At 74.4% G+C, this 55,372-nt stretch carries 53 protein-coding genes and 1 pseudogene (2 of these 54 only partly in view); 21 read left to right on the top strand and 33 right to left on the bottom strand.

All coding sequences use genetic code 11. The features are described from left to right. Positions 1-468: the 5' portion of a spermidine synthase gene (locus tag HUT16_RS34375; RefSeq protein WP_176191913.1), read on the bottom strand. Its footprint begins 378 nt before the window's first position; the window shows 468 of its 846 coding nt (coding positions 1-468); it begins with the start codon at positions 466-468; the stop codon falls past the left edge of the window. Positions 469-655: 187 nt separating this feature from the next. Here HUT16_RS34375 and HUT16_RS34370 point away from each other — a divergent pair, with 187 nt between their 5' ends. Beyond that, on the top strand, positions 656-1,609 hold the full coding sequence (locus tag HUT16_RS34370; protein WP_254898130.1) for an alpha/beta hydrolase: 954 nt from the start codon (positions 656-658) through the stop codon (positions 1,607-1,609). A gap of 200 nt (positions 1,610-1,809) precedes the next feature. Here HUT16_RS34370 and HUT16_RS34365 read toward each other — a convergent pair whose 3' ends face one another. The 4 genes from HUT16_RS34365 to HUT16_RS34350 form a co-directional block, all read right to left on the bottom strand. Beyond that, positions 1,810-2,877 carry an AI-2E family transporter gene (locus HUT16_RS34365; protein ID WP_176191911.1) on the bottom strand — a complete coding sequence of 356 codons (1,068 nt, stop codon included), beginning with the start codon at positions 2,875-2,877 and terminating at the stop codon, positions 1,810-1,812. A 296-nt stretch (positions 2,878-3,173) separates the two neighbouring features. Beyond that, on the bottom strand, positions 3,174-3,875 hold the full coding sequence (locus HUT16_RS34360) for a glycerophosphodiester phosphodiesterase (RefSeq protein ID WP_176191910.1): 702 nt from the start codon (positions 3,873-3,875) through the stop codon (positions 3,174-3,176). Between the two features lie 134 nt (positions 3,876-4,009). After that, positions 4,010-4,423, bottom strand: coding sequence for a molybdopterin-binding protein (locus HUT16_RS34355; RefSeq protein WP_176191909.1), 414 nt, complete (start codon positions 4,421-4,423; stop codon positions 4,010-4,012). 246 nt (positions 4,424-4,669) lie between these two features. Then, on the bottom strand, positions 4,670-5,911 hold the full coding sequence (locus HUT16_RS34350; protein ID WP_176191908.1) for an ROK family transcriptional regulator: 1,242 nt from the start codon (positions 5,909-5,911) through the stop codon (positions 4,670-4,672). Between the two features lie 84 nt (positions 5,912-5,995). Between HUT16_RS34350 and HUT16_RS34345 the strand changes: the two genes are divergently transcribed. From HUT16_RS34345 to HUT16_RS39525, 3 genes are all read left to right on the top strand, one after another. Further along, positions 5,996-7,192 (top strand): MFS transporter, encoded by a 1,197-nt coding sequence (locus tag HUT16_RS34345; protein WP_176191907.1) that lies wholly within the window; start codon positions 5,996-5,998, stop codon positions 7,190-7,192. A gap of 377 nt (positions 7,193-7,569) precedes the next feature. Continuing rightward, positions 7,570-8,472, top strand: coding sequence for a deoxyribonuclease IV (locus tag HUT16_RS34340; protein ID WP_176191906.1), 903 nt, complete (start codon positions 7,570-7,572; stop codon positions 8,470-8,472). 55 nt (positions 8,473-8,527) lie between these two features. After that, positions 8,528-9,343, top strand: a complete 816-nt coding sequence (locus HUT16_RS39525) for a TVP38/TMEM64 family protein (protein ID WP_176191905.1) — start codon at positions 8,528-8,530, stop codon at positions 9,341-9,343. 73 nt (positions 9,344-9,416) lie between these two features. Here the strand turns inward: HUT16_RS39525 and HUT16_RS34330 are convergent, their stop codons facing one another. Continuing rightward, positions 9,417-9,902, bottom strand: a complete 486-nt coding sequence (locus HUT16_RS34330; protein ID WP_254898129.1) for an NUDIX hydrolase — start codon at positions 9,900-9,902, stop codon at positions 9,417-9,419. 57 nt (positions 9,903-9,959) lie between these two features. After that, a complete protein-coding gene (locus tag HUT16_RS34325; protein ID WP_176191903.1) occupies positions 9,960-10,316 on the bottom strand; it encodes a YrdB family protein in 357 nt (118 codons plus the stop codon). Positions 10,317-10,535: 219 nt separating this feature from the next. Between HUT16_RS34325 and HUT16_RS34320 the strand changes: the two genes are divergently transcribed. From HUT16_RS34320 to HUT16_RS34305, 4 genes are all read left to right on the top strand, one after another. Further along, on the top strand, positions 10,536-11,063 hold the full coding sequence (locus HUT16_RS34320; RefSeq protein ID WP_176191902.1) for a DinB family protein: 528 nt from the start codon (positions 10,536-10,538) through the stop codon (positions 11,061-11,063). 338 nt (positions 11,064-11,401) lie between these two features. Continuing rightward, positions 11,402-11,797, top strand: coding sequence for a cell division protein SepF (locus HUT16_RS34315; protein WP_176191901.1), 396 nt, complete (start codon positions 11,402-11,404; stop codon positions 11,795-11,797). Between the two features lie 186 nt (positions 11,798-11,983). Next, entirely contained in the window at positions 11,984-12,538 is a 555-nt protein-coding gene (locus HUT16_RS34310) for a TetR/AcrR family transcriptional regulator (RefSeq protein WP_254898128.1), read from the top strand. Beyond that, positions 12,535-14,106, top strand: a complete 1,572-nt coding sequence (locus tag HUT16_RS34305; protein ID WP_176191899.1) for an MFS transporter — start codon at positions 12,535-12,537, stop codon at positions 14,104-14,106. The genes HUT16_RS34310 and HUT16_RS34305 overlap by 4 nt, the downstream gene beginning before the upstream one ends. Before the next feature lie 89 nt (positions 14,107-14,195). Here HUT16_RS34305 and HUT16_RS34300 read toward each other — a convergent pair whose 3' ends face one another. After that, a complete protein-coding gene (locus HUT16_RS34300; RefSeq protein ID WP_217712134.1) occupies positions 14,196-15,875 on the bottom strand; it encodes an alpha/beta-hydrolase family protein in 1,680 nt (559 codons plus the stop codon). A 364-nt stretch (positions 15,876-16,239) separates the two neighbouring features. Here HUT16_RS34300 and HUT16_RS34295 point away from each other — a divergent pair, with 364 nt between their 5' ends. After that, entirely contained in the window at positions 16,240-16,941 is a 702-nt protein-coding gene (locus tag HUT16_RS34295; RefSeq protein ID WP_176191897.1) for a hypothetical protein, read from the top strand. A gap of 92 nt (positions 16,942-17,033) precedes the next feature. On the opposite strand, the gene HUT16_RS34290 is transcribed toward HUT16_RS34295, so the two are convergent. Continuing rightward, positions 17,034-17,327 (bottom strand): hypothetical protein, encoded by a 294-nt coding sequence (locus tag HUT16_RS34290; RefSeq protein WP_176191896.1) that lies wholly within the window; start codon positions 17,325-17,327, stop codon positions 17,034-17,036. A gap of 237 nt (positions 17,328-17,564) precedes the next feature. Between HUT16_RS34290 and HUT16_RS34285 the strand changes: the two genes are divergently transcribed. Beyond that, complete coding sequence (locus HUT16_RS34285; protein ID WP_176191895.1) at positions 17,565-18,677, top strand: nitrous oxide reductase family maturation protein NosD; 1,113 nt, start codon at positions 17,565-17,567, stop codon at positions 18,675-18,677. Positions 18,678-18,740: 63 nt separating this feature from the next. Then, entirely contained in the window at positions 18,741-19,856 is a 1,116-nt protein-coding gene (locus tag HUT16_RS34280; protein ID WP_176191894.1) for a methyltransferase, read from the top strand. A 94-nt stretch (positions 19,857-19,950) separates the two neighbouring features. Here HUT16_RS34280 and HUT16_RS34275 read toward each other — a convergent pair whose 3' ends face one another. The 7 genes from HUT16_RS34275 to HUT16_RS34245 are packed head-to-tail and all read right to left on the bottom strand — an operon-like array spanning position 19,951 to position 25,113. Then, a complete protein-coding gene (locus HUT16_RS34275; protein WP_176193016.1) occupies positions 19,951-20,271 on the bottom strand; it encodes a TcmI family type II polyketide cyclase in 321 nt (106 codons plus the stop codon). Positions 20,272-20,276: 5 nt separating this feature from the next. Next, on the bottom strand, positions 20,277-20,735 hold the full coding sequence (locus HUT16_RS34270) for an SRPBCC family protein (protein ID WP_176191893.1): 459 nt from the start codon (positions 20,733-20,735) through the stop codon (positions 20,277-20,279). A 1-nt stretch (position 20,736) separates the two neighbouring features. Further along, positions 20,737-20,991, bottom strand: a complete 255-nt coding sequence (locus HUT16_RS34265) for an acyl carrier protein (RefSeq protein ID WP_176191892.1) — start codon at positions 20,989-20,991, stop codon at positions 20,737-20,739. 25 nt (positions 20,992-21,016) lie between these two features. After that, positions 21,017-22,237, bottom strand: coding sequence for a beta-ketoacyl synthase N-terminal-like domain-containing protein (locus HUT16_RS34260; protein WP_176191891.1), 1,221 nt, complete (start codon positions 22,235-22,237; stop codon positions 21,017-21,019). Next, entirely contained in the window at positions 22,234-23,499 is a 1,266-nt protein-coding gene (locus HUT16_RS34255; RefSeq protein WP_176191890.1) for a beta-ketoacyl synthase, read from the bottom strand. The genes HUT16_RS34260 and HUT16_RS34255 overlap by 4 nt, the downstream gene beginning before the upstream one ends. Beyond that, on the bottom strand, positions 23,496-23,924 hold the full coding sequence (locus HUT16_RS34250; protein WP_176191889.1) for a cupin domain-containing protein: 429 nt from the start codon (positions 23,922-23,924) through the stop codon (positions 23,496-23,498). Before HUT16_RS34250 ends, HUT16_RS34255 begins: the two co-directional genes overlap by 4 nt. Before the next feature lie 52 nt (positions 23,925-23,976). After that, entirely contained in the window at positions 23,977-25,113 is a 1,137-nt protein-coding gene (locus tag HUT16_RS34245; RefSeq protein WP_176191888.1) for a SchA/CurD-like domain-containing protein, read from the bottom strand. 237 nt (positions 25,114-25,350) lie between these two features. Between HUT16_RS34245 and HUT16_RS34240 the strand changes: the two genes are divergently transcribed. Further along, positions 25,351-27,012, top strand: coding sequence for an FAD-dependent monooxygenase (locus HUT16_RS34240; protein ID WP_176191887.1), 1,662 nt, complete (start codon positions 25,351-25,353; stop codon positions 27,010-27,012). Between the two features lie 156 nt (positions 27,013-27,168). Here the strand turns inward: HUT16_RS34240 and HUT16_RS34235 are convergent, their stop codons facing one another. The 6 genes from HUT16_RS34235 to HUT16_RS34210 form a co-directional block, all read right to left on the bottom strand. Then, positions 27,169-28,572: an MFS transporter gene (locus HUT16_RS34235; RefSeq protein ID WP_176191886.1), complete on the bottom strand. Its 1,404-nt coding sequence runs from the start codon at positions 28,570-28,572 to the stop codon at positions 27,169-27,171. A gap of 94 nt (positions 28,573-28,666) precedes the next feature. After that, the gene (locus HUT16_RS34230) at positions 28,667-29,302 is read right to left on the bottom strand and encodes a hypothetical protein (protein WP_176191885.1); all 636 of its coding nucleotides are present in this window, start codon (positions 29,300-29,302) and stop codon (positions 28,667-28,669) included. 84 nt (positions 29,303-29,386) lie between these two features. Then, complete coding sequence (locus tag HUT16_RS34225; protein WP_176191884.1) at positions 29,387-31,912, bottom strand: SpoIIE family protein phosphatase; 2,526 nt, start codon at positions 31,910-31,912, stop codon at positions 29,387-29,389. 130 nt (positions 31,913-32,042) lie between these two features. Continuing rightward, positions 32,043-32,657, bottom strand: a complete 615-nt coding sequence (locus tag HUT16_RS34220; protein WP_176191883.1) for a TetR/AcrR family transcriptional regulator — start codon at positions 32,655-32,657, stop codon at positions 32,043-32,045. Between the two features lie 61 nt (positions 32,658-32,718). After that, positions 32,719-34,350, bottom strand: coding sequence for an AMP-binding protein (locus HUT16_RS34215; protein WP_176191882.1), 1,632 nt, complete (start codon positions 34,348-34,350; stop codon positions 32,719-32,721). A 98-nt stretch (positions 34,351-34,448) separates the two neighbouring features. After that, positions 34,449-35,327, bottom strand: a complete 879-nt coding sequence (locus HUT16_RS34210) for an inositol monophosphatase family protein (RefSeq protein WP_176191881.1) — start codon at positions 35,325-35,327, stop codon at positions 34,449-34,451. A gap of 204 nt (positions 35,328-35,531) precedes the next feature. Here HUT16_RS34210 and HUT16_RS34205 point away from each other — a divergent pair. Then, positions 35,532-35,801, top strand: a pseudogene (locus HUT16_RS34205) (transposase); the annotation flags it as partial. Positions 35,802-36,154: 353 nt separating this feature from the next. Beyond that, the gene (locus tag HUT16_RS34200; protein ID WP_176191879.1) at positions 36,155-36,598 is read left to right on the top strand and encodes a hypothetical protein; all 444 of its coding nucleotides are present in this window, start codon (positions 36,155-36,157) and stop codon (positions 36,596-36,598) included. Between the two features lie 14 nt (positions 36,599-36,612). On the opposite strand, the gene HUT16_RS34195 is transcribed toward HUT16_RS34200, so the two are convergent. Both HUT16_RS34195 and HUT16_RS34190 read right to left on the bottom strand, forming a co-directional pair. Next, positions 36,613-36,807: a hypothetical protein gene (locus HUT16_RS34195; protein ID WP_176191878.1), complete on the bottom strand. Its 195-nt coding sequence runs from the start codon at positions 36,805-36,807 to the stop codon at positions 36,613-36,615. Between the two features lie 520 nt (positions 36,808-37,327). Next, complete coding sequence (locus HUT16_RS34190) at positions 37,328-38,326, bottom strand: phosphatase PAP2 family protein (protein ID WP_176191877.1); 999 nt, start codon at positions 38,324-38,326, stop codon at positions 37,328-37,330. Between the two features lie 151 nt (positions 38,327-38,477). Here HUT16_RS34190 and HUT16_RS34185 point away from each other — a divergent pair, with 151 nt between their 5' ends. Both HUT16_RS34185 and HUT16_RS34180 read left to right on the top strand, forming a co-directional pair. After that, complete coding sequence (locus HUT16_RS34185; RefSeq protein ID WP_176191876.1) at positions 38,478-39,152, top strand: TetR/AcrR family transcriptional regulator; 675 nt, start codon at positions 38,478-38,480, stop codon at positions 39,150-39,152. A 189-nt stretch (positions 39,153-39,341) separates the two neighbouring features. After that, positions 39,342-40,106 (top strand): glucose 1-dehydrogenase, encoded by a 765-nt coding sequence (locus HUT16_RS34180; RefSeq protein WP_176191875.1) that lies wholly within the window; start codon positions 39,342-39,344, stop codon positions 40,104-40,106. 59 nt (positions 40,107-40,165) lie between these two features. On the opposite strand, the gene HUT16_RS34175 is transcribed toward HUT16_RS34180, so the two are convergent. The 3 genes from HUT16_RS34175 to HUT16_RS39520 form a co-directional block, all read right to left on the bottom strand. Continuing rightward, complete coding sequence (locus tag HUT16_RS34175; protein WP_303392151.1) at positions 40,166-41,065, bottom strand: Gfo/Idh/MocA family protein; 900 nt, start codon at positions 41,063-41,065, stop codon at positions 40,166-40,168. Between the two features lie 548 nt (positions 41,066-41,613). Then, positions 41,614-42,033: a type II toxin-antitoxin system death-on-curing family toxin gene (locus tag HUT16_RS34170; protein ID WP_254898127.1), complete on the bottom strand. Its 420-nt coding sequence runs from the start codon at positions 42,031-42,033 to the stop codon at positions 41,614-41,616. Next, on the bottom strand, positions 42,030-42,161 hold the full coding sequence (locus tag HUT16_RS39520; protein ID WP_303392120.1) for a hypothetical protein: 132 nt from the start codon (positions 42,159-42,161) through the stop codon (positions 42,030-42,032). Before HUT16_RS39520 ends, HUT16_RS34170 begins: the two co-directional genes overlap by 4 nt. A 165-nt stretch (positions 42,162-42,326) precedes the next feature. On the opposite strand from HUT16_RS39520, the gene HUT16_RS34165 reads away from it, so the two are divergent. Continuing rightward, positions 42,327-42,674 (top strand): S26 family signal peptidase, encoded by a 348-nt coding sequence (locus HUT16_RS34165; protein WP_176191873.1) that lies wholly within the window; start codon positions 42,327-42,329, stop codon positions 42,672-42,674. Between the two features lie 230 nt (positions 42,675-42,904). On the opposite strand, the gene HUT16_RS34160 is transcribed toward HUT16_RS34165, so the two are convergent. The 3 genes from HUT16_RS34160 to tdh form a co-directional block, all read right to left on the bottom strand. After that, a complete protein-coding gene (locus HUT16_RS34160) occupies positions 42,905-43,825 on the bottom strand; it encodes a LysR family transcriptional regulator (RefSeq protein WP_176191872.1) in 921 nt (306 codons plus the stop codon). A 254-nt stretch (positions 43,826-44,079) separates the two neighbouring features. Continuing rightward, positions 44,080-45,270, bottom strand: coding sequence for a glycine C-acetyltransferase (locus HUT16_RS34155; RefSeq protein ID WP_176191871.1), 1,191 nt, complete (start codon positions 45,268-45,270; stop codon positions 44,080-44,082). A gap of 107 nt (positions 45,271-45,377) precedes the next feature. Beyond that, complete coding sequence (gene tdh / locus HUT16_RS34150) at positions 45,378-46,409, bottom strand: L-threonine 3-dehydrogenase (protein WP_176191870.1); 1,032 nt, start codon at positions 46,407-46,409, stop codon at positions 45,378-45,380. A 442-nt stretch (positions 46,410-46,851) separates the two neighbouring features. Between tdh and HUT16_RS34145 the strand changes: the two genes are divergently transcribed. Beyond that, positions 46,852-48,804 carry a fibronectin type III domain-containing protein gene (locus HUT16_RS34145; protein WP_176191869.1) on the top strand — a complete coding sequence of 651 codons (1,953 nt, stop codon included), beginning with the start codon at positions 46,852-46,854 and terminating at the stop codon, positions 48,802-48,804. A 148-nt stretch (positions 48,805-48,952) separates the two neighbouring features. Here HUT16_RS34145 and HUT16_RS34140 read toward each other — a convergent pair whose 3' ends face one another. Continuing rightward, the gene (locus HUT16_RS34140; RefSeq protein ID WP_176191868.1) at positions 48,953-50,170 is read right to left on the bottom strand and encodes an FAD-dependent monooxygenase; all 1,218 of its coding nucleotides are present in this window, start codon (positions 50,168-50,170) and stop codon (positions 48,953-48,955) included. 169 nt (positions 50,171-50,339) lie between these two features. Here HUT16_RS34140 and HUT16_RS34135 point away from each other — a divergent pair, with 169 nt between their 5' ends. Continuing rightward, the gene (locus HUT16_RS34135) at positions 50,340-51,383 is read left to right on the top strand and encodes a TetR/AcrR family transcriptional regulator (RefSeq protein ID WP_176191867.1); all 1,044 of its coding nucleotides are present in this window, start codon (positions 50,340-50,342) and stop codon (positions 51,381-51,383) included. On the opposite strand, the gene HUT16_RS34130 is transcribed toward HUT16_RS34135, so the two are convergent. Beyond that, positions 51,356-52,420, bottom strand: coding sequence for an ATP-dependent DNA ligase (locus HUT16_RS34130; protein WP_176191866.1), 1,065 nt, complete (start codon positions 52,418-52,420; stop codon positions 51,356-51,358). The genes HUT16_RS34135 and HUT16_RS34130 overlap by 28 nt on opposite strands. 172 nt (positions 52,421-52,592) lie before the next feature. On the opposite strand from HUT16_RS34130, the gene ligD reads away from it, so the two are divergent. Further along, on the top strand, positions 52,593-53,594 hold the full coding sequence (gene ligD / locus HUT16_RS34125) for a non-homologous end-joining DNA ligase (RefSeq protein WP_176191865.1): 1,002 nt from the start codon (positions 52,593-52,595) through the stop codon (positions 53,592-53,594). A 142-nt stretch (positions 53,595-53,736) separates the two neighbouring features. Continuing rightward, on the top strand, positions 53,737-55,164 hold the full coding sequence (locus tag HUT16_RS34120; RefSeq protein WP_176191864.1) for a serine hydrolase: 1,428 nt from the start codon (positions 53,737-53,739) through the stop codon (positions 55,162-55,164). An 84-nt stretch (positions 55,165-55,248) separates the two neighbouring features. Here the strand turns inward: HUT16_RS34120 and HUT16_RS34115 are convergent, their stop codons facing one another. Then, positions 55,249-55,372, bottom strand: the 3' portion of a protein-coding gene (locus tag HUT16_RS34115) for an NAD(P)H-binding protein (protein WP_176191863.1). Its footprint extends 698 nt past the window's final position; the window shows 124 of its 822 coding nt (coding positions 699-822); its start codon lies off the right edge, out of view — the gene reads right to left on this strand; its stop codon occupies positions 55,249-55,251.

Here is a 55,372-nt window from a genome sequence, read left to right as displayed (position 1 = left end):
CCGCGAGCCCCGGAACACGTCGGCGACCACCACGTCGACAGCGGCCGGCGCCACGGAGGCGAGCGCGGCTCTGGCGTCACCGACCGTCACGTCGATGCCGAACGGCCAGGGCAAGTGCTCGGCGATGAACTCGGTCAGCGGGCCGTCCAGTTCGACCACCTGCTGTCGCGAACCGGGGCGGGTCGCCGCCAGGTAGCGGGGCAGCGTGAGCGCGCCACCGCCCAGGTGCAGCACGTCCAACGGCTCCCCGGGAGCCGCGGCCACGTCCAGCAGGTGCGCGATCCGCTGCACGTACTCGAACTCGAGGTGCGTCGGGTCCTGGAGGTCGACGTAGGACTGCGGTGTCCCGTCGAGGGTGAGCAACCAACCGCCGTCGAGGTCGATGTCGGGCATCAACTTGGCGGTCCCCAACGCGACCTCGCGCTCCACCGGTCGCGGATCGGCCCCGTCGGCAGCGATGCCGCTCATCGGGCCGGCCTCCGAGAGGTGGCGAAGCGGAGATCGGTGAACGGAGGAACAGCCATGCGGGCAGCTTAGGCCCCATCAGGGAGGTCTTCCCAAACGACAGCGGCTACCGACCGGTATGGTCGCTGGGGTGGTACCGCCCGGGGTGGTCCCGGGCGGCGCGGTGGAGCGGGAAACGGATGTGGCTGGCGTGGAGTTCCGTGAAGACATCCTGGGGGCCCCGTACGAGGCGGCGGAGCTCCCGCTGCTCCCGGACGAGGAGGGCGAGGTCAGCGCCACCCTGGTCCGGCGGCGGGTCGAGGGGTCCCGGCAGGCGGTGCTGTACCTGCACGGCTACAACGACTACTTCTTCCAGACCCATCTGGCGGACCACTTCGCGGAGGCCGGTTTCTCCTTCTACGCATTGGACCTCCGCAAGTACGGCAGGTCGCTCCGCCCACACCACTCCCCCAACTTCGTCCAGGACCTCCTCGCCTACGACGAGGAGGTGGACGAAGCGGTCCGAATCATCCGGGAGCTGGACGGCCACACCCGGCTCCTGGTGAACGGGCACTCGACGGGTGGGCTGGTGGCGGCCCTGTGGGCGGCCCGCCGGACCGGCCACGGGTTGGTCGACGGCCTGTTCCTCAACAGCCCGTTCCTCTCGATGCCCGCCGCTCCGGCGGTACGGGCCCTCGGTGCCCCCGCGCTCGACGCCCTCGGACGGGCCGCTCCCACCCGGAAGCTGCCGGCACCGCTCAATCCGCACTACGTCCACAGCCTCCACCGGAGCCACCGCGGCAGCTGGGACTTCGACCTCGCACTGAAGCCGGCCGAGGGCTTCCCGCTGTTCGCCGGGTGGTTGGCGGCGATCCAGCGCGGCCACCGCCAGGTCCGCCGAGGGCTCACGATCGACTGCCCGGTCCTGCTGATGGCTTCGACCGCCTCCACCGTCACCAACCGGTGGGATCCGGCCCTGATGCATACCGACGCGGTGCTGCGCGCCGACGACATCGCCGCACTCGCACCGCGCCTCGGTCGGCACGTCACCACCGTCCGCATCCAGGGCGGGGTGCACGACCTGGTGCTGTCCGCCGACCCGGTCCGCGCCGAAGTGTTCGCCGAACTGGACCGCTGGATGGCCGCGTACTTCCCAGCCCCCTGACCACACCGACACCTGCCACCTCCACCATCTGAACGCCCCACCACCTGACCACCCCACCACCCGAACGCCCCGGCTACCGAGCACCCCACGAACATCCCAAGCGCCCTCTCCCCTGATCGCCCGGCCCGCAGTGGAAGGAGGGACGGAGGACACCGAGCGGTCCCGGACAGGCGGGCCCGACGGTCCGGGCCCGCAGGTGCTCACGACTCGATCCGCTGCCGCTTCCGGCGGCTGCCCGACAGGCCCGGGCCCTCCACGTCGCCCCGGAGGACGGAGACCACACCGAGTCCGGCTGCACTGACCGGCACAGCCAGCAGGGCGCCGATGATCCCGGCGATGCCGGACCCTGCCACCACTGCGATCATGATGGTGGCGGGGTGGAGTTCCACGGTCCGGCTCTGGATGAGCGGCTGCAGGATGTTCCCCTCGATCGCCTGCACCGCCAGCACCACTCCGAGGGCCCACAGCGCGGTGCCGAGCCCACCGTTCGCGAGGGCCACCAGGACGGCCACCGTTCCCGAGAGAAAGGCGCCGACGAAAGGGATGTAGGCGCCCATGAAGACCAACGCACCGAGCCCGGCCGCGCCCGGGACGCCCAGGACCAGCAGACCGATGGAGATGAACGTGGCGTCGATCAGCGCGATCAGCGTGGTGCCCCGCATGAAGCCGGCCATCGCGGTGAACGCCTGCTGACCGCACGCGATGACCGTCTCGGAGTGCCGACCCGGGACGAGTTCGCGCATCGCGTCGCCGAAGCGGTGCCCGTCCCGCAGGAAGAAGAAGACCAACGCGAGGGCGAGCACTCCGCCGGTCAGCAGTTGGGTGACCAGTCCGAGTCCGGACAGCACTCCGTTGGCGAGCGAGTCCACCAGGGTGCTCCCGGAGCCCGAGCTCTCCTTCAGCGCGTACTGGATCTTGTCGCCGAGCGGCCCCAGCCAGGAAGCGATCCGGTCACCCGCCTGCTGGAGCCCGGAGGCGATCTGGGGCGCGCTGTCCACCAGGGAGTTGACCAGCAGTGCGATCCCGCCGGTGACCGCGAGCACCAGGATCGCGCAGGTCAGCCCGGCCGCCACGCCCCGTTTGACGCCCCGGCGCACCAGCCAGGGCATCACCGGGTAGAGCAGGGCCGTGGCCAGCAGGGCAATCACCATCGGAATCGTCGCGGCCCGCAGCTCCACCACCACGAAGACGGCGAACGCGGCCACGGTGATGAAGAGGATCACCGCCGCGGACCAGGCGGCAGCCGACCGGATCGTCGCGGGAAGCATCTGGGACGGCCTCCGGTCGTCCGGGTCCGCCCGGCCCGCCGCGATCACGGGCACCGCTCCTGACGCCCCACCACTTCCCGAGGAGGAATTGCCACTTGATGATGTCGACGGGGCCGGTCGGCCGTCCGGGTCCTGCGGGTCCGGGGAGCCCTCTGCCGTCACCGCCACCTCCGCAGCCAACGCGCCGTCATGATCGTCTTATTTCAACAGACAACGGTCATGTCGGCGGGCAGGAGTCGACGGCGTGGCGCGCCGCCCTTGCCGTGCCGCCCGCAGTCGGCACCGCTCACGGCGGGTCAGACCTGGTGCTGGTCGATCGTCCGGCGCAGCAGTGCGATCCGGTTGGAGGTCAGCGAGTCGACCCCCAGGGCGAGCATCCGCCGCATGGTGCGGCGCAGATCCACGGTCCAGGTCGCCAGGCCCATTCCGGCGTCGTGTGCGGAGGCCACCAGTTGTTCGTCGACCAGCCCGAAGGGCGGGTTGAGGTAGCTGGGGCGCAGTTCGTCGAGCAGCCGCTGCTTGGGCAGTTGGAGGCGCTTCCAGGTCAGGGAGATCTCGGCTTCGGGCGCCAGTTCACGCACCGCGAGCATGGCCGCGACCGGTCCGCAGAAGGAGACCCGGTCCGCCATCCCGAGTTCGCTGACGGCCCGCCAGGTGGCGGCGGCCGGCCCGTCCTCGTCCAGGTCGATCATCAGTCGCGCGCCGTCCGTGGCGGCGACGGCCTGCAGGGCTTCGGCAAGGGTGGGGATCCGGATACCGGAGGCGGCGACTTCCTCCAACTGTTCGAGCGTCACCCGGTTGATCCGGCGCTGGTCGTTCCACAGCCGTTCGAGGGTGTGGTCGTGCAGCAACACGGGCACCCCGTCCCGGGTGAGCTGGACGTCGACCTCGACGGCGTCGGCTCCGGCGGCGAGCGCGGCATTGACCGCCGGCAGGGTGTTCTCGCGGTGCAGGTACGGGTCACCACGGTGGGCAACGGCACGCACACGGCTCTTCAACGGGGTCTCCCTCTCGCACGGTCGGACTACTCACAGCACTGGCCGCCTCGCCACCGGTCGGCCGCAGACCTCCGCATCCTAGGCGGCGTCAGTTCACGCCCGGTGCCCGGCTGCCGGTGCCGACCGGTCGGCGCTCAGCGCCGCTCGACCACGACGTTGGTCGACTTGATCACCGCGGTGGCGGGTGCTCCGGGGACGAGGCCGAGTTCCTCGGCGGAGTCGCGGCTGATCAGGGACACCACCCGGAACGGACCGGCCTGGATCTCCACCTGCGCGGCGACGTCCCCCAGGACGACGGCGGTGACGATCCCGGGGAACCGGTTCCGGGCCGAGGAGCGCCCTTCCACCTCACTGTTCTCCGGCCGGGCCAACTCCCGCGCGAACGAAGCGAGTTCCGCCCCGGCGATGATCCGGTGGCCGTGCTCGTCACGCATCGCCGGCAGCCGGCCCGCGTCCACCCATCGCCGCATGGTGTCGGCGCTCACCCCGAGCATCGAGGCGGCCTCGCCGATGCGGTACGGGTGGACGGGCCGGTCGGACATGGCCATCGATGCGGCTCCCGGGCGATTCAAGAACGGATTGGCAGACCCTGCCATCCTGCCGTACCGGCACCCGTCCCCACGCACGCCCCACCCCCTCCGGCCCGGCGATCCGACAGTCGCCCACCCACCCGGAGAGCACACGCCTGCCGCGTACCCGTCCCCGGCCGAACCGGCCCGATGCGCCGATGTGCCGATGTGCCGATGTGCCGATGGCCAGGGCGCCGTGGGCCGGGGCGCCGTGGGGCAGGTGCGTCACTCCCCCCCGAACAGCTCCCGGCGCGCCGAGTCCCCGGCGGTCAGCACCGCTCCGGCCAGGACGGCGCCGCCGCCCGCGGTACCGGCCCGGACCTCGGTGGCGAGCGGGGAGAGCCGGGCGAGGTGGCGCTCCACCCGGCCGGCCAGCTCGGGGCCACCGGCCTGTCCGATCTCACCGCCCAGCACCAGGCAGCCCGGGTCGAGCACGACACAGATGGCGGAGGCTCCGACGGCGATGCGCAGCGCCAGTTCGTCCAGGAAACCGTCGGCTCCGGTCTCGACGGCCTGTCGCACCACGTCCTCGGCGGCCTCCGCGGCCTCGTTCCCGTCCCCGGCGTCGCGGCCGGGCCCGGCCTTGAGACCGTGGCGGGCGGCGAGTTCGCAGACCGCGGCGCTCGACACCGTGGAGTGGAAGCCGCCGTCGCACTTCGTGGAATGCGGCAGTCCCGTCGTTCCGGGGACGGGCAGGAAGCCGATCTCGCCGGTGCCGCCGGAGGCCCCCCGGCGCAGGCGGCCGTCCAGCACCACGGAGGCGCCGACGCCGTGCCCCAGCCAGATCAGGGCGAAGTCCCGCCTGCCCCGGGCCGCGCCGATGCGGTGCTCGGCGATCCCGGCCAGGTTCACCTCGTTCTCCAGGATCACCTCCGTCCCGGGGCGGGAGCGCAGGGCGGCGAGCAGCTTGGTGTGCCATTCGGGCAGCTTGCCGGAGTTGTTGAGCGAGCCCGTCGCGGGGTCGACCAGGCCCGGCGCGCCGACGGCCACGGTGTGCAGTTCCCGCGCCCCGGCCTCGGCCGCGGTGGCCAGCAGCGTCTCGACGGTCCGCTCCACCAGCAGGTCCCCGTCGGCCGCTCCGGATTCGGTCCCGCCGTCCGGGGCGCCGGTTCCGGGGGCGGAGGCGGCGATGGTGGCCGTGCCGAGGGTCCGGCCGGTCAGGTCGGCGACCACCATGCTGACGCCGGTGGAGCGGATGTCGATCCCGGCGAGGTGGGCGCGGTCGGCGACCAGCCCGTACAGGCGGGCGTTGGGGCCCCGGCGCAGCGCGGCGCTCTCGCCGGCGTGGGCGACCAGGCCGCTGCGCTGGAGCCGGTCGAGGAGGTCGGCGACGGTGGGCCGGGAGAGCCCGGTCAGCGTGCGCAGATCGGATGCGGTGAGCGGGCCCCGTTCGAGCAGCAGGTCGAGGGCAAGCCGGTCGTTGATGGCCCGGGCGGTGCTCGGCGTGGCAGTGCGAGCGGTCGTCATGAGCCTGCATCCTTCCAGAGGTTTCTATCAGGCAGGGTCCCTGATAGTTTATGGCCATCCGACCGACCCAAGGGGGAGCCCGGCATGGGCGAGACTCTCAAGGACGTCCAGCGCGCACGAGTGAGCGTGGCGCTGGTCTTCGCCGTTCACGGTGCCGTCACCGGCACCTTCGTCACCCGCATTCCGTGGATCAAGGACCACCTCGACCTGAGCCCCGGCCAGCTCGGCCTGGCCCTGGTGTTCCCCGCGATCGGGGCGTCGGTGGCGATGCCGCTGGCCGGCCGGATCGTGCACCGCCTGGGTGCCCGGACGGCGCTGCAGGGTCTGCTGACGCTGTGGTGCCTGTCGCTGGCGCTGCCCGCGCTCTCCCCGCACCTGGTGGTGTTCTGCCTGTCGCTGTTCCTCTACGGCGCGACGGCCGGCATGTCCGACGTGGCGATGAACGCGCAGGGCGTCGAGGTCGAGGAGCGGCTCGGCCGGTCGATCATGTCCGGTCTGCACGGCATGTGGAGCGTCGGCGGCCTGGTCGCCTCCACCTTCGGCGTCCTGGCCGCCCATCAGCACATCGACGCCCGAATCCAGTACGCGGTGACCGCCGCGATCCTGGCGGTGCTCGCCCAGGTGGTCTCCCGCGGGGTGCTGGACGTCCGGCCGACCACGGGGGAGGAAGCGCCGCCGCGTTTCGCCCTCCCGCCGAAGGAAGCCCTGGTCATCGGCCTGGTCGGGTTCTGCGCGGTGTTCGCCGAAGGCGCCTCGATGGACTGGAGCGGTGTCTACCTCCGTGACATCACCGGCGCCTCCTCCTCCATCGCCGCCGCCTGCTTCACCGCCTTCGCCGCCACCATGGCCGCGGCCCGCCTGGCCGGTGACGCGGTCGTGCGCCGACTCGGCCCGGTGCGCGCCGTCCGGCTGAGCGGCGTGGTCGCCACCGCCGGCGGTCTGCTGGTGGTGTTCGCGAGCAGCCCGTACGTGGCCATCCCGGGCTTCGCCCTGATCGGCATCGGCATCGCCGTGGTCGTCCCGCTCGCGTTCGCCGCCGCGGGCCGGGCCGGCAGCAACCCGAGCCAGTCCATCGCCGGTGTCGCCACCGTCACCTACACCTCCGGCCTGGTCGCCCCGGCCGTGGTCGGCGGTATCGCACAGGCCAGTTCGTTGACCGTCTCCTTCATCGCGGTCACGCTGCTGGCGGCCGCACTGATCCCCTTCGCGACGGCGATGCGGCACCGCAAGTCGGCCGACTCCCCGATCGCGGCCTCCGGCTCCCTGGAGCCGATCCACTGACGGACGGCCGGGCTATGGGCGGCCGGCCATCCGCGGAGGGGCGCGGGAGATCCACTCCCGCGCCCCTCCGCGTCTCCTCCCCCACCGCACGCCGAGCTGCCACCGAGCCGCCGGCGAGCCCCCCGCGCCGGCCCGGCAGGTCGCCCTCCTCGAAGGACTCGGTCCGCGGCGGTGCCCACCCGGCCACGGGCCGATCGGCCAGTTGGCACGCGAGTCCGAGAGTGCGCGAGTCCGAGAAGAAGTGCACCGCGATGGACCGGCCTCGGCACCCGCCGGTCCAGGCCCGCACCAACCCGCACCAACCCACGCCGGTCCGCGCCAGCCCACGGCGACCCCGGCGATCTGCGCTTCCGTCCTGCCGTGCGATGCTCCTGGTCATGGATTCCGCCCCGCGCAACCCGATCGGCGCCCACGTCCCCGTCGCCGGGAAGGGGCTGGCCGGGACAGGGCTGGCCTACGCCGAGAAGGTCGGGGCGGAGGCGGTGCAGGTGTTCGTCGCCAACCCGCGCGGGTGGGCCACCCCGGCCGGGAACCCGGCGCACGACCTGGCGTTCCGGACGGCCTGCGCCGAACGGGGCATCCCGGCGTACGTGCACGCGCCCTACCTGATCAACTTCGGCTCCGACTCGGCCGCCACCCGGGAGCGCTCCGCCGAGTCGCTGGCCCACTCGCTGCACCGCTCGGCCGCGATCGGCGCCCTCGGCGCGGTCGTGCACACCGGCTCCGCGCTCTGCGGCACCCGGGCGGAGGCGCTCGCCCAGGTCCGCGCCCAGGTGCTGCCGATCCTGGACGGCCTCGACCGGTACGGCGCCGACGCCCCGTGGCTGCTGCTGGAGCCGACGGCGGGCCAGGGCAGTTCGCTCTGCTCCCGGATGGACGACCTGGCCGCCTACCTGGACGCCCTGGACCACCACCCGCTGGTCGGCGTCTGCCTGGACACCTGCCACGCCTTCGCGGCCGGCCACGACCTGGCCGCACCGGGCGGGGTCGACGAGCTCTTCGACGCCCTGCACCGGGCGGTCGGCCCCGACCGGCTGCGGCTGATCCACGCCAACGACTCGCAGGACGTCGCGGGCGCCCGCAAGGACCGCCACGAGAACATCGGCGCCGGGCACATCGGAGCGGCCGCGTTCGAGGCGCTGCTCGCGCATCCCGCCACCGCCGGCGTCCCCCTGGTCATCGAGACCCCGGACGGCCGCCACGACCCCGCCCGGGTCGAGGGCGCCCGCCACACCGCCGACATCGACCTGCTCAAACGTCTGCGCCGCCCCGCCCCCTGAGCCACCGCCCGCGCACCCACCCCCGCATCCGCCCGGCGCCGGTTAAGCTCCCCGGGTGCCCGCCCCGCAGCCGATAGCCACGCCCACCTCCTCCGCCACCACCACCGACCTCCCCGCGCCCACCGAAGCCACCGCGCCCGCGCCCGTGTCCGTCGCCGAGCCCGTGTCCGTCACCGAGCCCGAGCCCGGCAACCCCACCCGGGCCGCCGAGGCGCAGTCGCTCCCTCCCGTGCGCCGCCCGCCCCGCGGGGCGCTGCTGCGCCTCGGTGCGCTGCTCGCGGTGCTCGCCGCAGCCGCGGCCTCGCTGCTGCTGTGGGACCCGTCCGCCGTCATGTCCGCCGCCGGCGGCCCGTGGCGGATGCCGATCGCGCTCTCGGTGTACGCCTTCGGCACGGTGGCCTTCCTGCCGCGCCCGGCGCTGAACGCCGCGATGGGAGCGTTGTTCGGTTCGCTGTGGGGCGTGCCGCTGGCGGTCGCGGGGTCGGCGGTCGGCGCGGCGGTGGCGTTCGTCCTCGGGCGCCGGCTGGGGCGCGAGGCGCTGCGGCCGCTGGTGCGCGGCAAGGTGCTGACGGAGATCGACCGGCGCCTGTCCGAGCAGGGCTTCCGCAGCGTGCTGCTGGTCCGGCTGTTCCCGGGCGCGCCGTTCCAGGCGGGCAACCTGGCCTGCGCGTTCTCCGGCGTGCGGTTCTGGCCGTACCTCGCGGGCACCGCCCTCGGCGTGGTGCCGACCACCGCCGCGTACGTGGTCGCGGGGGCGAGCGCGGGTACGCCCACCTCGCCGGCCTTCCTGGTCTCCGCCGCGGTGATCGCCGCGATGTGTGTGTTCAGCGCCGTCTCGCTGTGGCGGGCCCGCCCGCGCCGCTCCGGCTGACGCCCGCCACCGGAGCGGCCGGGACGGCGATCACCGAACCGGCGGCCGACGAAACGCCCGTCGCCCGGGCGTCTCACCAGCCCAGCAGCACCGGCCGGGCCGGAACCCCCTCGGCGATCAGCCCCGCGAGCGGAGTCGCGAGGTCGCGGGGCGAGAACAGCCCGGGCCCGTGGTGGGCGGCGATGTCCTCCAGTCGCCACCAGCGGGAACCGTCGATGTGCTCGGCGGCGAGTTCCTCCGCGGACAGCGTGCCGTGCGGGCGGAACGAGGCGGTGCGGACCAGGAAGTAGTCGTTCGCCACGCCGTCGTAGCCGGGCGCGAGCCCGGGCTCGGCCGCTTCCTGGTGCCACACGTGCGGCGGGTCGGCGTCGATCACCAGCCCCACCTCCTCGCGCAGTTCCCGGCGCAGCGCGGCGCCCGGGGTCTCGCCCGGCTGGACGCCCCCACCGGGCGCCGCCCACACCACCGTGCCGGACGGCCCGGGAAGGACGTGGCGACACAGCAGGACGCGGTCCGCCTCGTCGAGGACGATCGCGCGGACGGAGTGGCGCAGGCGCACGGAAGGCTCCGAGCCGACGGGACAGACAGCGCCGACGGGCCCGACGGGGTCGGCCATCTAACGCTCCACCGCGGGCGACCATTCGCCGAGCGCCCGCAGCACCACCGTGTTGGCGACCATCACGACCCCGAGCCCGAGCGCCCACCAGGGGTGTCCGCCGATCGCCAGCAGCACGACCGAGCCGCCCCAGACCAGCAGTTGCACCCCGTACCAGAGCGCCACCGGCTCCCGGACCTTCCGCCGGGGCGCCGCGTAGCGGGCCCAGAGCACGATCGCGAGGGCCGGCAGCACGAGGGCGAGCAATACCCGGAGGGCGACCGGTCCGTCCGACCACGCGCCGTACCCGCCGACCGCCAGGGCCACCAGCGAGGCCAGCTCCAGCAGGAAGCGCAGCGCCAGCTGAGCCCCCGTCATCCCCTTGCGCACGTCCGTACCCGCCCGTTCCCCCGCCGCACCGCCCGATGATCGGTTCTTCCTACCACGCTGCCCGCCGAAACCGAACCACTGCGCCGACCTCAGCACCGCCCCCACTCGCCACCATCCGGAGCGGAAAGCCGGAACGGAAAGCCGAAGCGGAAAGCCGGTGCGGAAAACGGTTCGCCCGCCCGGACCGGCTCGCCCCACCATGTCCACATGACGAACACCGGTCCCGCCACCATCCGCACCAGCCCGCCCTTCGCCGCCGACGAGGCGGTGATGCTCGGCGCCTGGCTGGACTTCCACCGCGCCACGCTGGCCCTCAAGTGCGAGGGCCTGGCGCCGGAGCAACTGCGCGAACGCGCCTGTCCACCGTCCTCGATGTCGCTACTCGGACTGGTGCGGCACCTGACGGAGGTGGAGCGGCACTGGTTTCGCCAGGTGCTGGACGGGCAGGAGTTGGACGCCTCCGGCCGCTACTGGTCGGAGGAGTTCCCGGACGGCGACTTCGACCTGGTGGACGGGGCCGACCCGGTCGTCGACACCGTCGCCTGGCAGGAGGAGGTGGCGTTCGCCAGGTCCGCCGCCGAGGGCGTGTCGCTGGACGCGGTCGGCAAGGGGCGGTGGCGCGGCAACGAGGTGACGCTGCGTTGGATCCTGGTGCACATGATCGAGGAGTACGCCCGCCACAACGGTCACGCCGACCTGCTCCGGGAGCGGATCGACGGCTCCACCGGCGAGTAGCCACGCCCCGCGCCACCCCTGGGGCGTGCGCCCCCCGACGGCGACCCGCCACTCCGGAGTGAAGCCGTTACATGATTGTTGACAGTGAGTCAACTAGCGTCGGGATACCCCCGATAGGGTCATCGCGCGCAACCGTTCGCCTGTCGGTGGCGTCCTGTGGAATATCCGGACAACCACGGATTTTCCCCCGCGCCACAACCCGTCCGGCGGGCACAAGCGGGCACATCTGCGGTGATCAGTGCGATACTCGGACAGTTCCAACAAGTGGATGACGTGTCAAAACGACCCGTCGTCCCCCCGGGGGACGAGTTACGGAACGAGAGAGGGAGGCGCGGCTAATGGGAGCACTTCGCGACGAGCACCACAACGGGTGGCTGATGCCTTCCGGCAGCTACCCGGCCGCGATGTACGAGGAACCCTGGGAGGGCGAGGAGACGCTGCCGAGCGTCCAGGCCGGCCCCTCCAAGATCGTCTCGCTCCGCCCGACGGGCTTCGAAGCCGCCCGCACCGTCGGCGAGCACATCCGCGCCGCCACCCCGGTGGTCATGGACCTCACGGAGATGGACGACGCCGAGGCCAAGCGGATGGTCGACTTCGCCTCCGGTCTGATCTTCGGCACCCGCGGCGGCATCGAGCGGATCGCCCGCCGGGTGTTCCTGCTCACCCCGGCCGACGTCGAGGTGATGGTCATCGACCGCCCGCTCGACGACTCGGGCTTCTACAACCAGAGCTGACGGCCCGGCCCCCGGGCCCGCCGCACCCCACCCGAAGACCCCGCGCCCCGCGCGGGGTCTTTTGCCGTACCCGGGAACCCCGCCCGCGCCCATACCCCCCCGCACCCACCCCCGCCCCACACCCACCCATGAGACGCGCGTCGAAATTATGAGACACCGATGTCTCAGTTGCGCTATCCTCATCTCATGGCAACCGACCGCGACTCCGTCCTGGAGGCAGCCGTGGGCATCCTGTCCCGGCGCCCGACGGCCCATCTCGACGAGATCGCCCGCGCCGCCGGCATCAGCCGTGCCACGCTGCACCGGATCTTCCCGGGCCGGGAGGCGCTGATCCTGGAGGTGGGCGCCCTCGGCCTACGCCGCTTCTCCACCGCGCTCGACACCGCGCGGGTCGAGGAGGGCAACGCCGAGGCCGCCCTGCGCCGCCTGGTGGACGCGGTGGTGCCGGATGCCGCGCTGTGCGCCTTCCTCGCCGGGGAGAACCAGCTGTACGACCACGAGGAGATCAACGACCTCTGGGAGCTCCAGGACGCCCGGGTCCGCGCGCTGTTCCTGCGCGGGCAGCAGGAGGGGGTGTTCCGCGTCGAGCTCTCGGCCGCCTGGCTGAGCGAGGCCTTCTTCGACCTGGTGGCCGGCATCGGCTGGGCCGTGCAGGAAGGCCGGCTCGCCCCCCGCGAAAGCGCGTTCTCGCTCGCCGAGCTGTTCCTCGGCGGTGCTCTACGGAGATCTGATACCCCATGAGTTCCACCCCCGTCGTCCGGTCCGGCCACCGCTGGGCCGGTCTCGGCGTCCTCGTGCTCGCCGTCACCCTGGTGGCGGTGGACGCGACGGTGCTCTCCCTCGCCATCCCCTCGATCACCGAGACGCTCCGCCCGTCCGGCACCCAGTTGCTGTGGATCGGCGACGTCTACTCCTTCGTGCTGGCCGGCCTGCTGGTCTCGATGGGCGCGCTCAGCGACCGGCTGGGCCGCAAGCGGGTGCTGCTGGCAGGTTCGGCCGCGTTCGGCGCGGCCTCGCTGCTGGCGGCGTACGCGCCGGGGTCCGGGTGGCTGATCGTGGCCCGGGCGCTGCTGGGCGTGGCGGGTGCGACGATCATGCCGTCCACGCTGTCGCTGATCCGCACGCTGTTCCCCGACCCGCGGGAGCGGGCCACCGCGATCGGCGTCTGGGGCGCGGGCGCGGCGGCCGGTGCGGCGCTGGGCCCGCTGGTGGGCGGTGTGCTGCTGGAGCACTTCTGGTGGGGTTCGGTGTTCCTGCTGAACCTGCCGGTGATGGTGCTGCTGCTGGGGTTCGGCGCCTGGCTGCTGCCGGAGTCCCGCGATCCGCGCCCGGGCCGGTGGGACGTGCTGAGCGTGCTGCTGTCGATGGCCGGTGTGATCGGCGTGGTGTACGGCGTCAAGGAGTTCGCCGTGCACGGCCCGGAGCGGTGGACGACGCCGCTGGTGTTCGCGCTGGGCGCGGCCGCGCTGGCGGTGTTCGTGCGGCGCCAGCTCCGGTTGGAGACGCCGCTGCTCGACGTCCGGCTGTTCCGGAACCCGCGGTTCACGGCCGCGGTGCTCTCCTCGCTGATCTGCCTGATCGGCCTGTCCGGTGTGATCTTCTTCATGTCGCAGTACCTCCAGCTGGTCCGCGGCTACTCCCCGCTGCACGCGGGCTTCGCCGAGATGCCGGCCTTCGTCGGCTCGGTGGCGGGCGGTCTGCTGACGGCCCGTCTGGTGCGGCGCGCGGGTGCCCGCCGGGTGCTGACGGTGAGCCTGTTCGTGATGGGCCTGGGCATCGGCGTGCTGGGCTTCGTCCGGGTGGACAGCGCCTACCTGCTGCTCGGCTCGTCCTTCCTGGCGCTGGGCACCGCCGAGGGCGTGGTGTACACCCTCTCCTCGGACCTGGTGCTGGGCGCCGCCCCGGCGGACAAGGCCGGTGCCGCCTCGGCCGTGTCGGAGACGGCGTACGAGCTGGGCGCGGCGCTGGGCATCGCCCTGGTCGGTTCGATCGTGACGGCCCTGTACGCGGGGTCGCTGTCCGTCCCGGCCGGTGTCGGTCCGGCGCTCGCGGAGCAGGCCGGGCAGTCGCTGGGCGGCGCCCAGGAGGTCGCGGCCGGGCTCCCGGCGGGGCCGGCCGGGCAGCTGCTGGCCAGTGCGAACAGCGCGTTCGTGCACGGCGTGACGGTCGCGGCCTGGGTCTCGGCGGTCCTGCTGCTGGGCGCGGCCGCGCTGGCCCACCGCCTGCTGCGCCCCCGGCCGGGCGCCGCCGCGCACCCGGTCGCGGACCATCCGGTGGCCGAGCCCGACAAGGCGCCCGCGCACCACTGACGCCCGCCACTGACGCCCGACGCGAAAGCCCGCCACTGACGCCCGACGCGGAAGCCCGACGCGGAAGCCCCCGCATCGCCGAGGCCCGGTCAGGGGTGGTCCGCCAGGTACGCCACCAGCCGGTCGGTGTCCTGCCGGGTCCACCCCTCGGGCGGGACGATCCGCGCCCAGGCCTCGGCGGGCATCAGCCCGTAGCGGTGCCCGTGCCCCTCGGGCACCGCCTCGGAGGCGGCCAGGTCGCAGGTGACCTGCCAGAACGTCACCAGCGGGTACCACCGCATGGTCGGGGAGACGTCGTGGGCGCGCTGCCCGTCCAGCCACTCGGGCCTGGTCCAGATCAGCGAGGGCTCCCACCACACCACCGGGTCGCTGCCGTTCTGCAGGTAGACCACCCGCGGCTGGTCCCAGGCGGCGCCCTCGGGCACCGCGAAGTCGGACGGCCGCTGGGCGAACCGGACGTTCCGCCCGTCCCGGTGGACCGGCCGCCAGACGGGGCTGCCGGGCTGCCGCTGCTCGGTGACCGCCTCCCGCAGCGAGTTGTCGGGGGTGGGTCCGACCAGCAGCGCTCCCCCGGTCTGCCCGAGCAACTGCTCGACGCCGCCGGGGAAGGCCCGTTCGGTGGCGTACGAGCCGAGGCTCTCACCGGCCACCATCAGCCGGGGCCGGGAGTCGGCGGGCAGCTGCGACCAGCGCGCGTGCACCGCGTCGTACAGGGCCTTGCCGGCCTCGGTGGCCTCGCCCTCGGTGAGGAAGGAGATCCAGCTCGGCAGGTACGAGTACTGGAAGGCGACCTCGGCGCTGTCCCCGTCGTACAGGTACTCCACCGGTGCGGCGATCCGCTCGTTGACCCAGCCGCTGCCGGTGGTGCCCAGGACCACCAGCGCCTTCCGCTGGAAGCCGCCGGCGCGTTCGAGTTCGGCGACCGCGCGCCGGGCGCGTTCGCGCAGGCCGGCGGGTGTCCGGGCGCCCTCGGCGAAGCCCGTCCCGTCGACCGACCGGAGCCCGACGTAGGCCCGGACCGGGTCCTTGGCGGGGCGGCCGGTGAAGTCGGAGATCCGGGCGGCGGTGGGGGCGCCGCCGACGAAGTCGCGGCCCTTGACGCCCAGGCTGTCCCAGCTCTCGTAGGAGGCGGGGCTGCCGGAGAGGGTCGGCGAGGTCGGCCGGACGACGCCGGGGGTGGTGGAGCGGTCGGCCAGCGCGGCGCCGCGTTCGGCGAGGTCGAACAGGCCGCGCAGCAGGAAGCCCTCGACGAAGCCGGTCACCACGACGGCGGCGAGCGCGGCGGCCCCGAGGGCGGCCGCCCACGGCGGGACGGCCCGGCCGAGGATGCCCCGCAGCCAGCGGGTGCCGAGCCGGACCGCCCGGGCGCACAGCACCAGCAGCCCGCCGAGCAGCAGCGCGACCGGCAGCACCAGGGCCCACTGCCACCAGGAGATCCCCGGGGCCATGCCGACGGCCCGCCGCAGGTCGCCCTGCCAGCGCACGCTCCGCGCGGTGACCGCCACGACCGCCCCGCCGCCGATCGCGGCCAGCACCCACCACCCGGCCCGCCGCACCCGCGCTCCGGGGGCCGGGCCGCACACCCCGGCGAGGTAGCCGAAGAAGGCACCGAGGCCGTAGCCGAACGCGGCGGTGATCGCCCCGGCGGCGGCCTGCAGGTACCAGGGCCGGGGCAGCAGCGAGGGGGTGAACGAGAGGCAGTAGAACAGCACCGCCCCGGTCGACGCGCCCCAGCCCGGCCACCGCCGTACGATCCGCCGCTCCCCCACCGCCACCGTCCTCCCGTTCCCGCACTCGTTCCCGCCCTCGTGGCCGCGCACGTGACCCGGGCCGCCGCAGCTGCCCGGGCCCAGCACCGGAACCACCACCGGAACCGGCACCGAAACCGGGCCGGGGCGGCGGCCGCGCATCCGCCATACGTATCTCGGCTTCCGCACCGTCGATCTGACGTGCCGTCGGTCTCCCCCCAATGGCGCAGCGCCGCTGGCCCCGGGTGGCGCCGGGCTCCGACGATGGGTGCGTAGGGCGGAGGCGGACGTCAGGTTCCGCCGTGTCCGGACGCGGGCCGTGGGCCTGCCGGAACGACCGCGGCGTGCACGGGCCCGGCGCGGTATCTGAGCGAAAGGGTGCGCGATGCGAGACGCGGAGCGGGGCGGTTCGGGCCGGGGTCTGGTCCGGCAGGGCCCGGTGGGGCCGCCGCGGCGCCCGGAGCGGCGCCCGGTGCGGCGCGGCCTGCGGGTGTCGCTGGCGGTGGCCGGGGCGGTCGCCGGGATCACGGTGGTCGCGGCGTGCGGCGGCACGTCGGGTGAGAACCCGGTGCAGGCCGCGATGTCGACGTTCACGGTCGGGGCGCCGGAGACGGCGAGCTTCTCGGGCGAGCCGCCGTCGGCCTTCGCCTCGGCGCACGAGTCGGCGCTGGCCTCGGTCTCGGCGGCGGAGGCGTCCGCCTCCGAGCGCGCTGCCTCGTTCGAGGCTTCGGTGAACGCCCAGCTCCAGGCCACCCGGACGAAGGCGGAGGAGGTACTGGCGAACGTCCCGGAGACGGGCGAGGCCGCGGGGTCGGGCGACGGGACGTCGGACGTGACGCTGACGGGTGTGCCGGCCTCGGTCTCCGGCGACCTGAACGCGGCGACGGTCACGGTCACCAACAGCACCCTGGACACCCGCTCCTACGCGATCCGGGTCGACTTCACCGACACCAGTGGGAAGACCGTGGACAGTCAGGCGGTCGGCGTGGAGAACCTGGCGGCGGGCGCGACCGCGAACCCGACGGTGTTCAGCAAGGTGCGGGGCGAGCGCCTGCTCCCGGTGGTGGTGCAGGCCTACCGCTACTGACCGCCCCCGCACGTGGAGGCGCCCGTGCGCTCAGCAGGTACCGAGCGCGCGGGCGCCGTCGTGCCGCGGGCCTTCCGCCGCGGTGCGGGCGTTCAGTTGACGGACCGGAGGATGACGTCCTCGTAGTCCCAGCCGGGGTCGTCCGCGCCGTCCGGCGCGGTGCCGGGGCCGGGGCCGGGGCCGGAGCCGGGGGCGGGGGCGGACGGTTCGGCCAGGGCGTCGGCGAGGGCCTCCGCGAAGGCGTCGGCGAAGGGATCGGCGGCCTCGTCGGGGAGGAGGTCCTCGGTGGGGAGGCCGTCGGCGAGCAGCTCGGTGTCGCCGGCGGAGTGCGGTTCGGCGGTCCGGAGTTCGGTCCGCCCGGCGGTTCGTCCAGTGTGCGTGTCCATGGGTCCATAGTGGTTCGGGCCGCCGGTGCGGGCCCGGTGCCCGGCCGCAGAGCCCCCCGATCGGGTGTACGGGTGGTACCCACCCCGGTCAGCGGCGTCCGCCACCCGGTCGGCGGGTGCGGGCAACCCGTGCGAGCCAACCCGGCTGGCCGGGGCCGGAGCGCGACCTTAGCTTCGAGGCGGTGGGCGCGCCCATGCCGTCCGCGACCGCGACTTCCGGAAGCCGGCTCCTCTTCGATGACTCCTCTCCTCGCCCCGACGCGCCCGCTGGTGCGGGTCGCCGCCGTCCTGTTCTGCTGCGCCGCCTCGGTGCCCGCCGCCCTGGCCGCCGCCCCGGCGGCGGCCGCCCCGACCGGTCCGACCGTGTACCGGGTCGCCCCCGGCTCCTCCGTGCAGGCCGCGCTGGACGCGGCCGCCCCGGGTGACGTGGTGGAGCTCGCCGCGGGCCGCTACCCGGGCAGCGTGACGCTCTCCACCGACGGCGTGACCCTGCGCGGGCAGGGCGCGGGCACCGTCCTGGTGCCCGATCCGGCCGACCGCGGCAGCTGCGCGCAGGCCGGTGACGGCATCTGCGTGACGGGCAGCGCGGACGACCGGGGCGTGCCGGTGCGGACGCTGTCGGGGGCGGTGGTGGAGTCGCTGACGGTGGCGGGCTTCCCCCGCAACGGCATCGGCGCCGCCGTCACCGACCGCCTGACGGTGCGCCGGGTGGCCGTGCACGACAACGGACGGCAGGGCATCAGTGTCGAGATGTCGACCCGTACCGCGCTGACCGACAACGAGGCCAGGGACAACGGCCAGGCCGGGATCTTCGTCGCCAACTGGTACGACCGCAAGGGCGGCGCGCTGGAGACCCGGGGCACCGTGGTGTCCGAGAACCGGCTGACCGGCAACCGGATCGGGCTCCAGCTGCGCCGGGTCCGCGACCTGACGGTGGAGGCCAACCTGGCGTACGGGAACTGCGGCGGCGTGTTCGTGGTCGGCGACGACGGGGTGCCGCGGGCCGGGGCGCTGACCGTCCGGGACAACGTGGTGCGGGCCAACAACCGGTACTGCCCGCCCATCCCCCGGCTCGACTCCGTCCAGGGCACCGGCATCCTGCTGACCGGCACCGAGGATGTCGCCGTCACCGGCAACCAAGTCTCCGACCACAGCGGGACGTCGCCGATGTCCGGCGGCATCGTGCTGTACCCGAGCGCGGTCGGCGCGCCCAACGCCCGGGCCGCCGTCACCGGCAACGCGCTGAGCGGGAACCTGCCCGCCGACCTGGCCGACCGGGACCCGCGCGGCACCGGCAACGCGTTCGCCGACAACGCCTGCGGCAGCTCCGAGCCCGCGGGCCGCTGCTGACGCCCCGCAACCTCCGGTCCCCCTCCCAGCCCCATCCACCACATCCGACGAAAGGCCACGCCCATGACCACCGCCCCGACCAGCACGACCGCCCCGACCAGCACGACCGCCCCGCCCAGCACCGCGAACACCGCGAGCACCGTCAACACCGCAGGTCAGGCGCCCTCCGCGGCCGTCCCGCCCGCGATGCTGCTGCGCGAGCTGGTGTTCGGCGCCGCCTGCGCGGGCGCGGTCCGCGCCGCCGCCAGCCTGCGGCTGCCCGACGCGCTGGACGAGGAGCCCGCCGGCGCCGAGCAGCTGGCCGAGCGGCTGGGCGTCGAGCCCGGCCCGCTGCGCCGCCTGCTGCGCGCGCTGGCCTGCTACGAGGTGTTCGCCGAGGACGCCGACGGCCGCTACCGGCACACCCCGCTGTCGCGCCTGCTGCGCTCCGACGAGCAGGGCAGCCTGCGCGACATCGCGCTGTGGTGCACCGAGCCGTGGACGTGGCAGTCCTGGTCCCGGCTGGACGACGCGGTGCGCACCGGGCGCAGCGTGTTCGGCGACGCGTTCGGCAAGGAGTTCTTCCAGTACCTGCACGACGACGCGCCGGAGTCCGCGGCGCTGTTCAACCGGGCGATGACCCAGTCCAGCCGCCAGTCCGCGCAGGACCTGGCCGGTTTCCTGGACCTGTCGGGCGTCTCCTCGGTGGCCGACGTCGGCGGCGGGCAGGGCCAGGTGCTGGCCGAGCTGATGGAGCGCCACCCCGGCCTGCACGGCACCCTGCTGGACCTGCCGAAGGTGGTGGAGCACGCGGACCCGCGGCTGCTGCCCGGCGGTGCGCTGGCCGGGCGGGCCCGGCTGGTGCCGGGTGACTGCCGCACCGCCGTGCCGGTGCAGGCGGACCTGTACCTGGTGAAGAACATCCTGGAGTGGGACGACGACTCGACCCGCCGGACGCTGCGCAACCTGCGCGAGGTGGCCCGGCCGGGGGCCCGGGTGGTGATCGTGGAGAACCTGGTGGACGACTCCCCCTCGATGCGGTTCACCACCGCGATGGACCTGCTGCTGCTGCTGAACGTCGGCGGCGCCAAGCACACCCTGGGCAGCCTGACCGCCCTGATCGCCGAGTCGGGCCTGGTCCTGGACGCGGTCGCCCCGGTCAACCCGTACCTGCACGCCTTCTCCTGCACGGTGCCGTAACGGGACGCGCGGAAGGGGCCGCCCGGAGGTCTCCGGGCGGCCCCTTCCGCGCGGGGTTCAGCTCACGACGCCGTCCCTGCCGTCCGGCGCGGGTTCAGCGGTTCCAGCGGTAGAACTCGTGCGCCATGGCGTCCTCGGGGCTGCGCCAGGTCGCCGGGTCGTAGGCGTCGACGTAGACCGCGAGGCGTTCGCTGACGTCGCGGAAGTCGGGGTGCCGGGCGTACTTGGCGACCTCCGGTCCGGCGGGGCGCTCGGACTCGATGAGGTGCAGGTAGACGTCGCCGAACTGGAACAGGCTGCGGCTGGTGACGCCGATCAGGCCGGGCAGCTCGCCGCGGTCGGAGTCGGCGAAGACGCCGGCGATGTGGTCGGCGGTGCCGGGCTTCATCCGGGCGACGATCAGGGAGCGGTGCACGTCGTTCATCCGACCGCTCCGGCGCGGTGCTCGACCTTGGCGCGGATCAGCTCCATCTGGACCTTGGAGTTCTGGTTGATCCGGTCGGTCATGCCGAGGTCGTCGACGGGGGCGGTGGGCTTCATCGCGAAGTCCTGGATCCAGCGCATGCTGGTGCCCTGCGGGTGCTCCTCGTACTCCCAGCGGATCTCCATGAACTCGAACGGGCCGGGTTCGACCCGGCGGGCCCGGACGGTGAGCTTGTCGCGGTCGGCCTCGCGCTCGGAGACCCAGCTCCAGACCTGGCCGTTCTCGTCGGGGTGCATGGTGAGCCGGAAGCGGACCAGCTGGTCCTGCCGGTCGAGGACCTCGACCGAGGCGTACTCGCTGAACAGCTGCGGCCAGTTCTCCAGGTCGTTGGTGACGTCCCAGACCAGGTCGACGGGGGCGTTGATGACGATCGTGTTGTCGGTGTGTCCGGGCATCTCAGGCACCAGCCTTCACGGAGGAGTTGACGGTCTGCAGGAACTCGGCGACGGGGCGGCCGAGCAGGTCGGCGGAGTCGATGGAGACGCCGTAGCGGTTCTCCACGTCGGAGAGGACGCCGAGCACGCCGAGCGAGTCGACGCCCAGGTCGAGGAACATCCGGCCGGGGTCGGCGAGTTCGTCGACGGTGACGGCGACGCCGGCCCGGGTCTTGATCAGGGTGGCGAGTTCCTCGTAGGTGATCTCGGAGGCCATGTCGTGCTCCTTGGGGTCGGGCGGGTCAGGGGTGGCGCAGCACCAGGGCGGAGTTGGAGCCCATCAGGCCGCGGCTGAGCACCAGGGCGGTGCGCAGGCCGGCGGCGCGCGGGCGGCCGGTGACCAGGTCGAGGCCGTGCGGGCTGTCCGCGGTGTGCGGGGTAGGCGGGACCAGGCCGTGTTCGAGGGCGAGCACGGCGGCGGCGACGTCCAGCGCGGGGGCGCCGCAGTGGGCGCGGCCGAGGCCGGCCTTGGGGGCGGTGACCGGGACGCGTTCGGCGTGCTCGCCGAGCACGTCGGCGAGGGCGAGCGCCTCGGCCCGGTCGGCCTCCGGGACGCCGAGGGCGTCGGCGAAGACCACGTCGACCTCGTCGGGGGCGCAGCGCGCCTCGGCGAGGGCGCCGCGGACCGCGTGGGCGAGCCCCTCGCGGCTCTCGGCCCAGCGGGCCGCGCCGGTGAAGGTCGCGGTGTGGCCGGCGATCCGGGCGCGCGGGCGGGCGCCGCGCAGCCGGGCGCTGTGCTCGTCCTCGACGACGAACATCGCGCCGCCCTCGGCGGGGACGAACCCGGCCGCGTCGCTGCCCAGCGGGCGGTAGGCGCGTTCGGGGTCCTCGCTGGTGGAGAGCCCGGGGTAGCCGAGCTGGCAGACCATCGAGTAGGGGGCGATGGGTGCCTCGGCGGCGCCGGCCAGCACGGCGTCGGTGCCGCGGGCGACGGCCCGGGCGGCGTGGGCGAGCGCGTCGAGGCCGCCGGCCTCGTCGGAGGCGACCACGCCGCAGGGGCCCTTGAAGCCGCCGCGGATGGAGATCTGGCCGGTGGAGGCGGCGTAGAACCAGGCGATCGACTGGTAGGGGCCGACGTGGTGCGGCCCCTCGGCCCACAGGTGCTGGAGTTCGCGCTGGCCGAACTCGCCGCCGCCGGAGCCGGCCGCGGTGACCACGGCGACGCCGAACGGGTCGTCGGGGTGGTCGGCCAGGTCGGCGTCGGCCATGGCGAGTTCGGCGGCGGCCATCGCGAAGTGCGTGAACCGGTCGGTCTGGACCAGGTAGCGCGCCTCGACGTACTCCTCGGCGTCGAAGCCGCGCACCAGGCCGGCGATCCGGAGCGGGAGGTGCTCGCAGCCCTCCCGGTCGATCGGGCCGAGCGCCGAGCGGCCCTCGCACAGGGCCTTCCAGTAGTCGTCGGCGCCGATGCCGTTGGGGGCGACCACCCCGATGCCGGTGATCACCGCGCAGCGTTCGGTCATGCGGCCGCCTCCACCTTGCTCAGCACCACCGCGGACTGGAAGCCGCCGAAGCCGCTGCCGACCGACAGCACGTGGCGCAGCGGCAGTTCGCGGGCGGTGCGGGGGACGTAGTCCAGGTCGCACTCGGGGTCGCGCTCGGTGTAGTTGGCGGTGGGCGGGACGACGCCGTGGTGCAGGGCCAGGGTGCAGGCGACGAGTTCGATGGCGCCGATCGCGCCGAGCGAGTGCCCGACCATCGACTTGATGGAGCTCATCGGGGTGCGCCTGGCGTGCTCGCCGAGGGAGCGCTTGACGGCGGCGGTCTCGTGCCGGTCGTTCTGCTTGGTGCCGGAGCCGTGCGCGTTGACGTAGTCGACGGCCTCGCCGTGGAGTCCGGCGTGGGCCAGCGCCCGGTCGATGGCCCGGGACATCTCCAGGCCGTCCTGGGTGAGGCCGGTCATGTGGTACGCGTTGCCGAAGGTGGCGAAGCCGCCGAGTTCGGCGTAGATCCGGGCGCCGCGCCGCTTGGCGTGCTCCCACTCCTCCAGCACCAGGACGGCGCCGCCCTCGCCGAGGACGAAGCCGTCCCGTCCGGCGTCGAAGGGGCGGGAGGCGTGCTCGGCGTCCTCGTTGCGGGCCGAGGTGGCCTTGATGGCGTCGAAGCAGGCGACCGTGATCGGGGAGATCGGCGAGTCGCAGGCCCCGGCGAGGACCACGTCGGCGCGGCCCTCCTCGATGGCGAGCGCGGCGTAGCCGACGGCGTCCAGGCCGGAGGTGCAGCCGGTGGAGACGGTCTGCACCGGGCCGTGGGCGCCGATCTGTTCGGCGACGGCGGAGGCCAGGGTGGAGGGGGAGAACGCCCGTTCCAGGTGCGGGGCGGCGGGGGCGTGGTCGACGTCCCAGTGCTCGCCGCGGCCGCTGACCAGGACGTAGTCGCGCTCCAGCCGGGTGGTGCCGCCGACGGCGGTGCCGAGCGAGACGCCGATCCGCCAGGGGTCCTCGCGTTCGGGGTCGAGTCCGGCGTCGGCGACCGCCTCGGCGGCGGCGACCAGGGCGAACTGCACGTACCTGTCGTTGCGGGCGGTCTGTTCGGGGGTGAGGCCGTGCGCGGCGGGGTCGAAGTCGCACTCGGCCGCGATCCGGGAGCGGAAGCCCTCCGGGTCGAACAAGGTGATGCCGCGGGTGGCCGTGCGGCCCTCGGTGAGCAGTGACCAGAACCGGGTGACGCCGATGCCGCCGGGGGCGACGACCCCGATCCCGGTCACCGCGACCCGGCGCGTCACGAGGCCGCCCCGGCCGGTTCCGGCGGTCCCGCCTCGGTGACGGTCTCCTCGGTGTCGACGTGCCCGAGCTCGGGGCGCGGGGCGAGCGGTCCGAGGTGGAAGACCATCCGGGCCTCGGTGCTGCCGACGTTGCGGAAGCGGTGCCGCATCCCGATCGGGATCATCATCCCCTGGTCGGGCCGCAGCCGCTGCGGCACGCCGTCCAGGTCGACCTCCAGCTCGCCGGAGATCACGAACACGAACTCCTCGGAGTACGGGTGGTAGTGCTCGCCGATCCGCTCCCCCGGTTCGACGATGGCCACTCCCATGAATCCGCTGGTCGCGCCGCAGGCCGGCGGGGTCAGCATGGCCCGCAGGTCCCCGCCGCGCTTGCGGTTGGGGGGCGCGTCGTCGACGTGGATGACACGTGGCATCTCGGTGGTCACGGTGGACTTCCTCTCGTGGCGGGGGTGGGTGGTCATGCGGGGGGGGGGGGGGTCAGTCCTCGGCCGAGCTGCGGTCGGTGACGAGGGTCATCGCGCACTCGGCGAGCAGGCGGCGCAGGCCGTCGGGGGTGCGCTCGGCGGGTCCGGCGAGCTTGCCGAGGACGGCGGCCGAGCGCGGGCCGGCCAGGCCGAGGGCGGCGGCCGGGTCGGCCGCGGGGTCGCCGAGCAGGTCGACCAGCCGGACCACCAGGTCCTCGTACCGGTAGAGGGTGGCGCGCACCAGCGGGCTGCCGGGGTCGGCGACCGCGTGCTCGTCCTCCTCGGAGAGCAGTTCGGCGAGGACCGCGCCGGTGCCGGGGCGGACGGGGTACAGGTAGGCGTGCCGCTGCACCGGGCCGGTCTTCAGGGCGGCGTGGTGGTGGACGGCGGGCAGGGCGGCGCGCTGGAAGAAGTCGCGGGCGGACATCGGGTCGTCCAGGTCGCGGTCCTCCTCCAGGTACGGGTTGATCGCCTCCTCGACGGCCCGCACCCCGGGCTGCCGGGCGACGTGCCGCAGTGCGGTGGGCAGGTCGCCGGCCACCTCGACGCAGCGCACGACCCGGTTGCCGTGCATGAACAGCGAGGTGCGCAGCAGGCGGGTGGTGTCGTCGACCCGGGCCTGCGGGGAGCGGTAGCCGGAGAGCAGTTCGGCGGCCTTGGCCTCGGCGCCGGGCTTGACGGTGAAGCTGAGCGCGTGCCGGACCACGCCGTCCGGGCCGGGCCGGGGGGTGCCGGGCACGGCGGGGTGGTGCTCGCCGGGGCGCAGCGGGGTGGCGGTGGTGTCGGTGGCGGTGGCGCCGCGGGTCTCGCGCAGCACGCTGTAGCGCAGCGAGCGGGTGTCGCTGACGCAGCCGTGCATCGGCTTGACCATCTCGCGGTGGGCCGGGCTGTCCACCCAGGCCAGGAACGGCTCGGCGCTCTCCCACTCGCTGGTGATCAGCCAGCGGGACGGGTCGTCGATCGACTGGCAGAGCTGGTCGCTGACGTGGCCGGGGACGGCCGAGACCTGGTAGCGCAGCAGTTCGTACGCCTCCAGGAAGCGGTCCTGGGCGCCGTCGTGGACGTCCAGCATCAGGACCACCCGGAGCCGGCCCGTGGTGGGGCGGTCGACGGTGGTCGCGGTCTCCTCGGCGGTGGAGAGCAGGGTCATGGCGGGGGTTCCTGTCGTCGGTTCGCGGTTCGTTCCCGAAGGGCCCCTGTCCGGCTCCGGACGCGGGTCGCGGACGGCCGGGCGGGGCGACGGTTCGCCCTCGATCGTCAGGGTGCGGACGGGGCCCGCGCGAGACTTCGGGGCCATCCGGGCGAAGCACCCTGCGTGCCCGTCGGCGACGGGGAACGGATGGCGGGCCGGGCGCGTCCGGCGCCCCGCACGGATGGAGCAGAGCTGATGAACACACAGATGGCGGACCGGGTCCCGGTCCTGATCACGGGCGGTTCGCTGGTCGGACTGTCCGCCTCGCTTTTCCTCGGCCGGCTGGGCGTCCCCCACCTGCTGGTGGAGCGCCACGCCGAGACCTCCCGGCACCCCCGCGGCCGCGGGAACAACCTCCGCACCATGGAGCTGTTCCGGGTCGCCGGGGTGGAGGACGACATCCGGGCCGCCGCGTCGGTGCTGGCCGACAACCACGGCATCCTGCAGGCCGAGACCCTCTCCGGGGGCGAGCAGGAGTGGCTGTTCCGGGAGATCGACCCGGGCGGCGGCCTGGCCAGGTTCAGCCCGTCCGGGTGGTGCCTGTGCAGCCAGAACGACCTCGAACCGGTGCTGGCGCGGCACGCCGCCCGGCGCGGCGACATCCGCTTCAACACCGAGCTGGTCTCCTTCGAGCAGGACGCCGACGGGGTGACGGCGCTGCTGCGCGACCGGGCCACCGGCGAGGAGCGCGAGGTGCGGGCCGACTACCTGGTCGCCGCGGACGGGCCCCGCAGCCCCGTCCGGGAGCGCCTGGGCATCGGGCAGTCCGGGCGCGGCGACCTGTTCCACAACGTCTCGGTCACCTTCCGGGCCAAGCGGCTCGCCGAGGTGGTCGGCGACCGGCTGTTCATCGCCTGCTACCTGACCGACCCGGCCGGCGCGGGCGCGCTGCTGCCCGTCGACAACCGCGAGCAGTGGGTCTTCCACCTGCCCTGGCACCCCGAGCGCGGCGAGCGGGTCGAGGACTTCACCGACGCCCGGTGCACGGCCCACATCCGGGCCGCGGCCGGCGTCCCCGACCTGGACGTGGAGATCACCGGCCGGGCGCCCTGGCACGCCGCCGAGCGCGTCGCCGACCGGTACGCGGCCGGGCGGGTCCTGCTGTGCGGCGACTCCGCCCACGAGATGCCGCCCACCGGGGCGTTCGGCTCCAACACCGGCATCCAGGACGCGCACAACCTGGCCTGGAAGCTGGCCGCGGTGCTGGACGGCTGGGGCGGGCCGCGCCTGCTGGAGTCGTACGGGACGGAGCGGCGGCCGGTCGCCGTGCAGACCGCGGCCCGGGCCGCGGCGCGCTCGGTGGAGCACCAGCACCCCGGCTTCGACGCGGCGCCGGTCGGGGGTCCGCGCACCAACGTCCTGGCGGTGGCGCTCGGCTACCGCTACACCGAGGGCGCGCTGGTCGGCGCGGACGCCACCGCGGGGGTCGTCCCGGAGCGCTTCGCCGCGACCGGCGAGGTCGGCACCCGGGCCCCGCACCTGTGGGTGCGCGACCGCGACGGGCGGCGGCTGTCGACCCTGGACCTGTTCGAACGCGAGCCGGTGCTGCTGGCGCCCGCGGCGGGCGGCGCCGAGTGGCCGGAGGCGGCCCGGGCGGTCTCCGAGCAGACGGGGGTGCCGATCCGGTGCCTGCTGGTCGGCGAGGGCGGGGACCTCGTCCCCGAGCCCGTCCCCGCCGCCCCCGTGGCCGGCCCCCGCCCGGCCGGGCCGAGCGGCTGGCCCGCGGTCTACGGGCTGCGCGAGGGCGGCGCGGTGCTGGTGCGCCCCGACGGCTTCGTCGGCTGGCGGGCGAGCAGCCCGGTCGGCGACCCGGCGGCGGCGCTGCGGGTCGCGGTGCGGGGCGTCGCGGGGCTGTAGGGCCCGGGAAGGACGCGCGTTCAGGGGCTCGGGGAACGGCGGGGCGGTGGCTGCCGACGGTGCACCGCCGGTGCGTGCCGCCGCTTCCCGGGGCCCTGGTGTCGCGCTCCGCCGTTCTCGGCCGAGCCGCTGGTCCGTCCCCTCCCCGGGGCCGTTTCAGTGGCGGGTGGCGGCCAGCAGGGCGAGCAGGACGAAGGCGAGGACGACCGCGAGGCTGAGCTGGAAGGCCGCGGGGTAGTCCGCGGGGGTGTGCAGGTGGGAGAAGAAGGTGGACCCGACGGTGGCGATGCCCGCGGCGGAGCCGATCCGCTGGGCGGTCTGCAGGACCCCTCCGGCGGAGCCGGCCCGGGCGACGGGGACTTCGTCGAGGGTGAGCGCCTGGTTCGGGGAGACGACCAGGCCGCTGCCCAGGCCGGCCAGCAGCAGCGGGAGGGCGGTGGCCCAGCCGACCTCGGGGCCGTCGAAGAGGTGGACGGCGAGGGCCGCCAGGGCGAGGCCGACGGCGACGGTGGTGAGGCCGAGGGCGATCAGCCGGCGGCCGTGGCGGGTGACCAGGCGTCCGCCGACGGTGGAGGCGACCGCGGAGGCCAGGGCGAAGGGGGTGATGGCCAGGCCGGCCTGGAGGGCCGTGTAGTGGCGGCCGGACTGCAGGTAGAGGGTGAAGACGAAGAAGACCGCGGTGAACCCGGCGAAGTAGAGCAGGGAGACCAGCGCGCCGCCGGTGAAGGAGCGGGTGCGGAACAGCTCCGGGTGGACCAGCGGTTCGCGCCGCCGGGCGTAGTGGTGCTCCCACCGGGCGAAGGCGGCCAGGACGAGCGCGGAGCCCGCCAGCAGCAGCCACTTGCGGGCGTCGTGCCACTGGGCCTGGACCAGCGGGAGCAGCAGCAGGACGGTGCCGATGCCGAGCAGCAGCACGCCGACCGGGTCGAAGTCGCGGCGGGCGCAGGTGTCGGGGGTGGGCGCGGGCAGCAGCCGGTGGGCGAAGGGCAGGACGGCGATGCCGATCGGGAGGTTGACGTAGAACACCCAGCGCCAGCCCTCGGCGGTGCCGAACGCGGCGATCAGCAGGCCGCCGAGCAGCGGGCCGACCGCGGTGGAGAAGCCGATGGTGGTGCCGAGCAGGCCGAAGGCGCGAGCCCGCTCGTCGCCGCGGAACAGCTGCTGGATGAAGCCGGAGACCTGCGGGACGAGCAGCCCGCCGGACATGCCCTGCAACAGCCGGGCGACGACCAGCCAGGCCTCGCCCTGGGCGGCGCCGGCCAGCGCGCTGGTGGCGGTGAACAGGGCGAGGCCGGTCAGGAAGACCGGGCGGCGGCCGACCGCGTCGCCGAGCCGTCCGGCCGGGACCAGGACGAGCCCGAAGGCCAGCGAGTAGCCGGAGAGCACCCACTGGAGTCCGGCCTCGGACATGTGCAGTCCGCTGCGCACGGACGGCAGGGCGACGTTGACGATCGACACGTCGAGCAGGGTCATGAACCCGGCGACCAGGCACACCGCGAGGGCCCGCCAGCGGCGCACCTCGGGAGCCTGGGCACCGACTGTCGTGGGCTGGGTGGTCATGCGGGGTCCCTTCGTCCGGCGTCCAGTCTCGGAGGCGCCGGCGGCGGCGGGCGGGCGGCGCGCCGGGGACGGGGGCCGGTCGGCTGACTCCGTGTCAGGGGGCGGGCGGCAGGTCGAGCGGGATCCGGCGGGCGTCGGCGGCGGCGGGCGGGGCGGCGCCGAGGTCGGTGAGCGTGGTGATCACCACCGAGTCGGGGCCGGCGAGCCAGTTGCTGGTCTTGGACTGGACGGTGACGCTCTGGGTCTGCGGGGCGCCGTCGCAGACGATCAGGGTCGGCGAGGTGCGGGTGGAGCCGAAGGCGATGGTGGCGGGGTCCTCGGGGTCGTTCTGCTCGACCGAGGTGTTCAGCGAGCGGGGCTGGTCGGTGGGCGCGCAGGTGTAGGCGAGGGCGACCCGGACCCGGCCGGGGACCTTCGGGTCGATGGCGGCGCCGGTGATCGCGACGGAGGTCCGGGCGGCCGGTGGCGCGCTCTCCCCGGGCTGCCCGGTCCCGGCCCCGTCCGGCAGCGGCGCGGCTGGGGATGAGGACGGGGACGGGGACGGGGACAGGAAGGACGACGGGGAGGGTGACGGGCTCTCCGCGGGCGGCTCCGTCCCGGCCGGGGAGGGCGACGGGGACGGGGACGGGGAGGGCTGCGGCGCGGGCTCGTCGGCGAGGGCCGGGGCGAGGGCGGCCGCCCCGGCGGCGAGGGCGAGCAGACCGGCGGCGGAGAGGAGGCGGAGGTGCACGGCGGGCCTTTCGGTCGGCGGCGTGGTTGATCCGACTCTCCGTCAGCGCGGCGTCCCGGGCGAGCGGTCGCGCCCGGGCGGGTGTCAGCCCGCCCGGTACGGGAGTTCGATCTCCGCCCAGACCACCTTGCCGTGCTTGGTGGGGCGGCTCCCCCAGCGGTGCGCGAGCTCGCTGATCAGGTGGATGCCGCGGCCGCCCTCGTCCTCCTCGGCGGAGCTGCGCAGCCGGGGCGGCTGGCCGCCGGCGTCGGAGACCTCCAGGGTGAGGGTGCGGTCGCGGAAGATCCGCAGGCGGCGCGGGGCGTCGGCGTGCAGCAGCGCGTTGGTGACGAGTTCGCTGACCACCAGTTCGGCGTAGTCGGTGAGCGCGGACAGGCCCCAGGCGTCCAGGGTGGCGCGGGTGAAGCGGCGGGCGCGGGCGGGCAGCGGGCCCTCGCTGGGCAGCAGCAGGGTGGCGATCCGGTCGGCGGGGACGGGCAGCACCCGGGCCATGATCATGGCGATGTCGTCCTCGGTGCCGTCGGTGACCAGGGCGGAGAGCGCGGCGTCGCAGCTCTCCTCCAGGGTGCGGCCGGGGGTGGCGAGGGTGCGGGCGAGCAGGTCGATGCCCTCGTCGAGGTCGCGGCCGCGGCGTTCGACCAGGCCGTCGGTGTAGAGCGCGAAGGTGGCGCCGGGGGGCAGGGTGAACTCGATCGACTCGAAGGCGCCGCCGCCGACGCCGAGCGGGACGCCGGGCGGCAGGTCCACGACGTGCGAGGTGCCGTCGGGGTCGACCCGCACGGGCGGCAGGTGGCCGGCCGAGCAGATCACCACGGTGCGGTCGACGGGGTCGTACACGGCGCACACGCAGGTCGCGAACTGGCCCTCGCCGATCGCGGAGGCGGTCTCGTCGAGCCGGCCGAGCACCTGCTCGGGCGGCAGGTCCAGGGTGGCCAGGGTGCGGGCGACGGTGCGCAGCTGGCCCATCGTGGCGGCGGCCCGGATGCCGTGGCCCATCACGTCGCCGACCACCAGGGCGACGCGCCCGCAGGAGAGCGGGACGACGTCGAACCAGTCGCCGCCGACCTCGCTGACCACGCTGGAGGGCAGGTAGCGGTGGGCGATCTCCAGGCCCAGGGTGCGGTGGATCTCCTGCGGCAGCAGGCTGCGCTGCAGGGTGAGCGCGGTCTCCCGCTCGCGCCGGTAGAGCCGGGCGTTGTCGATGGCCAGGGCGGTGCGGGCGACGAGCTCCTCGGCGAGCGAGACGTCGGCGGCGCCGAACGGCTCGGGGTTGCGGGTGCGGACGAACTCGGCGCCGCCGAGGACCATGCCGCGGGCGATCAGCGGCACCAGCAGGTAGGAGTGGATGCCGGCGGCGATGCCGGGGGCGACCCGGTCGGGGTCGGGGACCAGGCCGCGCAGCACCTCCTCGTCCACGTGCGGCTTGAGCAGCGGGCGGCCGCTGCGCAGGCACTGGGTGTAGACCCGGTGCGGGCCGTACTCGGTGGTGCCGCCGACGGTGTCGGAGACGTTGGTCAGGCCGGAGCCGTACGCCTCGCCGACCGCGACGGCGCGGACCTGGATGGACCGCTCGGGCTGGATCGGGGCGGGCTCCTCGCCGCGCAGCACCGGTTCCAGCAGGTCGACGGTGGCGAAGTCGGCGAACTTCGGGACGATCGCCTCGACCATCTCCTCGGCGGTGCGCTTGAGGTCGAGCGTGGTGCCGATCCGGGCGCCGGCCGAGGCGAGCAGGGTCAGGCGCTCCTGGGCGCGGGAGGCGCGGGCCTCGGCCTGGAAGCGCTCGGTGACGTCGATGATGGAGGAGGAGACGCCGAGCACCTTGCCGGTGGAGTCCTCCAGCCGGAAGTAGGACGCCGACCAGGCCCGGTCGCGGCGCGGGTCGCCGGGGACGCGGCCGTGCGAGCGGGCGTCGACCACCGGCTTGCCGGTGGCGATCACCTGCCGCATCACGTTCTCTATCTCGTGCGCGTTGATGCCGGGCAGCACGGCGGAGATCCGGCGGCCGAGGTGCTCCTCGGCGCTGAGGCCGTTGATCCGGGCGAGCGCCTCGTTCAGCCGGACGAAGCGCAGCTCGGTGTCGTAGACGGCCAGGCCGATCGGGGACTGGTCGAAGAAGCCGTCCAGGACCGCCAGGTCGGACTCGACCTCGTGCAGCGCCTCGGCGTCGGAGGCGGTGGCCAGCAGCAGGGTGCGGCCGTCGGGGCCGGCGATCGGGTAGGTGTGGAACTCCAGCTCGACGGTGGAGCCGTCGCGGCGGCGCACGGGGTGGGTGCCGGACCAGCCGTGGCCGGCCACCAGGCGGTCGAACAGCTGCTCGGCGGCGGCCCGGTCCTGCTCGGGCAGCAGCAGCCGGACCGGGTGGGCGCCGATCGCCTCCTGGGCGGACCAGCCGGTGAGCGCCTCGGCCTCCTGGCTCCAGTGCAGGATCCGGCCGTCCTGCTGGACCAGCGCGGTGGCCAGCGGGACCAGGCGGTGCCCGGGCAGGCGTGCGGGAGCGGCGCCCGCCGCGTCGCGGTCGGACGTGCGTTCGAAGCCGTGCGTGCTCAGTTGGCCACCTGCCCGGTACCTTCCCCGGTTCCGCCGGTCGTTCCGGCTTCCACCAGACTGCACGGCCCGCCGGGCGCTGGCGACTGGTGGTCGTGCGGGCGGTCGGACCGAATACGTGAGTGTGCTCGATTCGGACCGGTTCGGGCAAGGGTGTGACCCCCAACTGCCGGTCACGGACCGCCCCGGCCGGGTTTCAGCCGGTGAGCGCGGCGTCCAGCAGCCGGGACCACTGGCGGACCACGCCGACCCGGCGCGGCCCGTCGTCGGTGAGCAGGTTGGCCAGGCCCAGGCCGCGGGCCAGGTCGAGGGTGGCCTGGACGCTCTCCCGGACGCCGGTGGCGCACTCGTCCGCGCCCAGGCACTCGACGACCACCCGGTGCGCCTCCCGGCCCACCTGGTCCTCCAGGCTGACGATGCGTTCGCGCAGCCGGCGTTCGGTGGCGGCGGCCGTCCACAGGTGCAGCCCGGCGCGGAACAGCGGGCCGGTGTGCAGGCTGACGATCATCTCCACCACCGCCTCGGTGCGGGCCGGGCCGGGCGGCGGCAGCTGCTCGGCCCGGGCCAGCACGGCGGCCAGGCGTTCGGCGGCGACGTGCTCGACGGCGGCGGTGAACAGGTCCTCGCGGGTGCGGAAGTGGTGCTGGGCCGCGCCCCGGGTGACCCCGGCCCGCTCGGCGACCACCAGCACCGTCGACCCGTTCCAGCCGACCTCGGCCAGGCACTCCACCGCCGCTTCCAGCAGCCGTCGGCGGGTGGCCCGGCTGCGGTCCTGCCGGGGCGTGCGGGCGGCGGGGGCGCTGGTCGTCATCGGCGGCTCCGGGTCGGCGCGGCGGGTCCCCGGACGGGGGTGGGCCCGGGTGTCCCGCATCCTATGCACCCCCGCCGGGGCGGTGTCCCGGCTTCGCCGCCCGGGCCCGCAGTTCGCGGCGCAGGATCTTGCCGGTGGCGGACTTCGGCACCGCGTCCAGGAACTCCACCTCGCGGACCTTCTTGTAGGGGGCGACCCGGCGGGCCACGTACTCGACCACCTCCTGCTCGGCCAGGTCGCAGCCGAACGCGGGCACCACGTACGCCTTGGGGTGCTCGGCGCCGTGGGCGTCGGTGACGCCGACCACGGCGGCGTCGGTGATCCGCGGGTGGGTGAGCAGCAGCGCCTCCAGCTCGGCCGGGGCGACCTGGTAGCCCTTGTACTTGATCAGCTCCTTCACCCGGTCGACCACGAACAGCCAGCCGTCGACGTCGACGCGGCCGACGTCGCCGGTGTGCAGCCAGCCGTCCGGGTCGACGGCGGCCGCGGTCTCGGCCGCCCTGCCGAGGTAGCCCTTCATCACCTGCGGGCCGCGGAACAGCAGTTCGCCGTCCTCGCCGGGGCCGAGGTCGCGGGGCGGCCCGTCGAGGGCGCGGATCCGCAGCTCGGTGCCGGGGGCGAGCCGGCCGACGGTGCCGACCGGGGGGTGCGGTTCGCCGGGCGGGACGAGGTGGGTGACCGGGGAGAGCTCGGTCATGCCGTAGCCCTGCAGCAGGTGCGGCAGGCCCAGTCGGCGGGCCGCGGCGGCGGCCAGGTCGGCGTCCAGCGGGGCGGCGGCGCTCAGCACGTAGCGGACGGAGGACAGGTCGAAGCGGTCGACCAGCGGGTGCTTGGCCAGGGCGAGGACGATCGGCGGGGCCACGTACAGCGCCTCGATGCGGTGGCGCTGGACGGCGGTCAGGAACTGCTCCAGGTCGAAGCGGGGCAGCACCACCACGGTGGAGCGGGCCCGCAGCGGGCGGTTGAGCACCGCGGCCAGGCCGTAGACGTGGAAGAACGGCAGCACCGCCAGGACGCGTTCGCCGGGGCGCGGGCCGAGCAGGGCGTCGGTCTGGGCGAGGTTGGTGGAGACCGAGCGGTGGGTGAGCATCACGCCCTTGGGCAGGCCGGTCGTCCCGCTGGAGTACGGCAGCACGGCCAGGTCGGTGGCCGGGTCGAGGTGCGGCTCGGGCTCGGGGGCGGAGCAGGCGGCCAGGTCGGCGAGCGTGCGGGGGGCGCGGGCCGTCCGGTCCGTCGCGCTTGCCGTGCTCGGCGCGTCGCAGAGGAAGACACCGGCGACCGGGTGTTCGGCGGCGGCCAGCCGGGCGACGGGCAGCAGTGCGGCGGTGGTGATGATCCAGCGGGCGCCGCAGTCGCGCAGCCGGCCGGCGAACTCGGCCGGGGTGGCGAGCGGGTTGACCGGGGTGACCGTCGCCCCGGTGCGGGTCACCCCGAAGAACGCCAGCGGGTAGGCCAGCGAGTTCGGGCTGTGCAGCGCCACCACGTCGCCCTTGGCCACCCCGGCCTCGGCCAGGCCGGCGGCGAGGCGGCGACTGTCCGCGTCCAGCTCCCGGTAGCTGACGCTGCGCCCGGTCAGCCCGTCCACCAGGGCCGGGCGTTCGGCGTGCTCGCCGCTCGCGCAGCCGCCCAGGACGGCCTCGTGGACCGGCAGGTCCAGCGGGGCGACGGGCGGGTAGTCGCTGTGGAACACCATGCGGGCCTCCGGGCGGCTCGGCGGTCGCGGCCCGCGGGGTGCGGACGCGGTGCAAGCGTGCCGGGGGGCGGAGGGCGCCACCAGGGCGCGTGACGGGCTTACCGGCGTACGGGACGGATCTCCTGGCGGGTGACCAGGTCGAGCAGGCGGGCGTGCGTGTCGGCGTCGGCCGCGGCGATCAGGCCGCCGGCGCCGCTGTGCACCGGCGCGCCGCGCAGGTCGGTGACGGTGCAGCCGGCGGCCTCGCAGAGCGCGATGCCCGCCGCGAAGTGGACGCTGTCGGCCAGCAGGCCGTCCGTCAGGTACCCGGCGCGGCGACCCGCCGCGACCCAGGCCACCGCGAGCGTGGTGGACACCACCCGGGGGCGGAAGGCCGACTCGAAGCCGGGGTCGGTGAGCAGGCGCGCGACCCGCAGGGCGGGGGCGTTCGGGTAGGGCGGGTCGAGGTTGAGGTCGACCAGCCGGGAGTCGGCGGACGGCACGAGCGGGGTGTCGCGGCCGTCGCGGCGCAGCCGGGCGGCGGTGCCGTCGGTCCAGTACGTCTCGCCGGTGTACGGGTCCGCGGCGGCCGCGGCGGTCGTCCGGCCGTGCTCGCGCAGGGCGACGTTGACGGCCACCAGGTGGGTGCCCACCGCGAAGTTGAGCGTCCCGCACAGCGGGTCCACCAGCCAGCGGCGGGCGGCGTCGGCCGGGCCGGTGCGGCCGCTCTCCTCCCCCGTGAACGCGTCGCCGGGCCGGGCCTCCCGGCGGAGCAGGCCGAGCACGGCCCGCTCGGCCTCGATGTCCACGGCGGTCGCGAAGTCGCCGCCGCCCTTGTCCTCCCGGGCGACGCCCTCCCAGGCCCGGCCGCGGACCACCCGCGCCCCGAGTTCGGCGGCCCGGCGGGCGAGGTCGGCGTCGGCCGCGGGGCCGGATGCGGGGTCGGTCGTCGGGTCGGTCGTCGGGTCGGCCGTCGGGTCGGCCGTCGGGTCGGTCACGGGGCGGGGGCCTTTCGGTGGGTGGAACGGGGGTTGGCGCGGCAGGACCGGGACGTCGTGATCGGCGCACCCGGTTGACTGTCTATCACCGACTTTCCGGCCGGTGGAAGCGGTTGTTCGGGGCGGAACGCGGGAGCGGGGCGGGCGGCGGGGTGGTCGGCGCGTCGGCCATGTCCGTTCGGCGGGTGGGTCGTTGGGCTGGGCGTGGGGAAGAGACCGCCGTGGTTGGTGTCGGATGAGTTGTGGGAGCGGATCGAGCCGCTGTTGCCGGTGCGGCGGCAGGGGTTGGGGCGGCCGTCGGTGAAGGACCGGGGCTGTCTGCAGGGGATCCTGTTCGTGCTGCACACCGGCATCCAGTGGGAGTGGCTGCCGCAGGAGCTGGGGTTCGGGTCGGGCATGACGTGCTGGCGCCGACTGCGGGACTGGCAGGAGGCCGGGGTGTGGGACCGGCTGCAACGGGTGCTGCTGGACGAGGCGTACCGGGCGGACGGGTTGGACTGGTCCCGGACGGTGATCGACGACTCGCGGCAGCGGAGCCGGGGCGGCGGGTGACCGCGGTTCCGGCGGCGGGAACCGGCGGCGGCCCTGCTGACGGCCCGTCGGGGCGTGCCGGTGCGGTGGGTTCCGGTGCGGTGGGTTCCGGCGCTTTCCCGGCCGAGGAACTCGCTTAGGTCCAATCGGAGTTGACCGCCTCGGGGGCGTACCGGACAGAGCGTCGGTTCCCGTCCCGGCGCCGGTCCGGGCCGGGCGCGACCGGGGTGTTCGGCGGTCACCCCGACCGCGTGGTTGTCGGTGAGGTGCGGCATGCTCCACGCATGCTTCACGCGATGACCGAGCGCGGACTGTCGATGCGCGACCCCGGGGCGGCGGCCCTGAGCCGGCTGGTGGCGAACATGCAGCGCGGCGACTCCCACCTGATCGTCGAACGGTTCGGCGCGGGCGAACCGGCCGGCGACTGGTACGTGCAGGTGCGCCTGCGGGAGAACGGCGTCTACGAGCTGGAGTACCGGGACGGCGTGCCCGCCGAGCACTACCGGACCCTGACCGTCTCCCCCGCCAAGGTGGTGAGCGCCCTGGTCGGCTGGTCGGAGGGGCGGGCGGCGTGGCGGGCGGGGTTCGACTGGACCAACATCGGCCACTGGTTCGCCGACGGCCCGGACGCTCCGCTCGTCCCGGACGGTCGGGGCGACCGGCCCGGACCGGGCGGGTCCCGCGCGGGCGCCCCCGGCGGCTACAGCGACTACGGCAGCTACGGCGGTTCCGGCGAGTAGGCCCGGGCGTCCGCTCAGAGCAGCCAGAGGCCGAAGCCCGCGACCAGGATGCCGGAGGCGATCAGCAGCGGGCCGAGCAGGTGGTCGCGGGGGCGGTCGGTGCCGGGGCGGATCCGGATCGTGGAGGCCAGGCCGAGGCCGGAGAGCAGCACGCCCAGCGGGGTCAGGACCGCCCACAGGGCGGATGCGGCGACGTGGCCGGAGATCATCGGGCCGTCGGCCGGCCGGCGGATCGGGCGCGCGCGCCGGGCGCTGACGGAGCGTGGGGTGCGGCCATGATGCGGGTCCTCCTGCTGGGTTCCGCACGACGCTACCGGGGGGCGGAACAAGACTCCGCCACGGATTGGCAAAGCCTTCACCGCGCCCCTTCGACCGGTCCGGAACGGCGCCGGCTGACGGCCCGTCAGGTTCACTCGGGCGGCCCACCAGCGCGGACGCGCCTACCGTTCGATTCACAGCGAACACCCAGGGACTTCCTGGTATCCGTTCAGAATCCGCAGGACGACCCTCCGGCGGTGCGGAACAGGCCGGGCGGCGCCCGGAACGGGCCCCCTCCCGGGCCCCGCCCCGACCCCCCGCGCGGGCGCTCGCGCGGGGGCTCACGCGCTCACCCGGACGGCGCGCGGTGGCCATCGCGCGCCGCCCCGGGCCGGGATGCGGAAGGGCCCCGGCCCGGCACCACCTTGCCGGACCGGGGCCGGGGCCCACGGGCGTGGGGAGCGCCGGTCGTCAGCCGACCGGGACGGTCGGTTCGACGGCCGGCTCGACGGCCGCCTCCTTCACGGCCCGGGCCGCAGCTCGGCGGGCGACGATGCGGTTGACCAGGGCGACCATCGCCCAGGCGAAGGCCCAGCCGACCAGGATGTCGATGATGAAGTGCTCGGCGCCGTAGACCAGCGTGAACGCCATCGCCAGGGGGTAGGCGGCGAGCAGGACGCGCAGCTTGCGGCCGGCCAGCGGCCAGAAGAACAGCGCGATCACCATCGGGTAGGCGGCGTGCAGCGAGGGCATCGCGGCGACGTCGTTGGCGAACTTGCTGCCGTTCTCGAAGATGGTGCCCGCCCGGGGCAGGCCGCTGTCGTTGAGCACGGTGTTGACCACCCGGTCGACGGTCGGCATGTGGTGCTCCAGACCGGCCAGCCACGGCGGGTCGGCGGGGTAGAGCACGTAGGTGGCGAAGCCGATCGCGGTCATCGCGAGGTAGCAGCCGAGGAAATGCCGGAAGCGGGCGTGGTCGCGCTTCCAGAGCACGGCGAGGATCACGAACACCGCGAAGAAGTGCGACATGTAGACGGTGACGGCGGCGTAGTCGTACCACTGCGGGTTGCCGGGGTGGTAGAGCCAGTCCTGCAGCCGGACGGTCCAGGTCTCGCCGAAGCCGAGCACCTCGTCGAAGGCGATCTGCGGGGCGTAGTGCGGGGGCCACGGCGTGTGCGCCCCGTAGCCGCGCAGCAGGGAGTAGACCCAGACCACGGCCATCACCGGGATCCAGTCCCGCAGCACGTACAGCCAGCCCCGGCGGCCGCCGCTGTGCACGGACGCCGCGATCAGGGCGGCCATCAGCCACAGGAAGACGACGTCGTTGGCGTACGGCAGGCCGTAGACCGAGAGGTAGTACCAGAACGCCAGGACGAACAGCGGCCAGGCGAGGTGTCGGAGTTTCAGCCGGGACAGCAGGTGGAGCGCCAGGGAGCGTGACCGGGCTGCCAGGTGGGACGAGTCGATCATGCGTCACGAAGCTAGCAACGGCGGCTTGGAGATTCCTCATGCCGCGCGCCGGGCTTCCCAGCGATTTCCCAGGGGACACACGGACGGGTGGCGGAAACGGCCGATCGGACTAATGCTCGACATTAATAATGCCGAGTATTAATGTGGAGACATGGCGAGCAAGTCAACGGGTGCACGGAGCACCCCAGCGGGCGAAGGGCCCGACGACGGACCGGCCGGTGGCGGGTCCACCCGGGCGCGGCTGATCCGCTCCGCCGAGCGGCTGTTCGCGGCGCAGGGCGTGCACGGCGCGCAGCTGCGCGAGGTGGTCCGGCAGGCCGGGCAGGCGAACCCGTCCGCGGTGCAGTACCACTTCGGTTCGCGCGAGGGCCTGCTGGACGCGGTGATGGCCGAGCGCCAGCAGCGCACCGAGCGGGCGCTCGCCGAACGGATGCCGCGGCCCGAGGGCCGCTCGCTGGGCGAGCTGCTCGGGGCGCTGGTCGACGCGGAGGCCACCGAGCTGCGCACCGAGCGCGGCCGGGACTGCCTGCGGATCTCCACCCAGGTCAGCCACCGCAGCGGCATCCGGGAGCGGCGCCCGCACGCCGGGCTCGCGGGCACCCTGTACTGGCGGCTGATCCTGGAGCTGGAGGCGCCGCTGGTCCCGCTGGCCCCCGAGCCGGTCCGGCTGGAGCGGATCGACCTGGCGCTGACCCTGATCGGGGCCGCGCTGGCCGAACGCGCCCGGCAGCACGCCGAGGGCGAGCCCACCCTGAGCGGGGACGGCGCCTACCTCGCCGACCTCGTCTCCGTCTGCACCGGTCTGCTGACCGCACCGGTGCCCTGAACGCCCTGCCCGGCGCGGAATCCCGCGGACCCGGCGGCGGCAGCGGTGGAGCAGCAGAGCGGTGCAGCAGTGGAGCGGTGGAGCGGTACGACCGCACGGCTGCACGCCTGCACAGCTGCGGAGCAGTACAGCGCAGTACGGCAAGGAAGCACGGTGCCCACGAGGCACGCAGAGCACGAGGAGCAAGTCATGAGCGAGCTGTCCGGCAAGACCGTCATCATCACCGGCGGGGCCCGGGGCCTGGGCGCGGAGACCGCGAAGCAGGCGGTCGCGGCGGGGGCGAACGTCCTGGTCACCGACGTCCTGGACGAGGACGGCGCGGCCACCGCCGCCGAGTTGGGCGAGCGGGCCCGCTACCGCCACCACGACGTCGGCTCGGAGCAGGACTGGGCGGACGTGGTGGCGTACGCGCAGGCCGAGTTCGGGGCGGTGCACGGGCTGGTGAACAACGCGGGCATCTCCACCGGCAGCTTCCTGATCGACGAGTCGGTGGAGCACTTCCGCAAGGTGCTCGACGTCAACCTGACCGGCGTGTTCATCGGCATGAAGACGGTCGTCCCGGCGCTGCGGGCGGCGGGCGGCGGCTCGGTGGTGAACATCTCCTCGGCGGCCGGCCTGATGGGCCTGGCGCTGACCGCGGGCTACGGCGCGTCCAAGTGGGGCGTGCGCGGCCTGACCAAGATCGGCGCGGTGGAACTGGGCGTGGACCGGATCCGGGTGAACTCCGTCCACCCGGGCATGACCTACACCCCGATGACCGCGTCCACCGGCATCCAGCGCGGCGAGGGCAACTACCCCAACACCCCGATGGGCCGGGTCGGCGAGGCCCCCGAGATCGCCGCGGCCACCGTCTTCCTGCTCTCCGACGCGGCCTCCTACATCACCGGCGCCGAGCTGGCGGTGGACGGCGGCTGGACCACCGGCCCGACCGTCCGGTACGTGATGGGCCAGTGATCCGGGACGGCCGGCCCCGAGGGCGTCGTAGCCGGGGCCGGCCGGGCGGGGGGTGGGAGTCAGGGTGCGGCGGTCTCGATGCGCTCGACGATGAGCTCGCACAGTTCGTGGGTGCGCAGGGCGTCGGTGGCGTCGAGCGTCTTGCCGGCCCGGAGGGCGTCGAGGAAGTGCAGGACGACCTGTTCGATGCCGCGCTGGCGGGCGACCGGGACCCAGTCGCCGCGGCGGCGGACGGTGGGCTGGCCGCGGTGGTCGATGATCTCGGCGAGGTTGTGGACCTCGCGCTTGGAGTCGGCGCCGGAGACCTCGAGGATCTCCTCGGTCGAGCCGGAGACCCGGTTCATGATGCCGAGGGCGGTGAAGCCGCGTCCGGCCAGGGTGAGGACGAGGTGCTCGACCAGGCCGTCGCGGACGCGGGAGCGGACGTCGACGTGCTCGATCTCGCCCGGGACGAGGAAGCGCAGGCTGTCCACGACGTGGATGAAGTCGTCGTAGACCAGGGTGCGGGCGCGTTCGGGCAGGCCTTCGCGGTGCTTCTGCAGGACGATCAGGTCGCGCGGGCGCTCGGCGGCGAGCAGGTAGCCGGGGGCGTGGCGGCGGTTGAAGCCGACCAGCAGGGAGCGGCCGGTGTGCTCGGCGAGGGCGACCAGGCGGCGGGCGCCGTCGAGGTCGTAGGCGAGCGGCTTGTCCACGTACACGTCGACGCCGCGGGTGAGCAGTTCCTCGACGATCGGGACGTGCTGGTCGGTGGCGGCGTGGACGAACGCGGCGCGGATGCCGGAGTCGATCAGCTCACCCAGGTCGGTGGTGCGGAACGGGAGGCGGTGGGCGTCGCCGATCCGGTCGAGCTTGGCCCGGTCGCGGGTCATCAGGCGCAGGTCGATGCCGGGCTGGGCGGTGAGGACCGGCAGGTAGGCCTTCTGCGCGATGTCGCCGAGGCCGATGACGCCGATCGGGATCGGGGTCGTGCTGCGGCCGGTCTCGTGATCGCTCATCGGGCACTCCTGCGAGGGTGGGTGGTGGTCGTCCCTGACCACCCGGCAGCATATGCCAGGACGGGTGCTGAGCAGTCAGAACGCCCACGGATCGGCCGATTCGCGCCGGTGCGGGACCCGGTCGGTTCGGCGCCGCCCGGAGGGCCGCCACGATCGGCGACGGCGTTCGGGGCGGCTTGATTGACGGTACATCACCAACTATTCCCGCTGGTCGATCGGGCGCACCCGAACCGGGGCGGGCGCGGCGCGCAGGGCGGCGGCGATCCGGGCGGCCGGGGCGGGGCTCCGGGGCGCGCGGATGGACACCGCGTCGCATCCGGCCAGGACGGCCGCCCGGCGGCGCTCCCCCGCACTGCGGCGGAACCGCGAATGCCGCCCGGGCCGGGTCGGGTCGGGTCGGGTCGGGTCGAGCAGGAGGGGGACGGCCCGGCCGGGGCGTCCGCGCCCGAGGGCCTGGCCGCCCCGGCCTTGGGCACCGCCTTGTTGACGACCGTCGGCCCCGGGCGGGGCCGTCAGTCGGTACCGGGTTCGGGCACGGGCCCGGGCACGGGCCTGCCGAGTATTCGGCGGAAGTCGGCCGCCGCTTCCTCGAAGCGGCCCGCGTAGCCGCCCTGGGCGAGGCACAGCACGAAGGCCACGGCGTCGTCCGGGTGCGGGTCGGCGTACGGCTGTCCGTTGTAGTCGAGGAACAGCAGCATCGACTCGAAGGCGGTGCGCTTGTTCCGGTCCGTCATGGGGTGGTTGCGGGCGAGGGACTCGCCGAACGCGACCGCCTTGGCCCAGACGTCCGGGTAGGCGTCCGCCCCGAAGGCCGAAGCCCGCGGGCGGCCGAGTGCGGACTGTAGCAGCGGGCGCTCGCGCACCAGGTCGGGGCCGCCCAGCAGGTACTCGACGTCCTCCTCGTCCAGGTGGTCCGTGATGTGCCCGCTCACAGTTCGGCCAGCCTCTCCAGCGTCTCGGCGTTCGCCGCCCGGATCCGGGCGACCAGGGCGGCCCGCCGCTCCGCGCGCGACCGCGCCGGGCGGTCGGCGACCTCCGGCTCCTGCTCCTGCTGCTCCACCGTGGTGCCTCCTCCCGCCCTGGTTCGGTTCGTGAGCGGAAAGTAGCAGCTGACGCCCGGTGCAGTCGATCGATTATTCGATGGGGGAAGGTTCCTGAAGAACCGTCAGGACGTCCGACGGAAAACCGGTGGAGCCCGGTGGGGCCGCGCTGCCATGATCGCGCGATGGGAATGCTCGACGCGGTGGCGGCCCGGGTGTCCGCCGGGGCCTCGGTGGAGTTCCGGCCGACGGGGTCGTCGATGGTGCCGCTGATCCGCAGCCGACAGCTGGTGCGGGTCGCCCCGGTGGACCCGGAGCGGCTGGCGGTGGGCGACATCGTGCTGGCCCGTGTCGCCGGGACGGTCCACCTGCACCTGGTGTCGGCGCTGGAGCCGGCCCGGCGGCGGGTGCAGATCAGCAACAACCGGGGCCGGGTCAACGGCTGGACGGGCCACGACCGGGTGTTCGGCATCTGCGCGGCGGTGGACGGGGTGGACCGGCCCGGCGCGGCCGGGAAGACCCGGGGCGGGTGAGGGCTCAGAGCGGCAGGTCGACGGCCAGCGGGCGGTGGTCGGAGAGCGGCAGGCGCAGCAGGTGGTGGGCGGTGCGGGGGTGGGTGCGGGGCAGTCCGGCGGCGAGGATGTGGCCGAGCTGGCACCGGGGCCGGTGCGCGGGAAAGGTCCGGGCCCGGGCCGGGTCGCGCCATCCGCCGGGAGGCCGGGAGGCCGCCGGAAGAGCACGGTGGATCAGGCCGGACGGGAGGTCAGGCCGGGTGGTCGAGGTGTTCGGCGGCCCGGGCCAGGGCGGTCAGGACGGGGCTGATCAGCGGGTGGAGTTCGGCGCCGGCCCGGGTCGCGGCGAAGACACGGCGGGTGGCCAGTGGGCTGTCGACGGGGCGGACGGCGACGACGGCGAGTTCGGTGCCGCGCAGGGCCGAGCGCGGGACGAGGGCGACGCCGGCGCCGGCCGAGGCGAGGGCGGTGACGGCGCGGAAGTCGTCGGAGGAGTGCACCAGGCGGGGCTGGAAGCCGGCGTGTTCGCAGGCGAGCAGGACGACGTCGTGGCAGGGGTTGCCGGGGTAGGGGCCGATCCAGGGTTCGGCGGCGAGGTCGGCGACGGCGACGGGGCCGGCCCCGGCGGCCAGCGGGTGGTGCAGCGGGAGGACGGCGTCGAAGGGCTCGGCGTACAGCGGCAGCCGGGTGAGGCGGCGGTCGTCGGGGCGCGGGGCGCCGCGGTACTCGACGGCGACGGCGAGGTCGGCGCGTCCGTCGAGCAGCATCGGCAGGCTGGCGTCGCCCTCCGCGTCGAGGACCCGCACCCGCAGGTCGGGGGCGGTGTCGGCGAGGGCGGTGATGGCGGGGGCGAGGACGAGGGCGATGCCGGTGGCGAAGGCCGCGACGGTGACCTCGCCGGCGGCGCCGGAGTCGTAGGCGGCGAGGTCGGCCTCGGCGCGTTCGAGCTGGGCGAGGACGGCGTCGGCGTGGGTGAGCAGGATCTCGCCCGCGGCGGTGAGCCGGACGCCGCGGCCGGCCCGGACCAGCAGGGTGTGGCCGGTCTCCTGTTCGAGGGCGGCGAGCTGCTGGGAGACCGCGGAGGGGGTGAGGTAGAGCGCGGCCGCCGCGGCGGTCACGGTCCGGTGGTCGGCCACGGCCCGGAGGGTCCGCAGCCGTCGTGCGTCGATCACGGGTCAATTCTGCCAGCGCGGCGGGGCCGGTCGGGACGCCGGGTGGCCGGTGGCGCGGCTGGGGCCGGTGCGGCACGGGTGGCGGGGCGCCCGCGGACCATTCGGCGGGGGAACGGGCGGCGCAGGGAACCGAGAACGGGCGGCGCGGGGAGCCGGGAACGGCTCCCCGCGCCGGGCGGGCCGCCCGTGGAGGGGGGTCGGGGCGGCCCGTGGGGTGGGTGCGGTTGAGGGTGCCCGCACCTGGTCGGGTCGGGTCAGGCGTCCAGCGCCGCGCGGGCGTCGACGAACGCGGCGACGGCGCGCTCGACGTCCTCGGTGCTGTGCGCGGCGGAGAGCTGGACCCGGATCCGGGCGGCGCCGTGCGGCACCACCGGGTAGGAGAAGCCGATCACGTAGACGCCGCGCTCCAGCAGCAGTTCGGCGAGGCGGCCGGCCCGGGCGGCGTCGCCGATCATGACGGGGGCGATGGCGTGCTCGCCGGGCAGGATCTCGAACCCGGCCTCGGTCATCTTCGTCCGGAACAGCTCGGTGTTGGCGCGCAGCCGGTCGCGCAGGTCGTCGCCGGTCTCCAGCAGGTCCAGCACGGTGAGCGAGGCGGCGGCGATCACCGGGGCGAGCGAGTTGGAGAACAGGTAGGGGCGCGAGCGCTGGCGCAGCAGGGCGACGATCTCGCGGCGGGCGGCGACGTAGCCGCCGGAGGCGCCGCCGAGGGCCTTGCCGAGGGTGCCGGTGATGATGTCGACGCGGTCGGTGACGCCGTGCAGTTCGGGGGTGCCGCGGCCGGTGGGGCCGACGAAGCCGACGGCGTGCGAGTCGTCGACCATGACCATGGCGTCGTAGCGGTCGGCGAGGTCGCAGATCTCGCGCAGCGGGGCGATGTAGCCGTCCATGGAGAACACGCCGTCGGTGACGATGAGCCGGCGGCGGGCGTCCTGGGTGTCCTGGAGCTGCTTCTCCAGGTCGGCGAGGTCGCGGTTGGCGTAGCGGTGGCGGCGGGCCTTGCACAGGCGGATGCCGTCGATGATGGAGGCGTGGTTGAGGGCGTCGGAGATGACGGCATCGCGCTCGTCGAGCAGGGTCTCGAAGACGCCGCCGTTGGCGTCGAAGCAGGAGGAGTACAGGATGGTGTCCTCCTGGCCGAGGAACTGGGACAGGCGCTGCTCCAGTTCCTTGTGCACGTCCTGGGTGCCGCAGATGAAGCGGACGGAGGCCATGCCGTAGCCCCAGCGGTCCAGGGCGTCCTTGGCGGCGGCGACCACGGCGGGGTGGTCGGCGAGGCCGAGGTAGTTGTTGGCGCAGAAGTTGAGCACCTGGCCGCCGTTGCCGGAGGTGACGGTGATCTCGGCGGACTGCGGGGTGCCGATGACGCGTTCCGGCTTGAACAGGCCGGCTTCGCGGATCTCGGCGAGGGTGGCGGCGAGGTCGTCGCGGACGTTCTCGAACACGGTGGTGTCGCTCCTAACGGCAGGTACGGCGGTCGTGTGCGCGGTGCGGGTCACGCGGTAACGGGTCACACGGTGCGGATCACGCGGTACGGATCACGCGGTGCGGGTCACAGCGTCGTCCAGTCGAGGATGACCTTGCCGCAGTTGCCGCCGGCGGCCTCGTCGAAGGCGGCTTCGAAGTCCCGGGCGGCGTGCCGGCCGGTGATCACCGGGGTGAGGTCGAGGCCGCCCTCCAGCAGCACGGACATCGCGTACCAGGTCTCGAACATCTCGCGGCCGTAGATGCCCTTGATGGTGATCATCGAGGTGACCACGCGGGCCCAGTCGATCGGGAAGTCGTCGGCGGGCAGGCCGAGCATGGCGATCTTCCCGCCGTGCGTCATGTTGGCGATCATCGACTGCATCGCCTCGGGCCGACCGGACATCTCCAGGCCGACGTCGAAGCCCTCGCGCAGGCCGAGCTGGTGCTGGCCGTCCTCGATGGTGTGCTGCGAGACGTCGAGGGCGAGGGTGACGCCGAGCTCGCGGGCGAGGTCGAGGCGGTACGGGGAGACGTCGGTGATCATGACGTTGCGGGCGCCGGCGTGCTTGGCGACGGCGGCGGCCATGATGCCGATCGGTCCGGCGCCGGTGACCAGGACGTCCTCGCCGACCAGCGGGAAGGACAGCGCGGTGTGCACGGCGTTGCCGAACGGGTCGAAGATCGCGGCGACGTCGAGGTCGACGGGGACGCGGTGCACCCAGACGTTGGAGGCGGGCAGCGCGACGTACTCGGCGAACGCGCCGTCCCGGTTGACGCCCAGGCCGATGGTGTTGCGGCACAGGTGGCGGCGCCCGGCCAGGCAGTTGCGGCACTTGCCGCAGACCAGGTGGCCCTCGCCGCTGACCAGGTCGCCGACGGCGACGTCGGTGACGGCGGCGCCGACCGCGGCGACCTCGCCGACGAACTCGTGGCCGATGGTCATCGGGGTCTTGACGGTCTGCTGGGCCCAGTTGTCCCACTTGCGGATGTGCAGGTCGGTGCCGCAGATGCCGGTGCGCAGGACCTTGATCAGGACGTCGCCGGGGCCGATCTCCGGTTCCGGGACGTCGGTCATCCAGAGTCCGGGTTCGGCGTTCAGCTTGACGAGTGCCTTCACGGCGAGCGCTCCTGACGCGGGTTCGGCGGGTCTGCGGTCGGCAGGCCCCGGGGCGGGCCTCGCGGGTCGCAGGCCCGGTGGGGCGGCCCGGCGTGCGGCGGTCGCCGACCGGGCAGGGTGAAATCTGCCTGGTCGCGGCGGGTGCGGTCCATCGAGGAATTCTTAACGGGTGCCACAGCTGGGCTGAACGATCGTGCCCGAGCTGGGCCCGGGGTCCCGCTCCGGCGTGCCGCAAGACACCCGGACGGAGCAGCGGCGGGGGCTCACGGACGGCGCCGGAGCGGCTCGCGGGTGACTCGCGGGCGGCTCGCGGGCGGGCCTGACGGCGGGTCACCCGGGCGTCCGCGCCTTGACCTAGCCTTGACATAACCAATTGGTCCAGTCCATTTTGTTGTGCGCGCTCCCTACGCACCTCCGCCCCCATCCCCCACTGGAGGTACCCGTGCACGCCCCCAACCGCCGCGCCACCGCGGTCGGCGCGGCCGCGCTGCTGCTGGCCACGGCCGCAGTCGCCGCCGTCCCGAGCAGCGCGAGCGCCGCGAACATCCTGACCAACCCCGGTTTCGAGACCGGCAGCCTGAGCGGCTGGACCTGCTCCGGCGGCCTCGGCTCCGTGGTCTCCACCCCCGTCCACGGCGGCAGCAAGGCGCTGGCCGGCGCGGCGAGCGCCTCGGACAACGCCAAGTGCGTCCAGACCGTCGCGGTGCAGCCCAACACCACGTACTCGCTGTCGAGTTGGGTGCGCGGCAACTACGTGTACCTCGGCGTCACCGGCGGCACCTCGACCTGGACGCCGTCCGCGTCCGACTGGAAGCAGCTGACGGTGAGCTTCACCACCGGCGCTTCGCAGACCACCGCCGAGGTGTACCTGAACGGCTGGTTCGGCCAGGGCACGTACTACGCGGACGACATCAGCCTGGACGGCCCCGGCGGCGGCACGCCGGACACCCAGGCGCCGACCGCGCCGACCGGTCTGACGGCCACCGCGACCGCGGCCACCCAGGTCTCGCTGTCCTGGGGCGCCTCCACCGACAACGTCGCCGTCACCGGCTACGACGTCTACCGCAACGGCACGCTGGTCACCACCGTGACCGGCACCAGCGCGACCGTCACCGGCCTGACCGCCTCGACCGCCTACACCTTCACCGTCAAGGCGCACGACGCGGCGGGCAACGCCTCCGCCGCCTCCAACTCGCTCGCGGTGACCACGCCCGCGGGCGGCGACCAGCAGGCGCCGACCGCGCCGACCGGTCTGACGGCCACCGCGACCGCGGCCACCCAGGTCTCGCTGTCCTGGGGCGCCTCCACCGACAACGTCGGCGTCACCGCGTACGACGTCTACCGCAACGGCACGCTGGCGGCCAGCGTCACCGGCACCACGGCGACCGTCACCGGCCTGACCGCCTCGACCGCCTACACCTTCACCGTCAAGGCCCGGGACGCGGCGGGCAACGCCTCCGCCGCCTCCAACTCCCTCGCGGTGACCACCCCGCCGACCACCACCCCGAGCGGCTTCAAGCAGGCCGCGCCGTACCTGTACAACGGCTGGGGCAACCCGCCGTCCCCGACCACCGTGATGAACGCGACCGGCATCAAGTGGTTCACCCTCGCCTTCGTGCTGGCGCAGAACGGCTGCAACCCGACCTGGGACAGCCAGCGCCCGCTGCTGAACGGCGTGGACCAGCAGACCATCAACGCGGTGCGCGCCGCGGGCGGCGACGTCGTCCCGTCCTTCGGCGGCTGGTCGGGCAACAAGCTCGGCCCGAACTGCGCCGACGCGACCGCGCTGGCCGGCGCCTACCAGAAGGTGATCGACGCCTACAACCTGAAGGCGATCGACATCGACATCGAGAACACCGACGAGTTCGAGAACTACACCGTCCAGGACCGCATCCTGAACGCGCTGAAGATCGTCAAGCAGAAGAACCCGGGCATCAAGACGATCGTCACCTTCGGCACCGCCACCAGCGGCCCGACCGCGGACGGCAACCGCCTGATCGAGCAGTCCAAGGCGCTCGGCGCGGACATCGACGTCTTCACCATCATGCCGTTCGACTTCGGCAACGCGTCGACCGACATGTACGCCGCCACCATCAGCGCGGCGAACGGCCTGAAGAACAAGCTCAAGTCGGTCTACGGCTGGGACGACGCCACCGCGTACGCGCACCTGGGCATCTCCGGCATGAACGGCCTCAGCGACAACAACGAGACCACCACCGTGGCCAACTGGACCGCGATCCGCGACTGGGCCAACACCAACCACATCGCCCGCCTGGCGTTCTGGTCGGTCAACCGCGACCGCGGCTGCGCGGGCGGCGGCTTGCAGGAGACCTGCTCCGGCATCGCCCAGTCCGACTGGCAGTTCACCTCCATCACGGCCGGCTTCACCGGCTGACGCGCCACCACTCCCCGACGGCCCCGGTCTCACCCCACGGAGACCGGGGCCGTCCCCGTGCTCGGACGCTCGGACGCTCGGACGCGCGAGGTGGGCGGACGCGCGAGGTGGGCGAGGTGCTCGGTGTTCGGGGTTCGGGGTTCGGGGCTCAGGCGAAGGCCCGGGTGTAGTCGGGGAGTTCGACGGCGGAGGCCTTGGCCGCCTGGGCTTCCATGATGCGGCGCAGGGGCCGGCGGGTCATCCAGCGCATGGAGGCGGCGCGCAGGGCGATCATCGGGGCGCTGTTGGGGGCGAAGCCGCGCATGCCGCCGGGCGGGAGTTGCTGGGCCTGGGCGGCGTAGGGGCGCATGCGGTGCTGGTAGGCGGCGTAGGCGGTGGTGAAGTCGCCGCGGGCGGTGGCGAGTTCGCCGGCCAGGAGGTGGGCGCCGACCAGGGCGAGGCTGGTGCCGAGGCCGGTGAGGGGGGTGGGGCAGCAGGCGGCGTCGCCGATCAGGGCGGTGCGGCCGCGGGTGTAGCCGTCGAGGCGGACCTGGCCGAGGTGCTCGAAGTAGAAGTCCTCGGCGTCGGCCATCGCGGCGAGCAGCCGGTCGGTCTCCCAGCCGGCCCCGGCGAACTTCTCGGTGATCAGGCGCTGCTGGGCCGCCCGGTCGCGGCGGTCGTGGGCGATCGGGGCGGAGCGGAAGCCGAAGGCGACCTTGGTCTCGCCGGGCAGCCGGCCGGGGCGGGCCATCACGACCCGGCCGCCGGGGGCGTTGTACATCAGGAACCAGTCGTCGAGCGCGAGGTCGAGGCGGGCAGTGAACCAGGCGGTGTAGCCGCCGAGCGGGACGAAGTGGTCGCGCTCCGGGCCGAAGGCGAGGCGGCGGGTGGTGGAGTGCAGGCCATCGGCGCCGACCACCAGGTCGAACCGGCGGGGCGGGGCGTTCTCGAAGACGGCGTGGACGCCGTCGGCGTCCTCGTGCAGGGCGGTGAGGGTGTCGTCGAAGAGGTACTCGACGTCGTCGGCGGTGGCCTCGTACAGCAGGCCGGCCAGGTCGCCGCGGAGGATCTCCAGGTCGGAGACGATGCCCTCGCCGCCGAAGAGCTCGGTGGGCATCCGGGCGGTGTGCCGGCCCCGCCGGTCGACCAGGGCGATGCCGCGCTGGTCGACGGCGAGCTCGCCGGCCCGGCCCAGCAGGCCCATCCGTTCGATGACGGTGCGTCCGGCGCCGCGCAGGTCGACGGTCTGGCCGCCGGGCCGGGGGGCGGGGGCGCGTTCCACCACCACCGGGCGGAATCCGGCCCTGCGTAGCCAGTACGCCACGGCGGGGCCGGCGATGCCGCCGCCCGAGACGAGGATGTCGAGATTGGTCGTCGCGTTCTTCATGACACCGAACGTACGCCGTACGCACTGCACTAGGCAATGCGTTTCGGAGGGATTTCGAGATTGCTGCACTAGTGCACTAGTGCGCCCGTCCAGGTGCCGGAGGGTGGTGGCGGGAGCGCTCCGGCAGCTAGCATGGTGCCCACTGGTGCACTAGTGCGGAGGTGGGCGGGTGGACCGCTACGAGCAGATCGCGGCCGAACTGCGGGGGCGGATCGAGCGCGGCGAGCTGCGCCCGGGCGACCGGGTGCCCTCCACCCGGGAGATCACCCGGCGGTGGAACGTCGCGATGGCCACCGCGACCAAGGTGCTGACGGAGCTGCGCGGCCGGGGCCTGGTGCGGGCCGTCCCGGGCGTCGGCACGGTGGTCGCCGGGAGCCCCGCGCCCTCCCCCGAGCCCGGTCGGGCACCGCGCGCGGCCGGGCGGCAGGTGCCCCGGCGGCCCGCGCCGGAGGGCGTGCTGACCGCGGAGCGGATCGTCGCCGCGGCGGTCGCGGTGGCCGATGCCGAGGGGCTGGAGGCGCTGTCGATGCGCCGGGTCGCCGCCGAACTGGACGTGGCCACCATGTCGCTGTACCGGCACGTCCCGGACAAGGACGGCCTGGTCGACCTGATGATGGACCGGGTCTTCGCCGAGGTCTCGCTCTCCGCCGCGGACGCCGGGCTCGACTGGCGGGCCCGGCTGGAGCTGGCCGCCCGCCTGTTCTGGGGCCTGTTCCGGGCGCACCCCTGGCTGGCGTCCGCGATCTCGGTGACCCGCCCCCAGCCGCTGCCCAGCGCGCTGCCGCTCGGCGAATGGATGCTCGCCGCCCTGGCCGGGGCGGGCCTGGACCTGCAGAGCGTGCTCACCGCGTACCTGACGCTGTTCAACTACGTCCGGGGCACCGCGCTCAACCTGGAGATGGAGGCCGCCGCGGAGGCCGCCAGCGGGCACGACGCCGAGGAGTGGATGGACCGGCAGGAGGGCGTCTTCATGGAGCTGGTCGCCGACCACCCGACCTTCCTGCGGGTCACCCGGGAGGGCTACGACTTCGACCTCGACCGGCTCTTCGAGTTCGGCCTGCAACGGCTGCTGGACGGGCTGGCGGTGCTGGTCGGGCAGGCGGCAGAGGCCGGGGAAGCGGCGCAGGCAGGTCGGGCGGTACAGGCCGGGGAAGCGGCGCAGGCCACGGAAGCGGCGCAGGCCGGTCAGGACAGCAGTTCGCCCAGGTCGTAGGAGACCGGCTCCTCCAGCTGCGCGTAGGTGCAGCTCTCCGGCGTGCGGTCGGGCCGCCAGCGCTTGAACTGCGTGGTGTGCCGGAACCGGGTGCCCTCCATGTGGTCGTAGCCGACCTCGGCCACCCGCTCGGGGCGCAGCGGCACCCAGGAGAGGTCCTTCTTCCCGGTCCAGCGGCTGATCGCGCCGGGCAGCCGGCTGCTCGCCTGGGCCCGCTCGTCCTCCCAGTGCGCCCACGGGTGGTCGCCCAGCCGTTCCGGGTCCAGGCGCAGCGGGGCGAGTTCGGCGGCGAGTTCGGCCCGGCGGGCCATCGGGAAGGAGGCGCTGACGCCGACGTGCTGGAGGGTGCCGTCGGTGTCGTACAGGCCGAGCAGCAGCGAGCCGACCACCGGCCCCGACGTGTGCTCGCGGTAGCCGGCCACCACGCAGTCGGCGGTGCGGACGTGCTTGATCTTGAACAGGGTGCGTTCGCCGGGCCGGTAGGGGGCGTCGAGCGGTTTGGCGACCACGCCGTCCAGCCCGGCGCCCTCGAAGCGGGCGAACCAGCCGCGGGCGGTGTCCAGGTCGGTGGTGGCGGGGGCGAGGTGGACGGGCGGGGCGGCGTCGGCCAGCAGGCGGGCGAGTGCGGCGCGGCGCTCGGCCAGCGGGCGGCCGGTCAGGTCCGCGTCGTCCAGGGCGAGCAGGTCGAAGGCGACCATGCTGGCGGGGGTGCGCTCGGCCAGGGTGCGGACCCGGGAGGCGGCGGGGTGGATGCGTTCCAGCAGCTCCTCGAAGTGCAGCCGTCCGTCGTGCGCGACGACGATCTCGGTGTCGACGACGCAGCGCTCGGGCAGCCGCTCCCGGACCGCCCCGACCAGCTCGGGGAAGTACCTGGTGAGCGGTTTGCCGGTGCGGGAGCCGAGTTCGACCTCGTCGCCGTCGCGGAACACGATCGCCCGGAAACCGTCCCACTTGGCCTCGTACTGCATGCCGGGCGGGATCGTGGTGACGGGCTTGGCCAGCATCGGGGACACCGGGGGCATCACGGGCAGCTGCATGCCTCCGATGGTCGCCCGGCGGAACGGGCGGGGGCGGTGTGTCGGGCCGCCCGGCGTGTCGGAGGGTCCTGACGTGTCGGAGGGGCTTGGCGCATCGGAGGGGCTTGGCGCGTCGGGGGGTCCGGCGTGTCGGAGGGGCCGGGAGCCGGAGCGGGCTGCCTAGCGTGGGGCCATGGCTGGAGCAGCGGTGGAACTGGAGGTCGGCGGCCGGACGGTGCGGCTGTCGAACCCGAGCAAGGTCTACTACCCGGAGCCCGGGTACACGAAGCGGGACGTCGCCGAGTACTACCTGGCGGTCGCGCCCGGGGTGCTGCGCGGGCTGCGCGAGCGGCCGACCACGCTGCAGCGCTTCCCGGACGGCGTGGACGGCGAGTTCTTCTACCAGAAGCGCGCCCCGAAGAACCTGCCGGACTGGCTGCCGACCGCGCGGGTCGCCTTCCCGTCCGGCCGCACCGCCGACGAGGTCTGCCCGACCGAGGAGGCCGCCGTGCTGTGGGCGGCGAACCTGGGCTGCCTGACCTTCCACCCGTGGCCGGTGCGCCGCGCGGACACCGAGCACCCGGACGAGCTGCGCATCGACCTCGACCCGCAGCCCGGCACCGACTTCGCCGACGCCGCCCGGGCGGCGCTGCAACTGCGGCCGCTGCTGGCGGAGTTCGGGCTGACCGGCTGGCCCAAGACGTCCGGCGGCCGGGGCCTGCACGTGTACGTGCCGATCGAGCCGCGCTGGACGTTCACCGAGTGCCGGTACGCCGTGATCGCGCTCGGCCGCGAACTGGAGCACCGCTCGGGCGGTGAGGTCACCACCGCCTGGTGGAAGGAGGAGCGCGGCGCGCGGATCTTCGTCGACTACAACCAGATGGCCCGCGACCGCACCATCGCCTCCCCGTACTCGCTGCGCCGCCGCCCGCAGGCCACCGCCTCCGCGCCGCTGCGCTGGGAGGAGCTGGAGCGGGTCTCCCCCGCCGACTTCACGCTGCGCACGCTGCCCGGTCGGTTCGCCGACCTCGGCGACGTGCACGCCGGGATGGACGACGAACGGGCTTCGCTGGAGCGGGTGTTGGAGCTGTACGCGCACCAGGGCGCGGGCGACCTGCCCTACCCGCCGGACTTCCCGAAGATGCCGGGCGAGCCGTCCCGGGTGCAGCCGAGCCGGGCCCGGAAGCGGGACTGACGGCCGTCCCCGGGGGACGGGACGGGAGAGCGGCGGGGGTGGCGGGCGGGCGGAAAAACCGTGGAACCCCGTCCGCGCCGTCCGTAGCATGCGCGGGTCGGCCCGCCCCGGTCCCGGGGTCCGTACCTGTCGGGGAGTCAGGATGTCCGTTCCGCGTGCCCTGTTGCCGCGTTCCGCCCCGGCGGCGGCCGGTGTCTCGTCCCGGGCGGTCGGTGCGCTGCTGGACCGCCTGGCGGCGCCTTCCGTCGAGTGCCACTCGCTGATGGTGGTGCACCGGGGGCAGGTCGTCGCCGAGGGCTGGTGGGCGCCGTACTCGGCCGAACGGCCGCAGCTGCTCTACTCGTTGACGAAGTCGTTCACCTCGGTCGCGGTGGGCCTGGCGGTCGCCGACGGGCTGCTGTCGCCGGAGGACCGGGTGGTGGACGTGCTGCCCGAGCACGTGCCGGCCGACGCCTCCGAGCAGGCCCGCCGGCTGACCGTCCACCACCTGCTGACGATGACCACCGGGCATCCCGCGGACGGCCTCACCGAGGCGTGGGAGCGCGAGCCGGACGACCTGGTGCGGGGCTTCCTGGGCCTGCCGTTCACCGTCCCCGAGGGGACGCGGCACGTCTACGACAACGCGACCACCTTCCTGCTGGCCAGGATGGTGGAGCGGGTCACCGGGCGCGGCCTGCCGGAGTTCCTCGACGAGCGGCTGTTCGGCCCGATGGGCGTCGACCACGCCGAGTGGGACCGGGTCGGCAGCGGCGCCGCGTTCGGGTTCCACGGGCTGCACCTGACCACCGAGGCGGTGGCCGCCTTCGGCGAGCTGCTGCTGCGCGGCGGCCGCCGGGGCGACCGGCAGCTCGTCCCGCGCGCCTGGGTCGAACTCGCGACGCGTCGGCACGTCGCCTCCGAGTCGTTCATCAGCGGCGCGAAGGATGCGGACTTCTCCTGCGGCTACGGCTACCAGTTCTGGATGTCCCGGCACGGGTACCACGGCAACGGCGCCTTCGGGCAGCAGTGCGTGGTGCTCCCCTCGCACGACCTGGTGGTGGCCGTCACCGCGCAGGGCGACTCCCAGCCGGTGTTCGACGCCCTGTGGGAGTGCCTGCTGCCCGGCATCGGCCGGCCGGACGGCCCTGCGGACGACGCGGCGCTGGCCGCCCGGCTGCGGGGGCTGTCGCTGCCGCCGGTGCCGGGCACCGCCGGGCCGGGGCGCCCGGTCCGCGCGGTGCTCGACGCCTCGCCCGAGGGATCGGCGCTGCCGGACGGGACGGCGGTGTCCGTCGACCCGGCCGACGGCGGGTGGGTCGTCCGCCTCGGCCCGCTCCCGGAGGTCCCGGTCGGGCACGGCACCTGGCGGGAGAGCGCCCCGCTGGGCCGCCCGGTCCTCGCGGTCGGTGCCTGGCAGGACGGCGGTTTCGTCGCCGACCTGTACCTGGCCACCACGCCGCACCGCGTCCGGCTGACCGTGGACGCCACCGCGGCGACGGCGACGGCGGTGTGGAGCACCGTACCGCTGACCGGCCCCCGGCTGGAGCTGCACCTGCGCTCACCGCTGATGACCCGGCCGGACGTCGCGTAGCACGGAGGCGGCCCGACAGCGAGAGGCCGCGAGAGCAGGACAGCCCGAACCGGACGGCGCAGCCCTCCGGCGAACCGCCCCCGGTCAGGCCGCCGCGGCCGTCGGGCGGGTGGCGGCTGCGGTGGCGGTGGCGATGGCCAGGGGGTCGCGGGCGGGGCGGGCGAGGAGGTCGGTGAGGTCGGGGGTGGTGTCGGCGAGGAAGCCGTGG

It is taken from the genome of Kitasatospora sp. NA04385, from assembly GCF_013364235.1.
In the GTDB taxonomy this organism is placed as follows: Bacteria; Actinomycetota; Actinomycetes; order Streptomycetales; family Streptomycetaceae; genus Kitasatospora.
This window is presented reverse-complemented; position numbering and strand designations above follow the sequence as displayed.

Excerpts from the sequence above, each read along its gene's own strand:
- HUT16_RS34365 (WP_176191911.1), bottom strand. The coding sequence starts at position 2,877 with ATGCTTCCCGCGACGATCCGGTCGGCTGCCGCCTGGTCCGCGGCGGTG.
- HUT16_RS34355 (WP_176191909.1), bottom strand. The coding sequence starts at position 4,423 with ATGGCCATGTCCGACCGGCCCGTCCACCCGTACCGCATCGGCGAGGCC.
- HUT16_RS34350 (WP_176191908.1), bottom strand. The coding sequence starts at position 5,911 with ATGACGACCGCTCGCACTGCCACGCCGAGCACCGCCCGGGCCATCAAC.
- HUT16_RS34345 (WP_176191907.1), top strand. The coding sequence starts at position 5,996 with ATGGGCGAGACTCTCAAGGACGTCCAGCGCGCACGAGTGAGCGTGGCG.
- HUT16_RS34340 (WP_176191906.1), top strand. The coding sequence starts at position 7,570 with ATGGATTCCGCCCCGCGCAACCCGATCGGCGCCCACGTCCCCGTCGCC.
- HUT16_RS34325 (WP_176191903.1), bottom strand. The coding sequence starts at position 10,316 with ATGACGGGGGCTCAGCTGGCGCTGCGCTTCCTGCTGGAGCTGGCCTCG.
- HUT16_RS34320 (WP_176191902.1), top strand. The coding sequence starts at position 10,536 with ATGACGAACACCGGTCCCGCCACCATCCGCACCAGCCCGCCCTTCGCC.
- HUT16_RS34315 (WP_176191901.1), top strand. The coding sequence starts at position 11,402 with ATGGGAGCACTTCGCGACGAGCACCACAACGGGTGGCTGATGCCTTCC.
- HUT16_RS34310 (WP_254898128.1), top strand. The coding sequence starts at position 11,984 with ATGGCAACCGACCGCGACTCCGTCCTGGAGGCAGCCGTGGGCATCCTG.
- HUT16_RS34305 (WP_176191899.1), top strand. The coding sequence starts at position 12,535 with ATGAGTTCCACCCCCGTCGTCCGGTCCGGCCACCGCTGGGCCGGTCTC.
- HUT16_RS34295 (WP_176191897.1), top strand. The coding sequence starts at position 16,240 with ATGCGAGACGCGGAGCGGGGCGGTTCGGGCCGGGGTCTGGTCCGGCAG.
- HUT16_RS34290 (WP_176191896.1), bottom strand. The coding sequence starts at position 17,327 with ATGGACACGCACACTGGACGAACCGCCGGGCGGACCGAACTCCGGACC.
- HUT16_RS34285 (WP_176191895.1), top strand. The coding sequence starts at position 17,565 with ATGACTCCTCTCCTCGCCCCGACGCGCCCGCTGGTGCGGGTCGCCGCC.
- HUT16_RS34280 (WP_176191894.1), top strand. The coding sequence starts at position 18,741 with ATGACCACCGCCCCGACCAGCACGACCGCCCCGACCAGCACGACCGCC.
- HUT16_RS34270 (WP_176191893.1), bottom strand. The coding sequence starts at position 20,735 with ATGCCCGGACACACCGACAACACGATCGTCATCAACGCCCCCGTCGAC.
- HUT16_RS34265 (WP_176191892.1), bottom strand. The coding sequence starts at position 20,991 with ATGGCCTCCGAGATCACCTACGAGGAACTCGCCACCCTGATCAAGACC.
- HUT16_RS34260 (WP_176191891.1), bottom strand. The coding sequence starts at position 22,237 with ATGACCGAACGCTGCGCGGTGATCACCGGCATCGGGGTGGTCGCCCCC.
- HUT16_RS34245 (WP_176191888.1), bottom strand. The coding sequence starts at position 25,113 with ATGACCCTGCTCTCCACCGCCGAGGAGACCGCGACCACCGTCGACCGC.
- HUT16_RS34240 (WP_176191887.1), top strand. The coding sequence starts at position 25,351 with ATGAACACACAGATGGCGGACCGGGTCCCGGTCCTGATCACGGGCGGT.
- HUT16_RS34235 (WP_176191886.1), bottom strand. The coding sequence starts at position 28,572 with ATGACCACCCAGCCCACGACAGTCGGTGCCCAGGCTCCCGAGGTGCGC.
- HUT16_RS34220 (WP_176191883.1), bottom strand. The coding sequence starts at position 32,657 with ATGACGACCAGCGCCCCCGCCGCCCGCACGCCCCGGCAGGACCGCAGC.
- HUT16_RS34215 (WP_176191882.1), bottom strand. The coding sequence starts at position 34,350 with ATGGTGTTCCACAGCGACTACCCGCCCGTCGCCCCGCTGGACCTGCCG.
- HUT16_RS34200 (WP_176191879.1), top strand. The coding sequence starts at position 36,155 with ATGACCGAGCGCGGACTGTCGATGCGCGACCCCGGGGCGGCGGCCCTG.
- HUT16_RS34195 (WP_176191878.1), bottom strand. The coding sequence starts at position 36,807 with ATGATCTCCGGCCACGTCGCCGCATCCGCCCTGTGGGCGGTCCTGACC.
- HUT16_RS34190 (WP_176191877.1), bottom strand. The coding sequence starts at position 38,326 with ATGATCGACTCGTCCCACCTGGCAGCCCGGTCACGCTCCCTGGCGCTC.
- HUT16_RS34185 (WP_176191876.1), top strand. The coding sequence starts at position 38,478 with ATGGCGAGCAAGTCAACGGGTGCACGGAGCACCCCAGCGGGCGAAGGG.
- HUT16_RS34180 (WP_176191875.1), top strand. The coding sequence starts at position 39,342 with ATGAGCGAGCTGTCCGGCAAGACCGTCATCATCACCGGCGGGGCCCGG.
- HUT16_RS34165 (WP_176191873.1), top strand. The coding sequence starts at position 42,327 with ATGGGAATGCTCGACGCGGTGGCGGCCCGGGTGTCCGCCGGGGCCTCG.
- HUT16_RS34140 (WP_176191868.1), bottom strand. The coding sequence starts at position 50,170 with ATGAAGAACGCGACGACCAATCTCGACATCCTCGTCTCGGGCGGCGGC.
- HUT16_RS34130 (WP_176191866.1), bottom strand. The coding sequence starts at position 52,420 with ATGCAGCTGCCCGTGATGCCCCCGGTGTCCCCGATGCTGGCCAAGCCC.
- ligD (WP_176191865.1), top strand. The coding sequence starts at position 52,593 with ATGGCTGGAGCAGCGGTGGAACTGGAGGTCGGCGGCCGGACGGTGCGG.
- HUT16_RS34120 (WP_176191864.1), top strand. The coding sequence starts at position 53,737 with ATGTCCGTTCCGCGTGCCCTGTTGCCGCGTTCCGCCCCGGCGGCGGCC.